General features: G+C 70.3%; 51 protein-coding genes and 3 pseudogenes (2 of these 54 cut by a window edge). 20 read left to right on the top strand and 34 right to left on the bottom strand.

The window, feature by feature from the left end; genetic code table 11:
• The 3 genes in view from ACWC5O_RS24415 to afsQ1 are tightly spaced (each overlapping or abutting the next) and all read right to left on the bottom strand, a layout consistent with a single transcriptional unit that may run on beyond the window.
• Positions 1-46 carry the 5' end (the start) of a hypothetical protein gene (locus tag ACWC5O_RS24415; protein WP_450583960.1) on the bottom strand. The gene continues 566 nt to the left of window position 1, outside the view, so only the first 46 of its 612 coding nucleotides appear in the window; it begins with the start codon at positions 44-46; its stop codon lies beyond the left edge, outside the window.
• Entirely contained in the window at positions 43-1,635 is a 1,593-nt protein-coding gene (locus ACWC5O_RS24410) for an ATP-binding protein (RefSeq protein WP_450583959.1), read from the bottom strand. Before ACWC5O_RS24410 ends, ACWC5O_RS24415 begins: the two co-directional genes overlap by 4 nt.
• Entirely contained in the window at positions 1,632-2,309 is a 678-nt protein-coding gene (afsQ1, locus tag ACWC5O_RS24405; RefSeq protein ID WP_450583957.1) for a two-component system response regulator AfsQ1, read from the bottom strand. Before afsQ1 ends, ACWC5O_RS24410 begins: the two co-directional genes overlap by 4 nt.
• Positions 2,310-2,538: 229 nt before the next feature.
• On the opposite strand from afsQ1, the gene ACWC5O_RS24400 reads away from it, so the two are divergent.
• The gene (locus ACWC5O_RS24400) at positions 2,539-3,276 is read left to right on the top strand and encodes a SigE family RNA polymerase sigma factor (protein ID WP_094215327.1); all 738 of its coding nucleotides are present in this window, start codon (positions 2,539-2,541) and stop codon (positions 3,274-3,276) included.
• 147 nt (positions 3,277-3,423) lie between these two features.
• On the opposite strand, the gene ACWC5O_RS24395 is transcribed toward ACWC5O_RS24400, so the two are convergent.
• Positions 3,424-4,059 carry a uridine kinase family protein gene (locus ACWC5O_RS24395; RefSeq protein WP_450583954.1) on the bottom strand — a complete coding sequence of 212 codons (636 nt, stop codon included), beginning with the start codon at positions 4,057-4,059 and terminating at the stop codon, positions 3,424-3,426.
• 127 nt (positions 4,060-4,186) lie between these two features.
• On the opposite strand from ACWC5O_RS24395, the gene ACWC5O_RS24390 reads away from it, so the two are divergent.
• The gene (locus ACWC5O_RS24390) at positions 4,187-4,609 is read left to right on the top strand and encodes a hypothetical protein (protein WP_450583952.1); all 423 of its coding nucleotides are present in this window, start codon (positions 4,187-4,189) and stop codon (positions 4,607-4,609) included.
• Positions 4,610-4,700: 91 nt separating this feature from the next.
• Here the strand turns inward: ACWC5O_RS24390 and ACWC5O_RS24385 are convergent, their stop codons facing one another.
• From ACWC5O_RS24385 to deoC, 3 genes are read right to left on the bottom strand one after another with little or no spacing between them, the layout of a single operon-like run.
• Positions 4,701-5,630: an aldehyde dehydrogenase family protein gene (locus tag ACWC5O_RS24385; RefSeq protein ID WP_450583950.1), complete on the bottom strand. Its 930-nt coding sequence runs from the start codon at positions 5,628-5,630 to the stop codon at positions 4,701-4,703.
• Positions 5,623-7,059, bottom strand: a complete 1,437-nt coding sequence (locus ACWC5O_RS24380; RefSeq protein WP_450583948.1) for an aldehyde dehydrogenase family protein — start codon at positions 7,057-7,059, stop codon at positions 5,623-5,625. The genes ACWC5O_RS24385 and ACWC5O_RS24380 overlap by 8 nt, the downstream gene beginning before the upstream one ends.
• Before the next feature lie 5 nt (positions 7,060-7,064).
• The gene (deoC, locus tag ACWC5O_RS24375; protein ID WP_450583946.1) at positions 7,065-8,027 is read right to left on the bottom strand and encodes a deoxyribose-phosphate aldolase; all 963 of its coding nucleotides are present in this window, start codon (positions 8,025-8,027) and stop codon (positions 7,065-7,067) included.
• 131 nt (positions 8,028-8,158) lie between these two features.
• Between deoC and ACWC5O_RS24370 the strand changes: the two genes are divergently transcribed.
• Complete coding sequence (locus tag ACWC5O_RS24370; RefSeq protein ID WP_450583944.1) at positions 8,159-8,821, top strand: PH domain-containing protein; 663 nt, start codon at positions 8,159-8,161, stop codon at positions 8,819-8,821.
• Positions 8,822-9,381: 560 nt separating this feature from the next.
• Here the strand turns inward: ACWC5O_RS24370 and ACWC5O_RS24365 are convergent.
• Positions 9,382-10,174, bottom strand: a pseudogene (locus tag ACWC5O_RS24365) (transposase).
• A 175-nt stretch (positions 10,175-10,349) separates the two neighbouring features.
• Between ACWC5O_RS24365 and ACWC5O_RS24360 the strand changes: the two are divergent.
• Positions 10,350-10,868 (top strand): MepB family protein, encoded by a 519-nt coding sequence (locus tag ACWC5O_RS24360; RefSeq protein WP_450584170.1) that lies wholly within the window; start codon positions 10,350-10,352, stop codon positions 10,866-10,868.
• A 240-nt stretch (positions 10,869-11,108) separates the two neighbouring features.
• On the opposite strand, the gene ACWC5O_RS24355 is transcribed toward ACWC5O_RS24360, so the two are convergent.
• From ACWC5O_RS24355 to ACWC5O_RS24335, 5 genes are all read right to left on the bottom strand, one after another.
• Positions 11,109-12,545: an IS1380 family transposase gene (locus tag ACWC5O_RS24355; RefSeq protein WP_450584169.1), complete on the bottom strand. Its 1,437-nt coding sequence runs from the start codon at positions 12,543-12,545 to the stop codon at positions 11,109-11,111.
• Positions 12,546-12,617: 72 nt separating this feature from the next.
• The gene (locus tag ACWC5O_RS24350) at positions 12,618-13,235 is read right to left on the bottom strand and encodes a hypothetical protein (protein WP_450583942.1); all 618 of its coding nucleotides are present in this window, start codon (positions 13,233-13,235) and stop codon (positions 12,618-12,620) included.
• An 8-nt stretch (positions 13,236-13,243) separates the two neighbouring features.
• On the bottom strand, positions 13,244-14,500 hold the full coding sequence (locus ACWC5O_RS24345) for a (Fe-S)-binding protein (RefSeq protein ID WP_450583940.1): 1,257 nt from the start codon (positions 14,498-14,500) through the stop codon (positions 13,244-13,246).
• Positions 14,497-15,879 (bottom strand): FAD-binding oxidoreductase, encoded by a 1,383-nt coding sequence (locus tag ACWC5O_RS24340; protein WP_450583939.1) that lies wholly within the window; start codon positions 15,877-15,879, stop codon positions 14,497-14,499. The genes ACWC5O_RS24345 and ACWC5O_RS24340 overlap by 4 nt, the downstream gene beginning before the upstream one ends.
• Complete coding sequence (locus tag ACWC5O_RS24335; protein ID WP_450583937.1) at positions 15,879-17,534, bottom strand: L-lactate permease; 1,656 nt, start codon at positions 17,532-17,534, stop codon at positions 15,879-15,881. Before ACWC5O_RS24335 ends, ACWC5O_RS24340 begins: the two co-directional genes overlap by 1 nt.
• Before the next feature lie 143 nt (positions 17,535-17,677).
• Between ACWC5O_RS24335 and ACWC5O_RS24330 the strand changes: the two genes are divergently transcribed.
• Positions 17,678-18,358: a GntR family transcriptional regulator gene (locus ACWC5O_RS24330; RefSeq protein ID WP_450583935.1), complete on the top strand. Its 681-nt coding sequence runs from the start codon at positions 17,678-17,680 to the stop codon at positions 18,356-18,358.
• 324 nt (positions 18,359-18,682) lie between these two features.
• Here ACWC5O_RS24330 and ACWC5O_RS24325 read toward each other — a convergent pair whose 3' ends face one another.
• From ACWC5O_RS24325 to ACWC5O_RS24295, 7 genes and pseudogenes are all read right to left on the bottom strand, one after another.
• Entirely contained in the window at positions 18,683-19,216 is a 534-nt protein-coding gene (locus ACWC5O_RS24325; RefSeq protein WP_450583933.1) for an ATP-binding protein, read from the bottom strand.
• A 741-nt stretch (positions 19,217-19,957) separates the two neighbouring features.
• Positions 19,958-20,461, bottom strand: coding sequence for a hypothetical protein (locus ACWC5O_RS24320; RefSeq protein ID WP_450583931.1), 504 nt, complete (start codon positions 20,459-20,461; stop codon positions 19,958-19,960).
• 68 nt (positions 20,462-20,529) lie between these two features.
• A pseudogene (locus ACWC5O_RS24315) lies at positions 20,530-20,762 on the bottom strand (DUF397 domain-containing protein).
• Positions 20,672-21,500: pseudogene (locus tag ACWC5O_RS24310) on the bottom strand (helix-turn-helix domain-containing protein); the annotation flags it as partial. The pseudogenes ACWC5O_RS24310 and ACWC5O_RS24315, both read right to left, overlap by 91 nt.
• Positions 21,501-21,620: 120 nt before the next feature.
• Complete coding sequence (locus ACWC5O_RS24305; protein WP_450583929.1) at positions 21,621-23,252, bottom strand: phospho-sugar mutase; 1,632 nt, start codon at positions 23,250-23,252, stop codon at positions 21,621-21,623.
• A 102-nt stretch (positions 23,253-23,354) separates the two neighbouring features.
• Complete coding sequence (locus tag ACWC5O_RS24300; RefSeq protein WP_386579150.1) at positions 23,355-24,179, bottom strand: purine-nucleoside phosphorylase; 825 nt, start codon at positions 24,177-24,179, stop codon at positions 23,355-23,357.
• A 125-nt stretch (positions 24,180-24,304) separates the two neighbouring features.
• A complete protein-coding gene (locus ACWC5O_RS24295; RefSeq protein ID WP_450583928.1) occupies positions 24,305-24,742 on the bottom strand; it encodes a gamma-glutamylcyclotransferase in 438 nt (145 codons plus the stop codon).
• Positions 24,743-24,838: 96 nt separating this feature from the next.
• On the opposite strand from ACWC5O_RS24295, the gene ACWC5O_RS24290 reads away from it, so the two are divergent.
• On the top strand, positions 24,839-26,287 hold the full coding sequence (locus tag ACWC5O_RS24290) for an NAD(P)H-quinone dehydrogenase (RefSeq protein ID WP_450583926.1): 1,449 nt from the start codon (positions 24,839-24,841) through the stop codon (positions 26,285-26,287).
• Between the two features lie 167 nt (positions 26,288-26,454).
• A complete protein-coding gene (locus tag ACWC5O_RS24285) occupies positions 26,455-27,378 on the top strand; it encodes a DeoR/GlpR family DNA-binding transcription regulator (protein WP_450583924.1) in 924 nt (307 codons plus the stop codon).
• A 104-nt stretch (positions 27,379-27,482) separates the two neighbouring features.
• On the opposite strand, the gene ACWC5O_RS24280 is transcribed toward ACWC5O_RS24285, so the two are convergent.
• On the bottom strand, positions 27,483-29,255 hold the full coding sequence (locus tag ACWC5O_RS24280) for an acetyl/propionyl/methylcrotonyl-CoA carboxylase subunit alpha (protein WP_450583922.1): 1,773 nt from the start codon (positions 29,253-29,255) through the stop codon (positions 27,483-27,485).
• A 376-nt stretch (positions 29,256-29,631) separates the two neighbouring features.
• Here ACWC5O_RS24280 and ACWC5O_RS24275 point away from each other — a divergent pair, with 376 nt between their 5' ends.
• Complete coding sequence (locus tag ACWC5O_RS24275; RefSeq protein ID WP_450583921.1) at positions 29,632-30,216, top strand: hypothetical protein; 585 nt, start codon at positions 29,632-29,634, stop codon at positions 30,214-30,216.
• Here the strand turns inward: ACWC5O_RS24275 and ACWC5O_RS24270 are convergent.
• The 4 genes from ACWC5O_RS24270 to ACWC5O_RS24255 form a co-directional block, all read right to left on the bottom strand.
• Complete coding sequence (locus ACWC5O_RS24270) at positions 30,188-30,805, bottom strand: Maf family protein (protein WP_450583919.1); 618 nt, start codon at positions 30,803-30,805, stop codon at positions 30,188-30,190. The two genes, ACWC5O_RS24275 and ACWC5O_RS24270, sit on opposite strands and share 29 nt — an antisense overlap.
• 26 nt (positions 30,806-30,831) lie before the next feature.
• Positions 30,832-30,960 carry a morphogenic membrane protein MmpB gene (gene mmpB / locus ACWC5O_RS24265; protein WP_450583917.1) on the bottom strand — a complete coding sequence of 43 codons (129 nt, stop codon included), beginning with the start codon at positions 30,958-30,960 and terminating at the stop codon, positions 30,832-30,834.
• Between the two features lie 172 nt (positions 30,961-31,132).
• Complete coding sequence (locus ACWC5O_RS24260; RefSeq protein ID WP_450583916.1) at positions 31,133-31,342, bottom strand: acyl-CoA carboxylase epsilon subunit; 210 nt, start codon at positions 31,340-31,342, stop codon at positions 31,133-31,135.
• A 24-nt stretch (positions 31,343-31,366) separates the two neighbouring features.
• Positions 31,367-32,962, bottom strand: coding sequence for an acyl-CoA carboxylase subunit beta (locus ACWC5O_RS24255; protein WP_450583915.1), 1,596 nt, complete (start codon positions 32,960-32,962; stop codon positions 31,367-31,369).
• Positions 32,963-33,073: 111 nt separating this feature from the next.
• Between ACWC5O_RS24255 and ACWC5O_RS24250 the strand changes: the two genes are divergently transcribed.
• Together ACWC5O_RS24250 and ACWC5O_RS24245 are read left to right on the top strand one after the other, a co-directional pair.
• Positions 33,074-33,934, top strand: a complete 861-nt coding sequence (locus ACWC5O_RS24250; RefSeq protein ID WP_450583913.1) for a biotin--[acetyl-CoA-carboxylase] ligase — start codon at positions 33,074-33,076, stop codon at positions 33,932-33,934.
• A gap of 630 nt (positions 33,935-34,564) precedes the next feature.
• Positions 34,565-35,689: an adenylate/guanylate cyclase domain-containing protein gene (locus ACWC5O_RS24245; RefSeq protein ID WP_450583911.1), complete on the top strand. Its 1,125-nt coding sequence runs from the start codon at positions 34,565-34,567 to the stop codon at positions 35,687-35,689.
• Here ACWC5O_RS24245 and ACWC5O_RS24240 read toward each other — a convergent pair.
• On the bottom strand, positions 35,664-36,284 hold the full coding sequence (locus ACWC5O_RS24240; protein ID WP_450583909.1) for a hypothetical protein: 621 nt from the start codon (positions 36,282-36,284) through the stop codon (positions 35,664-35,666). The genes ACWC5O_RS24245 and ACWC5O_RS24240 overlap by 26 nt on opposite strands.
• 203 nt (positions 36,285-36,487) lie before the next feature.
• Between ACWC5O_RS24240 and ACWC5O_RS24235 the strand changes: the two genes are divergently transcribed.
• The 3 genes from ACWC5O_RS24235 (at position 36,488) to hutH (ending at position 40,164) form a co-directional block, all read left to right on the top strand.
• Positions 36,488-37,282: an enoyl-CoA hydratase/isomerase family protein gene (locus ACWC5O_RS24235; RefSeq protein ID WP_450583907.1), complete on the top strand. Its 795-nt coding sequence runs from the start codon at positions 36,488-36,490 to the stop codon at positions 37,280-37,282.
• Positions 37,283-37,373: 91 nt separating this feature from the next.
• On the top strand, positions 37,374-38,561 hold the full coding sequence (locus ACWC5O_RS24230) for a diguanylate cyclase domain-containing protein (protein ID WP_450583906.1): 1,188 nt from the start codon (positions 37,374-37,376) through the stop codon (positions 38,559-38,561).
• Between the two features lie 64 nt (positions 38,562-38,625).
• Positions 38,626-40,164 (top strand): histidine ammonia-lyase, encoded by a 1,539-nt coding sequence (gene hutH, locus ACWC5O_RS24225; RefSeq protein WP_450584167.1) that lies wholly within the window; start codon positions 38,626-38,628, stop codon positions 40,162-40,164.
• Between the two features lie 53 nt (positions 40,165-40,217).
• Here hutH and ACWC5O_RS24220 read toward each other — a convergent pair whose 3' ends face one another.
• Both ACWC5O_RS24220 and ACWC5O_RS24215 read right to left on the bottom strand, forming a co-directional pair.
• On the bottom strand, positions 40,218-41,012 hold the full coding sequence (locus ACWC5O_RS24220) for a hypothetical protein (RefSeq protein WP_450583904.1): 795 nt from the start codon (positions 41,010-41,012) through the stop codon (positions 40,218-40,220).
• Positions 41,013-41,054: 42 nt separating this feature from the next.
• Positions 41,055-41,381, bottom strand: coding sequence for an LAETG motif-containing sortase-dependent surface protein (locus tag ACWC5O_RS24215; RefSeq protein ID WP_450583902.1), 327 nt, complete (start codon positions 41,379-41,381; stop codon positions 41,055-41,057).
• 110 nt (positions 41,382-41,491) lie between these two features.
• Between ACWC5O_RS24215 and ACWC5O_RS24210 the strand changes: the two genes are divergently transcribed.
• The 6 genes from ACWC5O_RS24210 to ACWC5O_RS24185 all read left to right on the top strand — a co-directional run bounded on the left by ACWC5O_RS24210 (position 41,492) and on the right by ACWC5O_RS24185 (position 50,102).
• Positions 41,492-41,836 carry a hypothetical protein gene (locus ACWC5O_RS24210; protein ID WP_450583900.1) on the top strand — a complete coding sequence of 115 codons (345 nt, stop codon included), beginning with the start codon at positions 41,492-41,494 and terminating at the stop codon, positions 41,834-41,836.
• A gap of 208 nt (positions 41,837-42,044) precedes the next feature.
• Positions 42,045-43,307: a L,D-transpeptidase gene (locus ACWC5O_RS24205; RefSeq protein WP_450583898.1), complete on the top strand. Its 1,263-nt coding sequence runs from the start codon at positions 42,045-42,047 to the stop codon at positions 43,305-43,307.
• A 143-nt stretch (positions 43,308-43,450) separates the two neighbouring features.
• Complete coding sequence (locus tag ACWC5O_RS24200; protein WP_450583896.1) at positions 43,451-44,911, top strand: ABC transporter permease; 1,461 nt, start codon at positions 43,451-43,453, stop codon at positions 44,909-44,911.
• 109 nt (positions 44,912-45,020) lie between these two features.
• On the top strand, positions 45,021-45,704 hold the full coding sequence (locus ACWC5O_RS24195) for an ABC transporter ATP-binding protein (protein WP_450583894.1): 684 nt from the start codon (positions 45,021-45,023) through the stop codon (positions 45,702-45,704).
• A gap of 242 nt (positions 45,705-45,946) precedes the next feature.
• Positions 45,947-49,249 carry a S8 family peptidase gene (locus ACWC5O_RS24190; protein WP_450583892.1) on the top strand — a complete coding sequence of 1,101 codons (3,303 nt, stop codon included), beginning with the start codon at positions 45,947-45,949 and terminating at the stop codon, positions 49,247-49,249.
• A gap of 82 nt (positions 49,250-49,331) precedes the next feature.
• Positions 49,332-50,102: a globin domain-containing protein gene (locus ACWC5O_RS24185; protein WP_450583890.1), complete on the top strand. Its 771-nt coding sequence runs from the start codon at positions 49,332-49,334 to the stop codon at positions 50,100-50,102.
• A 13-nt stretch (positions 50,103-50,115) separates the two neighbouring features.
• Here the strand turns inward: ACWC5O_RS24185 and ACWC5O_RS24180 are convergent, their stop codons facing one another.
• From ACWC5O_RS24180 to ACWC5O_RS24165, 4 genes are all read right to left on the bottom strand, one after another.
• Entirely contained in the window at positions 50,116-50,349 is a 234-nt protein-coding gene (locus ACWC5O_RS24180; RefSeq protein WP_398137082.1) for a hypothetical protein, read from the bottom strand.
• The gene (locus ACWC5O_RS24175) at positions 50,349-51,650 is read right to left on the bottom strand and encodes a WXG100 family type VII secretion target (RefSeq protein ID WP_450583888.1); all 1,302 of its coding nucleotides are present in this window, start codon (positions 51,648-51,650) and stop codon (positions 50,349-50,351) included. Before ACWC5O_RS24175 ends, ACWC5O_RS24180 begins: the two co-directional genes overlap by 1 nt.
• Positions 51,647-52,003 (bottom strand): hypothetical protein, encoded by a 357-nt coding sequence (locus ACWC5O_RS24170; RefSeq protein WP_450583886.1) that lies wholly within the window; start codon positions 52,001-52,003, stop codon positions 51,647-51,649. Before ACWC5O_RS24170 ends, ACWC5O_RS24175 begins: the two co-directional genes overlap by 4 nt.
• 113 nt (positions 52,004-52,116) lie before the next feature.
• Positions 52,117-53,028: a helix-turn-helix domain-containing protein gene (locus tag ACWC5O_RS24165; RefSeq protein WP_450583884.1), complete on the bottom strand. Its 912-nt coding sequence runs from the start codon at positions 53,026-53,028 to the stop codon at positions 52,117-52,119.
• Between the two features lie 180 nt (positions 53,029-53,208).
• Between ACWC5O_RS24165 and ACWC5O_RS24160 the strand changes: the two genes are divergently transcribed.
• Entirely contained in the window at positions 53,209-54,249 is a 1,041-nt protein-coding gene (locus ACWC5O_RS24160) for an NAD(P)-dependent alcohol dehydrogenase (protein ID WP_450583883.1), read from the top strand.
• 128 nt (positions 54,250-54,377) lie between these two features.
• Here ACWC5O_RS24160 and ACWC5O_RS24155 read toward each other — a convergent pair whose 3' ends face one another.
• Positions 54,378-55,112, bottom strand: coding sequence for a hypothetical protein (locus ACWC5O_RS24155; RefSeq protein WP_450583882.1), 735 nt, complete (start codon positions 55,110-55,112; stop codon positions 54,378-54,380).
• A gap of 145 nt (positions 55,113-55,257) precedes the next feature.
• On the bottom strand, positions 55,258-55,718 hold the 3' end of the coding sequence (locus ACWC5O_RS24150) for a hypothetical protein (protein ID WP_450583881.1). 496 nt of this gene lie beyond the right edge of the window; only the last 461 of its 957 coding nucleotides appear in the window; its start codon lies off the right edge, out of view; its stop codon occupies positions 55,258-55,260.

The raw sequence follows: 55,718 nt of genomic DNA, 5'->3' as shown, positions 1-55,718 counted from the left end.
CCAGGAGGGGCGCCGCCAGCAGACTGCGTACGGTCCCTGCTCTCATGACCCCTCCTTCCCGGATTTCCCGGCCTCGTCGTTCTTGGTGCCCTCGTCGTTCTCCTCCGTCAGCCGTGAGGCGTCCCGCGGCAGCCGCAGCGTGAACACCGCGCCCCCGTCGGGGGAGTTGGCCGCGGTGATCTCACCGCCGTGGATGTGGGCGTTCTCCAGGGCGATGGACAGGCCCAGGCCGCTGCCCTCCGAGCGCGGCCGGGAGGCGCTGGCCTTGTAAAAGCGGTCGAAGACGTGCGGCAGGACGTCCTCGGGGATGCCGGGCCCGTGGTCGCGCACCGCGATGACCAGGTCGGCGCCCTCTTCATCGTCCATCCGCACCGAGACCCGCACCGGCGACCCGCCGTGCTTGAGCGCGTTGCCGATCAGGTTTGCCAGTATGACGTCCAGGCGGCGCGGGTCGAGGCGGGCGTGGGTCCCGCGCTCGGCGTCCAGCTCCACGGCGTCCAGCCAGGCGCGGGCGTCGATGCAGGCGGTGATCTGGTCGGCGATGTCGACGTCGTCCAGGACCAGACGGGCGGTGCCCGCGTCGAAGCGGGTGACCTCCATCAGGTTCTCGACCAGGTCGTTCAGCCGCCGCGTCTCGCTGACCACCAGCCGTACGGCCGGCTCGATCATCGGGTCCATGCTCCCGGCGTCCGCGTCCAGCTCCTCCTCCAGCACCTCCGTGACGGCGGTGATGGCGGTCAGCGGCGTCCGCAGCTCGTGGGACATGTCGGCCACGAAGCGCCGGGACGCGTCGTCGCGCGCGGCCATCTCGGCCACCCGCTTCTCCAGCGCCTCGGCCGCGTTGTTGAACGTCCGTGACAGGTCGGCGAGTTCGTCCGTGCCCGAGACCCTCAGCCGGGTGTCCAGCCTGCCCTCGCCGAGCCGCCGGGCAGCCACCCCGAGCCGGTGCACCGGCTTCAGTACGGTCGTGGCGGCGGCCTGCGCGAGCAGCGCCGAGCCGATCAGCGCGAGACCCGTCGCGATCCCCAGCGACCAGGCCAGCGAGTTGAGGTCCTTGGCCTCCGGCTCCAGCGACTTGGCCATGTAGCCCGTCGGACCGCCGCCGATCAGCCGGGTGCCGGCGACCAGATACGGCGTGCCGTGGTTGTCGACCCGCTGCCAGTACAGGTGGTACGGCGACTCGTTGGAGTCGGTCACCTTCTGCCGCTTGTCCACCGCGGCGCGCAGCGACCCCGGCACGTCCTCCAGCGCGAAGCCGTTGATGCCGCCCGAGTTGCCGTACACCGTGTTGCCGCTCGGGTCCTGGGCGACCAGCAGCACGCTGAACCGCTGGCTGCTGCCGGCCATCTGACCCGCCGCGTGCTGCAGTTCGTCCTGCGACGGGTGCACCGGCAGCGCACCCGCCCGGTTCTGCATCTCCTGCTGGAAGTCGCGCAGCACCGCGTCCTGGGCGCGGGTGAGCACGGCCTCCCGGTTCAGCCAGTAGGCGATGCCCGACGCCGACACCGCGGCGGTGAGCGCGACCAGACCGAAGACGACGACCAGTCGCAGCCTGAGGCTGGTGAACCGCAGCCGCGACAGATTTCCCTTACGCCCCGCGGCCCAGCCGCGCAGCCCCCCTTGCGTATCGGTCACTGAGGGGTGTCCAGGCGGTAGCCGACACCACGGACGGTACGGATCAGGGTCGGGGACGAGGGCACGTCCTCCACCTTGGCGCGCAGCCGCTGCACACACGCGTCCACCAGGCGCGAGTCGCCCAGGTAGTCGTGCTCCCACACCAGCCGCAGCAACTGCTGCCGGGACAGCGCCTGGCCGGGCCGCCGGCTCAGCTCCAGGAGCAGTCTCAGCTCGGTCGGCGTCAGCTGCAGGTCCTCGCCGTTCTTGGTCACGGTCATCGCCGACCGGTCGATGACCAGGTTGCCGAAGGCCGCCGAGTCGCTGGACTCGCGTTCGCCGCGGCGCAGCACGGCCCGGATCCGGGCGTCCAGCACGCGGCCCTGCACCGGTTTCACGACGTAGTCGTCGGCGCCGGACTCCAGCCCCACGACCACGTCGATGTCATCGTTGCGGGCGGTCAGCAGGATGATCGGCAGCTGGTCGGTGCGCCGGATGCGCCGGCACACCTCGAACCCGTCGATGCCGGGCAGCATCACGTCCAGCACGATCAGATCCGGTCGCTGCTCTCGCAGCAGCTTCAGACCGTCCTCACCGCTGGCAGCGGTGGCCACCCGGTGACCCTGGCGCGTCAGAGAGAGCTCCAGGGCCGTGCGGATGGCGTCGTCGTCCTCGATCAGCAACAGGGAAGGCACGGGCTCATTCTGGCCCATGGACGGGCTCTCGTACGACCTGCCGACACCATGCCCTCCCTACCGCCACCTCCTGTGCGCGCTCTGTGACGGCCCTGGGCCGGACCCCTGTGACAGGTCTGTGACAGTCGGCGGACACGTCCGAGAAGGTCGCTCGGCAAGCTTTTCGGCACCGGCAAGGAAGCAACGCCGAGCAAGCCGGACACCGGAAGTCCACGACGGGGAGCGCGAGATGAACACGCTGCACAGCATCAGCACCAGCGCAGTGGTCACGCGTCTGCACGACGTGCACCGGGGTTCCGAGAAGTCCGGCGCCGTGAGCGGGCGGGGGTGCGCTCGCGGCGCCGGGCGTCAGCACACCGGTTACATGACGGTGGTTGACGCGTACACGGGGGAAACGCACGGGGGATCCGCGTACAGGGAGGACTCGGGGGAGCGCCGTTCGCTGACGGAGGCGGAGTTCACCGCCTACGTCCAGGAGCGCCGCGCCTCCCTGTACGCCACCGCCTACCACCTGACCGGTGACCGCTTCGAGGCCGAGGACCTGCTGCAGAGCGCGCTGTTCTCGACGTACAAGGCGTGGGACCGGATCAGCGACAAGGCGGCGGTCGGCGGCTATCTGCGCCGCACCATGACCAACCTGCACATCAGCGCCTGGCGGCGCCGCAAGCTCAACGAGTACCCGACCGAGGAACTGCCGGAGACGCCCGGCGAGACGGACGCGATGCGCGGCACCGAGCTGCGCGCGGTCCTGTGGCAGGCGCTGGCCCGGCTGCCCGAACTCCAGCGCACCATGCTGGTCCTGCGCTACTACGAGGGCCGCACGGACCCGGAGATCGCGGAGATCCTCGACATCAGTGTCGGCACGGTGAAGTCCAGCATCTGGCGGTCGCTCCGCCGGCTGCGCGAGGACGAGGTCCTCAGCTTCGGCCGTGACGAGGAGGACGCCTTCGGCGAACTGGTCGCCTGAAGGTTCGGGGGGGAACGACGGGGGAGCGACGGGGGACCACTGGGGGGTGGACCCACGGGGGTACAGGGAAACACGGGGGAGTACCGAGGAGCGGGACTGGAGGGCCGGGGGGTCCGTCCAGTCCCGTTTCGCGTGCTCCGCGTTCTGTTACGCCGCCGTCCGCTGCCGCGCGTGCCGCCCCGCGGCGGCGGCCGCCAGTCGGCCCAGCGCCTCGTCCCGGTTGCAGGGGTGAGCGCCCAGCGAGACCTGGCGGGCCACGATCGACCGCTCCGCGCGCATCAGCCGCCAGCCGCGGCGCAGCAGGAACGGCACCGACTTGCGGCCCTCCTTGAGGTCGCGCAGGAAACGCCGGCGGAACGTGGTGACCGGGCCGCGGGTCAGGCACAGCGCGTCCGCCAGCACCCCCAGTTCACGACAGCGCTGCACGATCTCCGCGGCGAAGATGCCCTCCGCGATGAACAGCGGGGTGCGCCCGATGTGCAGCGGCTCCTCGCCGGTACGGGCGCTCAGCGCGATGTCGTACACCGGCACCGGCGTCGTCCCGGAGGCGCACAGCCGGGTGATGGCCTCGATGGCGACGTCCGCGTCCCACGACTCCGGGTGGTCCCAGTCGATGTCCGAACTTCCGTCCACCAGCGGCAGCGTCGGGTCGTCGCCCTCCTTGTAGAAGTCGTCGAGGCGCAGGACGGGGAGCCCGGAACGGGCGGCGACGAGTGACTTGCCCGAGCCCGAGGGGCCGCACAGCAGGACGACACGGGCGGGTGACGGGAGATGAAGGCTCACGGAACACCAGTTTGACGCATGGTGAGCCGCCTGCCGACCCCGCGGGTCGGCTTTTGAGCGTGAGCCTCACCTCAACTACCCTACGTGCTGACCTCATTACCCTGCGCACCAGAAGGTGGCCCCAGCGATGGCCCGACACGCTTCCTCCCAGCACCCCACCGCGCGGCGCGCCCTGATCGCCCTCGCGACCGCCGGAGCGGCCCTCGGCGCGGGTGCGGCGACGGCACACGCGGCCGCGGCCCCGGTCGTCGACGTACCGTGGCGTCCCACCGCGCTCGGCAAGGTCGACCCCAAGGCGGGCCTGTCGGCCCTCACCGGGACGGTCGGCTACGTCACCGGCCCGGTCGCCGGCCTCAAGCCCAACCCGCTCGCCGGCACCGGCGTCGACCCGCTCGACAACGGCGTGGGCACGCAGGTCGCCGACTTCAAGCCGGTCGGCACGCAGATGCTGACGGGTCCGGTCGCGCAGGCGCAGTCGCTGAGCGCGGTGCCGGGAGTGGGGCTGGTGACCGGCCTGTTGGGCGGCGGTGCGGGCGCCCCGCTGGGCTGAACCCCGGCAGGCACGAGGAGAGCCGCGCCACCCCCGGACGGAGGGGTGGCGCGGTTCTCCGGCTCTGCGGGGCCGTCAGGCCGTCAGGCCGTCAGTACGAGGAACCCGACGCGCCCAGCGACCCCGTCGGGTGCCAGACCGTCTTGGTCTCCAGGAACGCCGTCATGCGGTCGATGCCGGGAGTCGCCGGCCAGTCGTCCACAGGCTGTGGACGAAGGACGCGCTTCAGGTTGTCGGCCGCGGCGATCTCCAGCTCCTTCGCCAGCACGTCGTCGGCGCCGGCGAGGTCGATCGCGTTGACGTCCTGGTGCGCGGCCAGCGGCGCCGCGATCTCCGCCGTACGGCCGGAGAGGATGTTGACCACACCGCCGGGCAGGTCCGAGGTGGCCAGCACCTCGCCCAACGACAGGGCGGGGAGCGGGGACTTCTCGCTCGCGATCACGATCGCCGTGTTGCCGGTCGCGATCACCGGGGCGATCACGGACACCAGGCCCAGGAAGGAGGACTCCTGGGGGGCGAGTACGGCCACGACGCCCGTCGGCTCCGGCGAGGAGAGGTTGAAGAACGGGCCCGCCACCGGGTTCCCGCCGCCCACGACCTGGGCGATCTTGTCGGTCCAGCCCGCGTACCAGACCCAGCGGTCGATCGCGGCGTCCACCTGGGCGGCGGCCTTCGACTTGGACAGGCCCTCCGCGTCGGCCACCTCGCGCACGAACTGCTCGCGACGGCCCTCCAGCATCTCCGCGACGCGGTAGAGGATCTGGCCGCGGTTGTAGGCCGTGGCCCCCGACCAGCCGCCGAACGCCTTGCGGGCGGCCACGACCGCGTCACGGGCGTCCTTGCGGGAGGACCGGGGAGCGTTGGCCAGCCAGTTGCCCTTCGAGTCGGTCACCTCGTACACCCGGCCGCTCTCGGAACGCGGGAACTTCCCGCCGACGTACAGCTTGTAGGTCTTGAAAACGCTGAGCCGCTGCTGCTCGGACTTCTCAGTCTTCTCGGTCTTCTCGGACTTCTCAGACATCGAGGTACGCCTCCAGGCCGTGACGACCGCCCTCGCGGCCGAAGCCCGACTCCTTGTAGCCGCCGAACGGCGAGGTCGGGTCGAACTTGTTGAACGTGTTGGACCAGACGACGCCGGCGCGCAGCTTGTTCGCGACGGCCAGGATCCGGGAGCCCTTCTCGGTCCAGATGCCGGCGGAGAGGCCGTACTGAGTGTTGTTGGCCTTGGCGACGGCCTCGTCGGGCGTGCGGAAGGTGAGGACCGACAGCACCGGGCCGAAGATCTCGTCGCGGGCGATGGTGTGCGCCTGGGTGACGTTCGTGAACAGCGTCGGGGCGAACCAGTAGCCGGAGGCCGGCAGTTCGCAGGCGGGGGACCAGCGCTCGGCGCCCTCCGCCTCGCCCTGCTCGACGAGCGAGGTGATGCGGGAGAGCTGCTCGGCGGAGTTGATCGCGCCGATGTCGGTGTTCTTGTCCAGCGGGTCGCCGAGACGCAGGGTCGACAGGCGGCGCTTGAGAGAGTCCAGCAGCTCGTCCTGGATCGACTCCTGGACCAGGAGGCGGCTGCCCGCGCAGCAGACCTGGCCCTGGTTGAAGAAGATGCCCGTGACGATGCCCTCGACGGCCTGGTCGATCGGGGCGTCGTCGAAGACGATGTTGGCGCCCTTGCCGCCCAGTTCGAGGGTGAGCTTCTTGCGGGTGCCGGCGACGGTCCGCGCGATCTCCTTGCCGACGGCCGTGGAGCCGGTGAAGGCGACCTTGTTCACGTCCGGGTGCGCGACCAGCGCGGCGCCCGCGTCGCCGTAGCCCGGAAGGATGTTGACGACACCCTTGGGCAGGCCCGCCTGGCGGCAGATGTCCGCGAAGAACAGGGCGGAGAGCGGGGTCGTCTCGGCGGGCTTGAGGACGACGGTGTTGCCGGTCGCCAGCGCCGGGGCGATCTTCCACGCCAGCATCAGCAGCGGGAAGTTCCAGGGGATGACCTGGCCCGCGACACCCAGCGGACGCGGGTTCGCGCCGAAGCCTGCGTGGTCGAGCTTGTCGGCCCAGCCCGCGTAGTAGAAGAAGTGCGCGGCGACCAGCGGGAGGTCCGCGTCGCGGGTCTCCTTGATCGGCTTGCCGTTGTCCAGCGTCTCCAGCACGGCCAGCTCGCGGCTGCGCTCCTGGATGATGCGGGCGATGCGGAACAGGTACTTGGCGCGCTCGGAGCCCGGCAGCGCCGACCACTTCCCGAACGCCTTGCGGGCGGCCTTCACCGCGCGGTCGACGTCCGCCTCACCGGCCTGGGCGACCTCGGAGAGGACCTCCTCGGTGGACGGGCTGACCGTCTTGAAGACCTTGCCGTCGGCGGCCTCGGTGAACTCGCCGTCGATGAACAGGCCGTAGGAAGCGGCGATGTCGACGACCGAGCGGGACTCGGGTGCGGGAGCGTACTCGAATACGGAAGCCATGATGATCAGTCCACCGTCACGTAGTCGGGGCCGGAGTAGCGGCCGGTGGCCAGCTTCTGACGCTGCATGAGCAGGTCGTTCAGCAGCGAGGAGGCGCCGAAGCGGAACCAGTGGTTGTCCAGCCAGTCCTCGCCCGCGGTCTCGTTGACCAGGACCAGGAACTTGATGGCGTCCTTGGTGGTGCGGATGCCGCCGGCGGGCTTCACGCCGACCTGGACACCGGTCTGGGCGCGGAAGTCGCGCACCGCCTCCAGCATCAGCAGGGTGTTGGCGGGGGTCGCGTTCACGGCGACCTTGCCGGTGGACGTCTTGATGAAGTCCGCGCCCGCCAGCATGCCCAGCCAGCTCGCCCGGCGGATGTTGTCGTACGTCGACAGCTCGCCGGTCTCGAAGATGACCTTCAGGCGGGCGTTCGCACCGCAGGTCTCCTTCACGGCGACGATCTCGTCGTACACCTTCAGGTACTTGCCCGCGAGGAACGCGCCCCGGTCGATGACCATGTCGATCTCGTCGGCGCCGGCGGCGACGGCGTCACGCACGTCGGCCAGCTTCACGTCGAGCGCGGCGCGGCCGGCCGGGAAGGCGGTGGCGACCGAGGCGACCTTCACGCCGGAGCCGGCGACGGCCTCCTTGGCGACGGCCACCATGTCGGGGTAGACGCAGACGGCCGCCGTGGTCGGGGTCGTCCGGTCCGTCGGGTCCGGGTGGACCGCCTTGGCGCCGAGCGCCCGGACCTTGCCCGGGGTGTCCGCGCCTTCCAGCGTCGTCAGGTCGACCATCGAGATGGCGAGGTCGATGGCGTACGCCTTCGCGGTGGTCTTGATGGAACGGGTGCCGAGAGACGCCGCGCGCGCCTCCAGGCCGACCGCGTCGACGCCGGGCAGCCCGTGGAGGAAGCGGCGCAGCGTGCTGTCGGACGCGGTGACGTCAGCGAGAGCGTGTGCTGTGGGTGCAGTGGGCATGGTCACCAGACGAGCATATCTACGCGCGTAGCGGCTGTATAGCCCCGGGTGCTCATCGCCTGGCTGTCGATCACGGATGAGCGCCGGTACGGGGGCGCGTAGCGTCGGTTCCGCCGGCGTCGTGCAGAATCGGGAGCATGACGACCCCGGACCACCAGTCGGCCACCGCCAAGGACCTGACCTACCGCTCGCCCATGGCGCTCCTGGCCGGTGTGCTGCTGCTCGTGCTGGCCGGCTGGCTGGGCTTCGACGCGCTGATCCACGGCAGCGGGCGCACTCCCTGGCTCGCGCTCGCCGCGCTGATCCTGGTCGTCCCGCTGGTGATCGCATTCACCCTGCGGCCGGCGGTCTTCTCGGGCGAGGACCGGCTGCGGGTCCGCAACCCGTTCCGGGTGATCAGCCTGCCCTGGGGGGAGGTCGCCTCCCTGCGCTCCGGCTACACCAACGAGGTCATCGCCAACTCCGGCACCAAGTACCAGCTGTGGGCCATCCCCGTGTCGCTGCGCGCCCGCAAGAAGGCCGCGCGCCAGCAGAGCCGGGCCAAGGCGGCGGCCAAGGGCGAGGGACGCTCCGCCGGGCCGGGGCCCGGCGGCTTCGGCATCCTCGGCGGCTTCGGCGGCCACGACGGCCCGACCCGCGCCGAGACCGACCAGATCATGGACGACCTGCGCGCCACCCAGGAGCGGCGCGGGCAGGCCGAGTCGGCGCAGGGCGAGGTGACCGTGCGCTGGGCCTACGAGCTGATCGCGCCCGTGGTCGCCGGGGCGGTGCTGCTGGCCGTGCTGCTGGTGATCGGCTGAGGGCTTGCCGGTGCCGGTGCCGGGGTGCGAGGTCGGGTGTGTGAATGCCTGTTGGAGGCGTGCCCGTGGGGCCGCCCGCTTCTCGGTCAGTGTCGTGCTTCCGCGAGCCGAGTGAAGGGCGCTCCCGTTCCGCTGTGCTCCACTCCCGCGTCGGCTGACGCCGATCGGCCTACGGCCGCCCCCTGGCTCGGCTCGCTCCAGCACGGGGGAGAAGCGAGCGGGCGGCTGGAGGAATGTGGCCGGCTGAGCCTGGTTGGGCCCTTGGGCGGGCTGCGTCCGTGGCGTTGGCTGTGGGGGCGCGCGTGCGTCTGCCTGGGTATGAGCTGAGTTCGGCGGCTGGCGGTGGGTCGGCGGGCGCGGTCGGACAAGAGGCCGCAGACCTTCTCCCACCTCCCCCGCCTGGACTAGGTTTCTGACCTGTGCTTTTCTCCAGGTGGGCCTCTGGCTCAAATCTTCCAGTCACTGCCCTGGGCGGGGCAGGCGAGGCGCCTGTGACGAATGCACCGGGGGCCGCCCGCCTGCTGACAAGTCCCCACCCCTAGACGAGTCATTCCGAATGATCAGTGGTCGTAGGAGATCAGGGATCGTGTGACCGGCCGGCCGGTCTTGTGGTTGTGCCAGATCGCCGCGGCCATGGCAAGGATGCGCTGGGCGACACGGACGGCGACACCTTCGAAGGTCCGGCCGCCGTGTCGTTCCAGGTCGTGCAGGCCCTTGAGGGTGTCGTTGACCGACTCGATCAGCTGCCGCACCGACTTGAGGAGGCTCTCGCCCTTGCGTTTCTTCTCCCGCTTGAACGACGGCCGCAGCAACTCGGCGCCCCGCAAGGCCAGATCGACCTCGAACTCCTTGGAGGCGAAGCCCTTGTCGGAGATCAGCAGCAGCCCAGGCCGGTGCGTGACCGTCTCCGGTTCGCGGTCGAGCATCGCGGTCAGTACCTCCCGCTCGTCCATCTTCGGGTTCGCCGGCGCCCACAGGATCGGCATCCCGGTCGGGGTACACACCAGGAACAGGCGCAAGCCCCAGAAGAACCGCGAGTGCGAAGCGCAGTACCCGTATCCGGCCCAGCCGGCCATGTCCGAGCGCTTCACCGTCGGGCGCGAGCGGCCGCACTCCACCGGCGTGGAGTCGACGATCCAGTGCGGGTCGAACCAGAAGTCCGTGTCCACCGCCAGCAGCCGTATCGCCTTCTTGACCAGCGGCAATGCGGCCCAGCAGCGCCTGCGCAACAGCGAGGGTGACGAGCTCAGAATCTGTCAGCTGCGGCGGACGGCCAAGTCATCGGACAGCTGCGATCTCGTCATCGATCTTCACGTACAGTGCGGTCAGCAGGGCGTCCAGGTTGTTCGTCACACAATGATCTTGGATGCCCTGTCCGCGTACCCGGACACACCGTCGGCATTCGGCATGCCTCGACGGGAGCTACGCCCCAAGTCGACGTCAGCGACCGTCCAAACACTCATGGCAGGGTGAACGAATGACGACGAACCGCGACTACTCATCCGATCTCCAACCCACCGGCCTCAAAATGTGGTCGGACACCACCCCGGCCCACAGCGATCTCCTTGCGGTGAAGGCGCTCGTCTACGACCCCTGCGGTTTCACCTGCTCGCAGCCAGTTCCCGAAGCCGAGAGTGCCGCCTACGCCGCCCACGAATTCACCCTCGACGGCCTCTCCATCCGGTTCCGCGCAGCCAAGACGACCCCCGCCAAGGTCGGACAATTCGTCACCGTATGGAAGAGGTCCCCGGGCGGGCCCATCCAGCCCTTCGACACCACGGACCCCGTCGACCTCTTCGTCATCAGCACCCGCGACCATCACCACTTCGGCCAGTTCATCTTTCCCATGGACGCGCTCCGCCAACACGGTGTCGTATCAACAAACGGTGCTGGTGGGAAGCGAGCCTTCCGCGTCTACCCGCCCTGGGTGACCACCACCAACCGCCAAGCCGGCAGCGCGCAGACCTGGCAGCTGGACCACTTCCTGTCCCTGCACCAGGACGGGCCCATCGACTCCGCCCGCGCCCATGAGCTCTACCACCCATAGGACGGCGCTGGCACAACCACAAGACCGGCCGGTCACACGATCCCTGATCGCCTACGACCACTGATCATTCGGAATGACTCGTCTAGCCTCCCTGTTTCGCTCCGGGTGGCTGCGCTGGGTGGATCCCGGTTCGACCGGCGTTTTTGGCTACTGGTTAGCGGGTGGGCATGCCGATGGCCCGGCGCTCGGCCGGGTTCTCCGGGCTCCTCGGTCGTGGGTGGGCAGGGACAGTCATGGTGGTCAGGTGGCCGGGCGGGGCAGTGCGACCAGGCGGGCGAAGGCACTGGTCAGTTCGTTTCGCCAGGGCCATGTCGTGGCAATTCGCAGACGCAGGCGCCGTCCGCCGCGGGTGATGCGGGCGGCGGCGTGCAGGATCCGGTGACGGAGCTTCTTCGGCTCGGCGGTGGCCAGTTCACCTTCCAGTAGCAAGGTGCGAGTCCAGGCGACCAGGTCGGTGGCGGCGAGGGCGAGTTCGAGCCAAGCGGCGTTGATGGTGAAGTGGCGGGAGGGAAAGCGGCCGAAGCCGGTGGACTTGCCGCTGCGGATGCGGTCATCGACGCGCGCGTGCGCGCGGTGGCGGGCTTCCAGGTATTGGGTTGTTCCGCCGCCTGTGTGGGGCGTATCGGTGAGGAAGACCTGGCGGCGTACGCCTTCGTCCAGGTCGAACAGGGATAGTCGGGCGCCGGGGTGCGGGCGCTCGCGGCGGACGATGATCCGAGTGCCGTCCGGGTAGCCGGCCAAGTCGATCATGTCGGTCAGTTCGGCGACTTGGGCTCCGGCCCGCAGGCTGCCGTCCTGGTCCAGTGCCGGGTGCCAGACCTGGTCGGGCAGGGCCCGGATCGCGCGGCGGACCGGCCCGGTGATGGGGTGTCCGACCGAGAAGAACGTGCGGATGCCGCGGGTGCGCCGGGACCGGATGTGGTGCAGGAAGGCTTTGGCGCCTCCGGCGGTGTCGGTGCGGATGAGGATGTCGGTGCCGTGGCGGTGGGCGTCGGGGATCTGGGCGAGGGCCTGGTCGAGGACGGTGATGTGGTCGGTTGCGCTGTTGGCTCCGGCGTTGCCGGGCCGTAGCAGTCCGGCGAGGGCTTCGCCGGTGTTGTCCAGGAAGCACGGCAGCGGGTGGAACCCGAAGCCGTGCTTGTCGGTGGCCGCCGCCTGCTCCTTCTCGGAATGGCAGGTGACCAGGGTGGCATCGATGTCCAGGACCAGGCCCGCGAGGTCGCGGCCGGCGGCGCGGGCAGGCAGTACCCCTGCCCGGGTCTCGGCGGCTTGCAGCCAGGCAACCTCCCGAGCCGTGGCTCTCGCCGCCTGTAGTGCGGCCAGCGTCCTGGAATCGATGCCGGCCAACAGCCGCAATGCGGTCGGTGTGGAGGCGACCGGGCCGAACACCGCAGGCTGGTCGCGCAGGACGGAGAGGTAACGGATTGCTTCGCCGCCGTCGGCGAGCATCACGGCCATGTCCACGGCGATCCGTCCGGGGGCGTGTCGGTGCCTCGTGGCCGCAGGTGGCGCAGCGCGTTGGTGGAAGGCCGTGGTCAGGCCGGTTGCGTCGGCGAGATCGGCCAGCAGTCGCGATCCTGCGTGGCTGACCACTCCATGGCCGTCGGCCGAGACGACGAGCTGGGGGCGCGAGGCGGTAGTGTGCACGCAGAAAGTGCCTTCCTGATGGAACGACAGAAGTCTTAGGCAAGCTCTATCGTCCCAGGTCAGAGGGCACTTTCGCTTGCTCAGGCGAAACGGCCAGGCCAGCTAGGGCAGGCCACCGGTCCAGGGTGGGAGTGGGGCGGTCGGCCAGGCGGGGCGTGGCGGCTTTGGGACGGGTGCGGTCCGGGGCGGCCGGGGTGGAGGAGAGGGCCACACACCGAACAGTGAGCCGGCGGCCTGCGCCAGGCCGGCGGAGCAGCGCACCGCCGTCTCCTCGGGGACCGCCGTCCGGCGCAGTGCACCGGCGAACGCGTCCTCGACCAGGTTCAGCCGCCTGGGCAGCTCGCCGGGACGGACCGGGGTGTTGCGGGTCGGGTCCGCCAGTGCGGTGAGCACTTGCTGTGCCCTGGCCCGGACGAGGGCCAGGGTCTGCCGGAGGGTCGGTTGTCCTCGCTGGGAGCCTGCTTCGGTCTGGGAGGCGGGCATGCCGAGTGCGCTGCGGACTGTGTCGCCGGCGCTGGAGTGCCAGTTGCTCAGCGTGCCCCTGAGTTCGGCGTGCAGCCCGTCGAGGAAGACGAGCAGGACCACCGCGCCCACCGACCGGCCGTCCAGGTCACCCGCCGGTCCTGCGTTCGGGTGTCCCGTATCGGCGAGGGCCCGGATCGGGTCGACGCTGTGAGCGGCGAGTTCGGCCGCGGCCTGGCAGGCGTGGTCGGTGGGCATCGAATGGGTCAGCGCCCCTTTGCGGTGTCGTCTGCCTCGTTGGCGGAGACGGGCACCGCCAGGGTGAGGAACTCGGCGAGGTGGACCGCGCGGATGTGGGACCGCCGTCGGCGCAGTCCCTGCTGGAGCTGGCGCAGGCAGCCCGGATTGACCGCGACGACGTAGTCGACTTCCGCGTGTTCCAAGGCGTCGAGTTTGGGATCCAGTACGGCCCGGCTGTCCGAGGGCCGGAGCATCGCGTAGGTGCCGGCGGCGCCGCAGCACTCACCCGCGCCCGGGAGTTCGACGTACTCGGCGACGGAAGCGATCAGCTCCCTGGGAGGCCGGGTCACCCCGAGACCATTGCGCAGATGGCAGGAATCTTGCAGGGCTGCCCTGGCCGGCCGTCCGTCGACGGTGACCCGGCCCACGGGCCGGTGACCGACTCGGTCCAGGTACTGGCTCAGTTCCTGGACCCGGTCCCGGCCGAGGTGGTGGGCAAGGTGGGCGGCGCATCCGCCTGCGGTGGTCACGATCGTGCCCGGCAGCCGCCGGCCGAGGGCGTGGGCCATCGCCTCACCGGCGACGGAGTCGCCGTTGTGAGCGTGCAACGCGCCGCAGCAGCCCTGCCCGGGCGGGACGGTGATCTCCGGTCGCAGTTCCAGGACGGCCCGGGAGACCTTCGGATACAGGCCCCGTTCGACACAGCCCAGCATCAGCGACGCGGTCTGCTCCGGCGCGTTCGGGATCCGCTCCTCAGCGCCGGCATGCTCGTTGCGGCCTCGCTGGTCGCGGGCGCTTTCACCATGGGTTCTTTCGTCGCGGGCGCGGTCGACGCGGGCGTGGCGCCGTACCAGGGCCTGGGCCTGCAGCAGCGCGGGACGGGAGACGAGGGCCATCAGGATCCGGGCGATCCAGGGCCGGTTGGGGCCCCGCCATTGATGGTCACGCCACTGTTCCAGCAGCAAGCCGTATTCCACTCCGGCGGGGCAGACGGTCTCGCAGGCACGGCAGCCCAGGCAGAACGAGGACTCCTCGGCGAGCGTCGGATCGTCCTCGTCGAGGCGGCCGGACTCCAGCGCGCGCATCAGCGTGATGCGTCCACGCGGAGAGGAGGTCTCCTCGCCGGTACGGGCATAGGTGGGGCAGGCGGGCAGGCAGAAGCCGCATGAGATGCAACGGTCGAGCAGGTTTTTGTCGAAGATGCCGCGGCCCTGGCCCTGCCCGGCGGCCTCGGAACCGGGCACGGCCGATTCACTGCGGTGTGTGTTCATACTGTCTGTCATGAGCCGAGCTTTCGGGGGTTGAGGATCCCTGCCGGGTCGAAGGCTTTCTTGATACGGCGCAGCAGAGCCACCTGGTCCGCGCCGATCTTGTCCGCCAGGTACGGCAGCTTGGCGGCGCCCACGCCGTGTTCGCCCGTGATGGTGCCGTCCAGATCGATGGCGGCGGCGAAGATCTCCGCGAATGCCTTGTGGGCACGGTCGATGGCCGCGCTGTCGTCGGGGTCGAGGACGCAGGTGGGGTGGAGGTTGCCGTCACCGGCATGGCCGAACGTGGCGATCTTCAGTCCGTACCGGTCGGCGATGTCGTCGATGCGGTCCACCATCTCGGCCATCCGGTGCCGAGGAACGGTGGCGTCCTCCAGGATTGTCAGCGAGCCGAGGCGGGACAGCGCGGGCAGCGAGCAGCGTCGCGCCGCGAGCAGAGCGTCAGCGCGTGCCACGTTCTCCGCCAGGGTGACCTCAAGGGCGCCCGTTTCCAGGCACACGTCCTGGATCCGGGCGAGGTTGCCGGACACGGTGGCCGGCGCCCCGTCGTCGCCGAAGATGAGCAGCGCTCCCGCGTCGGCGCGCAGGCCGAGCCCGGCGAACTCCTCGACCGCGGCGATGCACTTGCGGTCGAGGAACTCCAGCGTGGCCGGGACGATGCCGGAGGCGATGACGGCCGTGACCGCCCTGGAGGCGTCGGCGAGGGACGCGAAGTAGGCGATGCCGGTTCCGCTGTCCTTGGGTGCGGGAAGGAGGGCCACGGTGGCCTCGGTGACCACGGCCAAGGTGCCTTCGGAGCCGGTGAGCAGCCGTGTCAGGTCGTAGCCGGCCACGTCCTTCCAGAGCCGGCCTCCGGTGCGGATGATCTCGCCGGTGGCCAGGACGGCCTCCAGGCCGAGTACGTAGTTGCGGGTGACTCCGTACTTCAGTCCGCGCAGGCCGCCCGCGCAGGTGGCGATGTTGCCGCCGATGGTGGAGACCGTACGGCTTCCGGGATCGGGAGCGTAGAGCAGCCCGGCCTCGGCGGCGGCGTCCGCGAGCTGCGCGGTGGTTACTCCCGTCTGGACACGGGCCAGCAGTTCTCCGGGGCTGACCTCCAGGATGCGGTTCAGGCGGGTCAGGACCAGGACGATGCCACCGGTCAGGGGCACGGTGCCGGCGCACAGATTGGAGCCGGCGCCGCGCGGTACGACGGGGATGCCGTGTGCGGTGGCGTACCGGAGGACGGCGGCGACCTCCTCGGCGGTGCCGGGGAGCACCACGGCCTGAGGCAGGGCGTGAAAGAGCGGGGTGGCGTCGCGGGCGTAGGCGGCGAGAGCGCCGGCGTCCACCCGTACGTGACCGGGCCCGACGATGTCGGCCAGGTCCCGGGCGAGGTCCGTCTTCGCGGTCATCAGCGCACCACCATCCAGCCCAGCACGGGGGTCGACTGCAGGTAGACCAGCAGGCAGACCGCGACGAGCAGCCCGAGGCCCCATCCAAGGACGCGCCGGAACAGCTCGCCCTCGCGGCCCTCCAGCCCCACGACTGCGGCGGCGATGGCCAGGGTCTGCGGGGAGACCATCTTGCCCAGCACGCCGCCGGTAGTGTTGGCCGCGGCGAGCAGGTAGGGAGAGATTCCCGTCTTTTGGGCTGCGGTGAGCTGCAGGAGCCCGAACAGGGAGTTGGACGACGTGTCGGAGCCGGTGACGGCCACCCCCAGCCAGCCGACGACCGGGGAGAGGAAGGCGAACGCGCCCCCGGTCTGAGCGAGGAACAGTCCCAGCGTCACCGTCTGGCCGGACAGGTTCATCACATAGGCCAGGGCCAGGACCGCCATGACCGTGACGATGGTCCAGCGGAACTGCCGGACGGTGTCGCCATAGGCCCGTGCCGCGCGCCCGGCACGAATGCTGTAGACCGCCGCAGTGAGCACACCGGCGATCAGCAGGACGGTGCCGCCCGCGTTGAACAGGTTGAAGTTGAACGTCGCGGAGGCGAGCGGCTTGCCGGAGCCGTTGACCACGTTCAGACCCGGCCAGGCGAACTTCCACCCCGAGTGCTCCTCCAGCCAGGTCTTCACCGGGCCCAGCGTGGCCACCGCGAAGAGCACCACCACGGTGAGATACGGGGCGAAGGCCAGGAGAGCGGAACCCTCGCCGGTCTGTCTGCGCCGCTCCACGGCGTCGAACCGCTCGTCGGCTGCCGCACCGCCGGCTATGACCGGCACCGGGCTTGCCGCCAGGGTCTCCCGCGGCTGCCAGACCCGCAGCATCCCCACGACGGCGAGGGCGCCCGTGAAGGCCGCGACGATGTCGGCGATCTCGTACGAGAGGTAGTTGGAGCTGACGAACTGGGCGGCGGAAAAGGCGAAGCCGGCGACGACGGCGAGAGGCCACACCTGCCGGACGCCGCGCCTGCCGTCCACCATGAAGACCAGCAGCAGCGGCACGAACAGCGCCAGCAGCGGAGTCTGCCGACCCACCATCGCGCCGAGGTCCGCCGCGTCCAACCCGGTGATCTTGGCCAGGGTGGTGATCGGGACCGCGATGGCGCCGAACGCCACGGGCGCCGTGTTGGCCACCAGGGAGACCGCGGCTGCCTTCATCGGCCTCAACCCGACCGCCATCAGCATCACCGAGGAGACCGCCACCGGGGTGCCGAAGCCGGCCAGCGCCTCCAACAGCGCGCCGAAGCAGAAAGCGATGATCACGGCCTGGACGCGCTGGTCACCCGAGAGTGATCCGAACGCCCGGCGCAGCACCGCGTCCCAGCCCGTGATCTCCGTCAGCTTGTAGATCCACAGCGCGTTCAGCACGATCCAGATGATCGGGAAGAGGCCGAAAGCCGCACCCTCGCCCGCCGCCAGGGCCGCCTGCCCCACAGGCATCGAGTAGGCGAACACCGCCACGCCCAGAGCCGCGGCGAGGGCTACGAGGGAGGCCTTCCACGCCTTCCAGCGCAACCCGCCCAGCAACACGAAGAGCGTGACCAGGGGAAGCGCCGCGCACAGCGCACTCCAGGCGAGAGACCCGGCGACGGGGTCGAAGACCTGCTGATAGCCAACCATGACGAGACTCCTTGCCTCATTGAACGCACCACTTGTGACCCCCGTCACCCCGTGGGCGAGATTGTCAGACAATGATTCATGCCTGTCAATGGGTCGGGGCTGACAGCGTGCGACAATGGCAGCGTTCCGTCACGGAGGTGTTCATGACTCAGGACGCCACGCTCAGGCTGTCCACCGTCTCGGTCGTCGAGGCACTCGCCGCTTCTCTGCGTGACCGGGTGCTCGACGGGCAACTCACCCCCGGCACCAACCTGGCCGAAACCGAGATAGCGGCCGAGTACGGCGTCTCGCGCCCCACCGCCCGCAGCGCCGTCACCGCCCTGGTGCACGAGGGCCTGCTCCACCGTGAGGCCAACAAGGCTGCCTCCGTCCCCCGTCTGACCGGGGCCGACGTCGAGGACCTCTTCCTGGTGCGAACGCCCCTGGAGGCGGAGGTCGTACGCGTCCTGGTCGAGCGCGGCACCGTACCGCTGGCCGCCGCCGACCGGGCGATCACGGATCTCGACCGGGTGGAGGACGACGCGCCGCACAGCGCCTTCGTCGAGCCGGACCTGCGATTCCACCAGGCGCTGGTGGACGCGGTCGGCAGTCCCCGCCTCAGCCGCCTGTATCGGGGCATCAAGGGCGAGGTGCATCTGTGCATGGTCCAGACCCGGCACACCCTGGGTCGCGAGCGCATAGTCGCCGAGCACGGCAAGGTGCTTCAGGCTCTGCGGTCCGGGGACGTCGACGAGGCGGTGAACTCGATGCGGGCACACCTCGACGGCGCCTGCCGCTCCCTGCAACAAGTCTTCGAAACTGCCGACACCGAAGGCCGGCGGTGAGACGGGGCCGCGACTCCCAACGGCCGCCGCAGCGGAGCGCTCGGCGCACTGCGACGGCGCAGGGGCCCTGGATGTACCGATGCGGACGGGCGCCCTCCGCCTGCGCGCCGCGCTCGGCATGCCGAGCGGGCCCCCGAGTGCGCTGCCCTCTGGCCCCAAGCGCGGCACCGCCGCCGTGGCGCCATAGCGGGCAGCGCTCCACCTTGACGGTCCCTTGCGCGCTGGCGCGGCTTCCGGCAGCGGGCAACGCGCCGACCGGCTCTCCGTCGCACCTCGTTGCCGTTGCCGTCCCCGATGATCCGGGTTCAGTCCCGACCGGCGCCCTCACCCGCGCTGGTGCCAGCACCCCTCAGGCGTGCCTTTCGTGAAGGCTGCCGGACAGCACGGCTCCAGCACCCTGACCCACACCCTCTTCCCGCCGCGCCCGGCCGGGCGCCAACCCCACGCGTCGGCCAGGACAGCGACCAGCGCCAGACCGCGGCCTCCCTCGTCGTCCTCGCCGACCGGGCAGACGACCGGCTCGGCGTCGCTGCGGTCCTCGACCTCCAGCAGCGCCACGCCGCCCTGGATCGTCAGCAGCACCGTCACGCCGCCCCCACCGCCGTACCGCACCGCATTGCTCACCAGTTCGCTGGCCAGCAGTTCTAGTTGCCCGGCGAGCTCGGACGAACCCCGGATCGCCGCCGTGGCGCGCACGCTGTGCCGCACAGCAGGCACCAGCGATGACTCGGAGGCGATACTCATCACCATGCGCGGCACTGCCCTGCCCGGCTGCGCGCCCCTCTGCCCCGCGGTCTCGGTCAGCAGCCTGGCGCCATCCGCCGACGCGACAGCGACGCTGCGTTCACGGATACTCATGACGGCGTTCACTCCCGTCTCGGAGGGCCGGCCCATCCGCCCGGCCTGCCCGGTGCGCGCCGGGGCCGACCAGCGGGCTGGCGGTCACGGGGATCATCCCAGCCAGACGCCGGGGAGCCGCCCCAGGCAGTGCAGCCCCGCCGATCGCCCGGTGGATCATCGCGCCCGTCTGGCGACCTCCGTCAGCTTGCGGATCCGCAGCGCGATCATGTGATCGGAAGAGGGTCGGAAAGGTCGCCTCTCCCGTCGCCAGAGTCGCCGTGGCCCCACGGATACCGGGAAGACCGAGGACCGTTGGACCCCAAGGCCGCCGTGAGTGCCGCCGGTGCGGCCTTCCGTGCCCGGCGGGCACAGCCCGCCAGGAAGGCGCAGAGCGCAACCGGAGGAGAATGCGACGCACGGCGCACTCCGGGCGACAGACCCGGTCATGTGTGAGGGGACCGAAGACTTGTTGGTAGTCGGCCATGGCATGCTCCCCGCCTTGCCTGATGCCCTATTTGGAGATTGTCAGACAATGATTCACGTCTGTCAATAACTCCGACCTGGTAGCTGGCGAAGTGACCGCCCGGCCCCGGCAGGGGCCGGGCGGGAGGCTCCCTGTTTCGCTTCGGGCGGCTGAGCTGGCGTGATCGCGGCGGGCCGGTGATTCCGGTCGCTGGTTGGCGGGTGGCCATGACCAAGGCCCGGCGCTCGGGCCGGGTTCTCCGGGTTCCTCGTGGGCGCGCAGGAACGGTTCGGCAGTCAGATGGCTGGCCTGTGCAGGGCCGCCAGGCGGGCGAAGGCGTTGGCGAGTTCTTGGCGCCAGGGCCAGGGCGCGGCGGTCCGCAGGTACAGACGGGCGTCCGCGGCGGGTGATGTGTGCGGCGGCACGGGCAGCCTGCAGTGCCGCCAGAGCGGCGGGATCGATGTCGGTCGGCAAGCGCCACGCGGCGTGGAGATCACCGCTCCGAAAACCGCGGCCTGGTCACGCAGCAAGGCCAGGTCAGTGACGGTTTCGCCGCCGTCGGCGAGCATCGTCGCCAGGTCGACAGTGAAGGCGCCGGTCAGGCCGTGGCTGACCACCCCGCGCCCGTCGGACGAGACGACGAGTCTGGGGCGCGACCGCTTAGCGTGCACACAGAAAGTGCCTTCCTGCTCGGACTGCAGAGACTTTAGACAAACCTCATCGTCCCAGTTCAGAAGCCTTTCGCTCTTCTGATCAAGGTGACGCAGCCGACCGTTGCCCGCAAACCCCGGCTGGGCCACCGTCCTTCAGGGCCGCTCGCTCGCCTCGTGGAAGCACGACACTGGCCGAGAAGCGAGCGGCCCCACGGTCACTTTGCGGCGTACGGGAGGAAATCGCCCCATGCGGAGGGGGAGAGGGTGAGGCGGGGGCCCCGGTGTGCTTGGAGTCGCGGACGTGGATGGTGCCGGGGGTGGTGGCTATTTCTACGCAGGATTCGCCGTTACCGCTGCTGCTGTAGCTGCTCTTGAACCATAGTTCAGTTCGAGGATCCTGACCTGCTTTGGATCGGACACGGGGCGGCCGTTGAAGGCACCGTTCCAGCGTCCTACCGCAGTGCCGTCAGGGAACTTCAACAGCTCGATGACCCCTCCCGTGCCGAAGTGCTCCTCGTTGTCGGTCGGCATCACCTGGATGGAGACGTTGCGCAACTGCCCCAGCTCCAGCAGGCGTTCGAGCTGTCGTTGCCACACCGTTCTGCCGCCGACCGTATGCCGTGACGTCGCCTCTTCCTGGACGAAACTGAGCATCGGCGCCGGTGACCGGTCGAAGACGGAGCGTCGGGCCATCCGTGCTGCCATCATGCGCTCCAGCTCCTCCTCCGAGTGCGCGGGCAACCAGACCTCGAACAGCGCCCGCATGTGTTCCTCGGTCTGCAACAGGCCGTGGATGTTGTTGCACTCGTACACCCCGAGTTCGGCCGCCTGCGCCTCCACCTTGGCCAGTTCCCGGACCTGCTTGGGATAGCGGACCTTCTTCACGTCCTCCTCCATCGCGGCGATCAACCCGCCCGCCTTCAGTACCTCGTCGGCCTTGTCCAGGTACTCGGGACGAGGAATCCGCCCCCCCACTCCCGACCTTGAGGACCAGGCCCTCTCCGTACCCGATCGCCTTCCCGAACTCGACGGCCGTCAGCTCCATCGCCTTCCGGCGCAGTCTCAGCTGCCGCCCGACGGTGGCGATGACCGCGACTCCCCACTCGTCGTCCGGATCGACCTCCCAACCCGGCTCGTCCGCCTCGGTCTTGAGCCCTTCAGCTTCCGCTTCCGCGTCGACCGTCATCCCGTACCCCTCCGGTCACACTCCGTTCCGTCATCGCATGCATCCGCAGAGTCACCGATCCCGGGAACGGCGAAATGGGGTGCCCCGGATGACCGGGGCACCCCATCGGTGTCGTACGGCTCAGATGCCGGCCGCCGCCGACAGGTCCCGCTTGATCGCGGTGAGGAGCTCCGTCGCGCGGGTGTGGGCGGCCGGGAGGCCGGCGTGGGCCGCGACCGGCACGACGACCTCCAGGTAGCACTTGAGCTTGGGCTCGGTGCCGCTGGGGCGGACGATGACGCGGGCGCCGTCGAGGGTGTAGCGCAGGCCGTCGGTGGGCGGGAGCTTGTCCGTGCCCCGGGTGAGGTCCTCGGCGCGGGTGATGGCCAGGCCCGCCAGCTCGGTCGGGGGCTGCTCGCGCAGGCGGCGCATCGCGTCCGAGATGACGGAGAGGTCCTGGACGCGGACCGACAGCTGGTCGGTGGCGTGCAGGCCGTGCTCCACGGCCAGGTCGTCCAGCAGGTCGAGGAGGGTGCGGCCCTCCTCCTTCAGCACCGAGGCCAGCTCGGTGATCAGGAGCGCGGCGGTGATGCCGTCCTTGTCCCGTACGCCCTCCGGGTCCACGCAGTAGCCGAGGGCCTCCTCGTAGCCGTAGCGCAGGCCGTCCACGCGGGCGATCCACTTGAAGCCGGTGAGGGTCTCCTCGTACGGCAGGCCCGCCTTCTCGGCGATCCGGCCGAGCAGGGAGGAGGAGACGATCGACTCCGCGAAGGTGCCGGCGGCTCCGCGGCTCACCAGATGGGCGGCGAGCAGCGCGCCCACCTCGTCGCCGCGCAGCATGCGCCAGTCGGACCCGGCCTTGACGGCCACCGCGCAACGGTCGGCGTCGGGGTCGTTGGCGATGACGAGGTCCGGGTCGGTCGCGCGGGCCTGCGCGAACGCCAGGTCCATCGCGCCCGGCTCCTCCGGGTTGGGGAAGGCGACCGTCGGGAAGTCCGGGTCCGGGTCGGCCTGCTCGGCGACCAGCACCGGCTCGGGGAAGCCGGCGCGGGCGAACGCGGCCAGCAGGACGTCCTTGCCGACGCCGTGCATCGCCGTGTAGACCGTGCGGGCGGTGCGGGGGGAGTCGGGGGCGAGGACCGCGTCCGTACGGGCCAGATAGGCGTCCAGGACCGCGTCGTCCAGGGTCTCCCAGCCGGCGTCCGGGCGGGGGACGTCGTTCAGCGAGACGATCGCGTCGATCTCGGCGGCGATCTCCGCGTCCGCCGGCGGGACGATCTGGGAGCCGTCGCCGAGGTAGACCTTGTAGCCGTTGTCCCGGGGCGGGTTGTGGCTGGCGGTGACCTCCACGCCCGCGACCGCGCCGAGGTGCCTGATCGCGAAGGCCAGGACGGGAGTGGGAAGGGGGCGGGGGAGGACGGCCGCGCGCAGGCCGGCGCCGGTCATGACGGCGGCGGTGTCCCGGGCGAAGTCGGCGGACTTGTGGCGGGCGTCGTAGCCGATGACGACGAGTCCGCCGGTCTGGCCCTTGTGCTTCAGGTAGGCGGCGAGGCCGGCGGCGGCGCGGATGACCACCGAGCGGTTCATGCGCATCGGACCGGCACCGAGTTCGCCGCGCAGGCCGGCCGTGCCGAACTGGAGGGTGCCGCTGAAGCGGGTGGCGAGTTCGGTGACGTCCCCGGCCTCGATCAGCTTGGCCAGTTCGTCGCGGGTCTCCGGGTCCGGGTCCTCGGCGAGCCATGCGCTGGCCTTGGCGATGAGATCGTCGTGCACCTTGGGATCAACCTCTCCTGTGTCTTCCTGCCGCCTGGGGGCTCCGCCCCAGACCCCCGTTCGCCCACCGGCCCACCCGACCCGGCGGGCCGTGAAGCTCGCTTACAGCCTGCCCAGCACCTGCGTCAGCAGCTGCCCCATGCGTGCCGCCGAGTCACGGCCCGCCTGGAGGACCTCCTCGTGGTTGAGGGGCTCGCCGGTCATGCCCGCCGCGAGGTTGGTGACCAGGGAGATGCCCAGCACCTCGGCGCCCGCCTCACGGGCGGCGATCGCCTCGAGGACCGTGGACATGCCGACCAGGTCCGCGCCGATCACGCGGGCCATGCGGATCTCGGCCGGGGTCTCGTAGTGCGGGCCGGGGAACTGCGCGTAGACGCCCTCCTCCAGGGAGGAGTCGATCTCCTTGCACAGGGCGCGCAGGCGGGGGGAGTACAGGTCCGTCAGGTCGACGAAGTTGGCGCCGACGATCGGGGACGTGGCCGTCAGGTTGATGTGGTCGCTGATCAGGACCGGCTGACCGGGACGCATGCCCTCGCGCAGGCCGCCGCAGCCGTTGGTGAGGACCACGGTCTTGCAGCCGGCGGCGACGGCCGTGCGGACGCCGTGCGCGACGGCGGCCACGCCGCGGCCCTCGTAGTAGTGCGTGCGGCCCAGGAAGACCAGGGCGCGCTTGTCACCGAAGGAGTACGAGCGGATCTTGCCGCCGTGCCCCTCGACGGCCGGCGGCGGGAAGCCGGGCAGCTCGGTGACCTGGAACTCGGCGTCGGGTGCGCCCAGGGCGTCGACGGCCGGAGCCCAGCCGGAGCCCATCACGAGGGCGACGTCGTGGGTCTCGGCGCCGGTGAGTTCGCGCAGGCGCGCGGCGGCGGCGTCGGCGGCGGCGTAGGGGTCGCCCTGGATGTCGTCCGGAAGAAGAGATGCGTTCACGCCGACGAGGGTAGCCGGTCTTCGCCTACGCGCGTAGATGACAGACCTCACGGGAATGCTTTCGTTGTCTTGTCGTTTCCGACGAAGCGCGGGCGAAGCCGCAGCAAGGCCGCCGCCGGCCGGCCTCAGCAGGGGCGCTTGCGGAGTTCCATCACATAGTCGTGCGGTGCCCCGGCGGATTCGGCCGCGTCCGCGATCTCCCCGAGGTACCGCGCCGAGGGCAGGCCGCCCTCGTAGGCGTTGAGGACGTACGTCCACGCCGACTCCTCGCCGTCCAGGGTGTGCACACGGACCCGGACCCGCCGGTAGATGCCGAGGCCGACGCCCTCCCAGCGGTCGAGGGACTCCTCGTCCATGGGCGCGATGTCGTACAGGCCTACGAACACCTGGGCACCGGGCTCCTCGACGATCGTCGCCAGCGCGCCCTCCCAGCCCAGCTGTTCGCCGCCGAAGGTCAGCCGCCAGCCGTTCAGCCAGCCGATGGCGCGCAGCGGGGAGTGCGGGGCGCGGCGGGACATCAGCCGCGCTTCGAGGTTTCCGGCGTACGCGGCATAGAGCGACATGGGGAGAGGGTACGGCAGGAGAAACTCCCGTCTCTTCCGTACCGGAGACAGCCGCTCGACGCCCCCGGGCAGTAGCACCTTGAAGCGTGCGGGACAATGGGGTACGTGACTCGGATCGTGATCATCGGTGGCGGACCCGGCGGATACGAAGCGGCGCTGGTCGCCGCTCAGCTCGGTGCGGAGGTGACCGTCGTCGACTGCGACGGTCTGGGCGGAGCGTCGGTGCTGACCGACTGCGTGCCGTCGAAGACCCTTATCGCTACGGCCGAGGTGATGACCACCTTCGACTCCTCGTACGAGGAGCTGGGGATCATCGTCGCCGACGACACCCCGCCGCTGGAGCAGGCGGCCCGGGTGGTGGGCGTGGACCTGGGGAAGGTCAACCGCCGTGTGAAGCGGCTCGCGCTCGCCCAGTCGCACGACATCACCGCGTCCGTCACGCGCGCAGGCGCCCGGGTCCTGCGCGGCCGCGGCCGGCTCGACGGCATGCAGGCCCTCGACGGCTCCCGCAAGGTCGTCGTCACCGCCGCCGACGGCACCGAGGAGACCCTCACCGCCGACGCCGTCCTCATCGCCACCGGTGGTCACCCGCGCGAGCTGCCCGACGCCCAGCCCGACGGCGAGCGCATCCTCAACTGGACCCAGGTCTACGACCTCACCGAACTGCCGGACGAGCTGATCGTGGTCGGCTCCGGCGTGACCGGTGCCGAGTTCGCCGGTGCCTACCAGGCGCTCGGGGCCAAGGTGACCCTGGTGTCCTCGCGCGACCGCGTGCTGCCGGGTGAGGACCCGGACGCCGCCGCCGTCCTGGAGGACGTCTTCCGGCGCCGCGGCATGAACGTCATGGCCCGCTCCCGCGCGCAGTCCGCCAAGCGCGTCGGCGACCGGGTCGAGGTGACGCTGGCCGACGGCCGCGTCATCACCGGCTCGCACTGCCTCATGGCCGTCGGCGCCATCCCGAACAGCGCCGGTCTCGGGCTGGAGGAGGCGGGCGTGAAGCTGCGCGACTCCGGGCACATCTGGACCGACAAGGTCTCGCGCACGACCGCTCCCGGCGTCTACGCGGCCGGTGACGTGACCGGTGTCTTCGCCCTCGCGTCCGTGGCCGCCATGCAGGGACGTATCGCCATGTACCACTTCCTCGGCGACGCGGTGGCCCCGCTGAACCTCAAGACGGTCTCCTCCAACGTCTTCACCGACCCCGAGATCGCCACCGTCGGCTACTCCCAGGCGGACGTGGACGCGGGCAAGATCGACGCCCGGGTCGTGAAGCTGCCGCTGCTGCGCAACCCGCGCGCCAAGATGCAGGGCATCCGGGACGGCTTCGTGAAGATCTTCTGCCGGCCGGGCACCGGGATCGTCGTGGGCGGTGTCGTGGTGGCGCCGCGCGCCTCGGAACTGATCCACCCCATCTCGATCGCCGTCGACAACAATCTGACGGTCGAGCAGATCGCGAACGCCTTCACGGTGTACCCCTCCCTTTCGGGGTCGATCGCGGAGGTCGCACGGCAGCTGCACACGCGCAAGGCGGGCGCCGAGGCCTGAACGGACGGGCGCGACTTCCCGCTGGTCACAGGGAGTTGTCGAGCATGCGTGCGGCATAGGCGGGAAGACTAGGCCTTATACCACTTCCCGTCCTGCCGTACGAACAACTTCTGTTATTCGGCGCAAACTGCTGAAAGCAGACGGTCGTTGGGGTTACTGTCAGTTTCGTGTTCGCTGCAGAACGTCGCCAATTGATCCTCGAAATGGTGCGAGCGAACGGGGCCGTGTCGCTCCGTGAACTCGCCCGCGTCGTCCAGACCTCCGAAGTGACCGTACGGCGGGACGTGCGCGCACTGGAGGCAGAAGGACTCCTCGACCGCCGGCACGGCGGTGCGGTACTGCCGGGCGGGTTCACGCGGGAGTCCGGCTTTCCGCAGAAGTCCCATCTCGCGACCGCCGAGAAGACGGCCATCGCCGATCTCGCCGCGGGACTCGTCGAAGAGGGCGAGGCCATCGTCGTCGGCGCGGGTACGACCACGCAGGAGCTGGCCCGCCGGCTCGCGCGCGTGCCCGGGCTGACCGTCGTCACCAACTCCCTTCTGGTGGCACAGGCGTTGGCCCATGCCAACCGGGTGGAAGTCGTGATGACCGGCGGTACCCTGCGCGGCTCCAACTACGCCCTCGTCGGCTCCGGAGCGGAGCAGTCCCTGCAGGGGCTGCGGGTGTCGAAGGCGTTCCTCTCGGGGAGCGGCCTGACCGCGGAGCGGGGGCTGTCCACGTCCAACATGCTCTCGGCGTCCGTCGACCGTGCGCTGGTGCAGGCCGCGGCGGAGGTCGTGGTCCTCGCCGACCACACCAAGCTGGGTACGGACACGATGTTCCAGACGGTGCCGACGGATGTCATCACCAGGCTGGTCACCGACGAGCCGCCCGCGCACGACGACCGCGCCGCCACGGAGTTGCAGGCTCTCGCGGATCAGGGGGTGCAGATCGCTGTCGCGGGGGCGAGCAGCCCTCCGGGGGGTGAGCAGGTCCCGGCGCGGCGTCCGCTGCCGGGGCCGCGGCGGGGACAGGGCGGGCTGCGGGGGATGCTGGGGGAGCAGTCGGCAGGGGTTGAGCGGGGGCGCGTCGCTGATCTTCGCAGGCGCTGAGGTGCCTGTCCGCCGTAGGGCTTCGAGCCGTCGGGCGGCTCGTCGAAAGAGGAACGCCCGGCAGAGCGAAGTCGCTCCACCGGGCGTCACTCGGGTTCTCGCTGTCAGTCCTTGATCTCGCAGATCGCGGCGCCGGACGTCACCGAGGCGCCGACCTCGAAGTTGAGGCCCTTGATGGTGCCCGCCTTGTGGGCGTTGAGGGGCTGTTCCATCTTCATGGCCTCGAGGACGACCACCAGGTCGCCTTCCTTGACCTCCTGGCCCTCCTCGACCGCGACCTTCACGATCGTGCCCTGCATCGGGGAGGCGAGGGTGTCGCCGGAGGCCACCGGGCCGGACTTCTTGGCCGCGCGGCGCTTCGGCTTGGCGCCGGCGGCGAGGCCGGTGCGGGCCAGGGACATGCCCAGGGAGGCCGGGAGGGAGACCTCCAGGCGCTTGCCGCCGACCTCGACGACGACCGTCTCGCGGCCCGTCTCCTCCTCGGCCTCGGCCTCGGCGGGGGTCGCGAACGGCTTGATCTCGTTGACGAACTCCGTCTCGATCCAGCGGGTGTGGACCGTGAAGGGCTCTGCGGAGCCGGTCAGCTCCGGGGCGAACGCCGGGTCCTGCACGACCGCGCGGTGGAACGGGATCGCCGTCGCCATGCCCTCGACCTGGAACTCCTCCAGGGCGCGGGCGGCCCGCTCCAGGGCCTCCTTGCGGGTGCGGCCGGTGACGATCAGCTTGGCGAGCAGGGAGTCCCAGGCCGGGCCGATGACCGAGCCGGACTCCACGCCCGCGTCCAGGCGGACGCCGGGGCCGGACGGCGGGGTGAACCTGGTGACCGTGCCGGGAGCCGGCAGGAAGTTGCGGCCCGGGTCCTCGCCGTTGATCCGGAACTCGAACGAGTGTCCGCGCAGGGCGGGGTCGTCGTAGCCCAGCTCCTCGCCGTCGGCGATACGGAACATCTCGCGGACCAGGTCGATGCCGGCGACTTCCTCGGTCACCGGGTGCTCCACCTGGAGGCGGGTGTTCACCTCGAGGAAGGAGATCGTGCCGTCCTGGCCGACCAGGAACTCACAGGTGCCGGCGCCCTCGTAGGCGGCCTCCTTCAGGATCGCCTTCGAGGCGCGGTACAGCTCGGCGACCTGCTTCTCGGAGAGGAACGGCGCCGGGGCCTCCTCGACCAGCTTCTGGTGGCGACGCTGCAGGGAGCAGTCACGGGTGGAGACCACGACCACGTTGCCGTGCTTGTCGGCCAGGCACTGGGTCTCGACGTGGCGGGGGCGGTCGAGGTAGCGCTCGACGAAGCACTCGCCACGGCCGAAGGCGGCGACCGCCTCGCGGACCGCCGACTCGTACAGCTCGGGGACCTCTTCGAGGGTGCGGGCGACCTTCAGGCCGCGGCCGCCGCCACCGAAGGCGGCCTTGATGGCGATCGGCAGGCCGTGCTGCTCGGCGAAGGCCACGACCTCCTCGGCACCGCTCACCGGGTCGGGCGTACCGGCCACCAGGGGTGCGCCGGCGCGCTGGGCGATGTGCCGGGCCGCGACCTTGTCACCCAGATCGCGGATGGCCTGCGGGGGCGGGCCGATCCAGATCAGACCGGCGTCCAGGACCGCCTGCGCGAAGTCGGCGTTCTCCGAGAGGAAGCCGTAGCCCGGGTGGACCGCGTCCGCACCGGATTCGCGCGCGGCGTTCAGCACCTTCTCGATGTCCAGATAACTGGTGGCGGGGGTCTCACCACCCAGGGCGAACGCCTCATCCGCGGCGCGGACATGCAGAGCGTCCCGGTCCGGGTCGGCGTAGACGGCCACGCTCGCGATCCCGGCATCCCGGCAGGCCCGGGCAACGCGGACAGCGATTTCGCCACGGTTGGCGATGAGCACCTTGCGCACGATTGAGGCTCCCTCCTTGAAACAAGCCGAGTTTAGGGACTGCCGACACGGCACTTCGACCCGTCCCCAATGGTGAGCTTGCCCACACGGAGCGTGATACGAGGCTCGCTCGACCCGCGAAATCCCTTGTCGCACCTCGGTACGCAGGACTCCTCCGGGAAACCCTAGCCCCGTCATGTGGTCAAGGTCTCTGTGAGAGCGTGCTGCGGCCCACTCTGATTCTTTGTCGAGTCCCTACGAATGGCCCAATGATTCTTTGCTGGTGACCGAACCCTTGTCCCTGGGTTTACCCGTTAGTAGCGTTCGCGATGACTCGAACGTACTTCAGGTAACAGCAGCTCTGCTCGAGCTGAGGTCGAAGGTGGGTGGGGACCGGGTGGTGCGCAGACCGGTGGCATGGGTCGTGGCGGTCGTCCTCTTGGCCGAGGCGTTCGGGATCGGGGCGCTGAACTGGTTCCTCGGGGTGGTGGTGGACCGGCAGCAGATGTCCCTGGCGGGCCTCGACCCCGACGTCATGTCGAAGTCCTCGAAGATCGGCGGGGTGGCCTTCGGCCTCTACTTCGCACTGTGCGCCCTGGTGGCCCTGCTCGTGGCGATACGCAACCGCGCCCCCGCGGGCTTCGGGCGTGTCGTGCTGATCAGCGCGGCGGTGGTGCACGGCCTGCTGGGCGCCTTCACCCTGAGCCTGGTGGGCTGGCCGTCGTTCGTGTTCATGGTGGTGATGCTCGGCCTCCTCGTCCTGCTCCTGGTGTCGTACGACCGCGAGGACGGTCCGGATGGGGGGGCCTCCGGCGGTGCCCCGGAGGCGGGCGGCGACCCGAAGGCCGAGGGTGAGCCGGTCGGGGTCCCGGGTGCCGTGGGCGAGTCGCACAGCCGGACGGGTGAGCCCCAGGACGGGGACGACGAGCCACAGGACTCCGTCCCCGCCCAGGTCACTCAGCCGGCGCCCACAACTCTGTGATGCTGATGCCCAGTTCGGCAAGCAGCCGCCGTACGAGGGGCAGGCTGATGCCGATCACGTTGCCGTGGTCGCCGTTGATGCCCTCGATGAACGGCGCCGAGAGGCCGTCCAGGGTGAACGCTCCGGCGACGTAGAGGGGTTCGCCCGAGGCCACGTACGCGGCGATCTCCTCGTCCGAGGGCTCCCCGAAGTGGACGACGGTGGAGGCGATCCCGGCGACGTACCGCTTGGCCGTCGTGTCCCAGATGCAGTGGCCCGTCTGGAGGGTCCCGGCCCGCCCGCGCATCGCCTTCCAGCGGGCGGTGGCCTCCTCGGCGTCGGCCGGCTTGCCGAGCGCCTGCCCGTCCAGCTCCAGCACCGAGTCGCAGCCGATCACCAGGGCGCCCTGCACCTCCGGCCTCGCCGCCACGACGGAGGCCTTGGCCTCGGCGAGAGCGAGCGCCAGCTCGGCCGGGGTCGGTGCGGTGACGGCGTCCTCGTCGACGCCGCTCACGATCACCTCGGGGGTGAGGCCGGCCTGGCGGAGCAGGCCCAGGCGGGCGGGGGACTGGGAGGCGAGCACGAGGCGTCTGCGCGGCTTTGCAGTCATGCGGTCAGGTTAGCGGGGTCGCTGTGCTACCTCAGGCCGAGCACGATCATGCCGAGGAGCATGGCCAGGGCCATGACGAAGCCGAGCCGCCGGAGCATCTCCTGCGTGTCGCGGAGTTCCTTCGGCGGCTCGTCTTCGGGGTCTGACCACAGCATGCCACCAGCGTGGGGCTTGGGCCGGGGAGGGTGCCTGAGTAGGCGTACTCAAATTGGCACCCGGTGTTGTCGAGCTGGTCGGGCCGTGGGCTGCTGCGGATCCGTTGTGGCTGGTCGCGCCCACGCGGCGGAGCCGCATGTCGATGCAGCCCCGCCCCCGGGGAGTTGTCGCTCAGCTTGGCCAGTAGGTGCGGGTCCACGACGCCGGGCCAGGGCGCGGGACCTGGTGGCCTGCGATGCGGGCCGGGTCCGACCAGGAGTCCCTCGGGCCGGGTGCGCCGGGCGGCGTTGCTGCTGCCGCCGCGGCGCGGGCGCGGACCACCGCCAAAGCGGCGGCCAGCTCCTCCGGGGTGGGGTTGCCTCGTACGACCTTGATGTTCATGACCGCTCCAAGGGTCCGCGGAGCCTAGAGGGGGATGTTGCCGTGCTTCTTCGGAGGCAGGGATTCCCGCTTGGTGCGCAGCTGACGCAGGCCGCGGACGATGTGGCCGCGGGTGTCCGACGGCATGATCACCGCGTCGACGTAGCCGCGCTCGGCCGCGACGTAGGGGTTGAGGAGGGTGTCCTCGTACTCCTGGATCAGGCGCGCGCGCACCGCCTCGAGGTCCTCGCCGTTCGCCTCCGCCTCCGCGATCGTGCGGCGGTGCAGGATGTTGACCGCGCCCTGGGCGCCCATCACGGCGATCTGGGCGGTCGGCCAGGCGAGGTTGAGGTCGGCGCCCAGGTGCTTGGAGCCCATGACGTCGTAGGCGCCGCCGAAGGCCTTGCGGGTGATGACGGTGATGAGCGGGACGGTCGCCTCCGCGTAGGCGTAGATCAGCTTCGCGCCGCGGCGGATGATGCCCGTGTGCTCCTGGTCGACGCCCGGGAGGAAGCCCGGCACGTCCACGAAGGTGAGCACCGGGAGGTTGAAGGCGTCGCAGGTGCGCACGAAGCGCGCCGCCTTCTCGCTGGCGTCGATGTCGAGGCAGCCCGCGAACTGCATGGGCTGGTTCGCGACGATGCCCACCGGGTGGCCCTCGACCCGGCCGAAGCCGGTGACGATGTTCGGCGCGAACAGCGCCTGCGACTCGAAGAACTCGGCGTCGTCCAGGACGTGTTCGACCACCGTGCGGATGTCGTACGGCTGGTTCGCGCTGTCCGGGACCAGGGTGTCCAGCTCCAGGTCCTCCGCGGTGACGGTGAGATCCGCCTCCTCCGGGAAGACCGGGGGCTCGCTGAGGTTGTTGGACGGCAGGTACGACAGCAGCTGCTTGACGTACTCGATGGCGTCCTTCTCGTCCCCGGCCATGTGGTGCGCCACGCCGGAGACGGCGTTGTGGGTGCGGGCGCCGCCCAGCTCCTCGAAGCCGACGTCCTCGCCGGTGACCGTCTTGATGACGTCCGGGCCGGTGATGAACATGTGCGAGGTCTGGTCGACCATGACCGTGAAGTCGGTGATCGCGGGGGAGTACACCGCGCCGCCCGCGCACGGGCCGACGACCAGGCTGATCTGCGGGATCACGCCGGACGCGTGGGTGTTGCGGCGGAAGATCTCGCCGTACGCGCCGAGGGAGGCGACTCCCTCCTGGATGCGGGCGCCACCGGAGTCGTTGATGCCGACGACCGGGCAGCCCGTCTTCAGCGCGAAGTCCATGACCTTGACGATCTTCTGGCCGTAGACCTCGCCGAGCGCGCCGCCGAAGACCGTGAAGTCCTGCGAGAACACCGCTACGGGGCGGCCGTCGACCGTGCCGTAGCCCGTGACGACGCCGTCGCCGTACGGGCGGTTCTTCTCCAGCCCGAAGTTGGTGGAGCGGTGGCGGGCGAACTCGTCCAACTCGACGAAGGAGTCCTCGTCGAGCAGCAGCTCGATGCGCTCACGCGCCGTCAGCTTGCCCTTGGCATGCTGCTTTTCGACGGCGCGCTCCGAGCCGGCGTGCGTCGCCTCATGGATACGGCGCTGCAGATCCGCGAGCTTGCCCGCGGTCGTGTGAATGTCGATCTCTTCCGGCTCGGACATCGGGATCGCGGCTCCCTGCCTGCTCAAAAGGGGGGACGGTTACTCATCCGTAGCGTAGTGGTGCGCCTTCGTGTCGGCAGTGCGGCGTTTCCCACACCTAGGGTGACTTGCATGACGCCGCACAATGCATCAGACGACAGCCGTTGGTCCGACCTGGACCGTCCGCCACTGAACGCCGCCGCGCTGCGGCGGGCCCTGGTGCGGGAGGGGGGTCTGTGGTCGGAGCTGGACGTGGTCCAGCGCACCGGGTCCACCAATTCCGACCTCGTGGCCCGGGCTGTGGCGGGCAAGGCGGGGGAGGGTGCGGTCCTGGTCGCCGAGGAGCAGACCGCCGGGCGGGGGCGGCTGGAGCGGGAGTGGACCGCGCCGGCTCGGTCGGGGCTGTTCTTCTCCGTTCTGCTCAAGCCGGTCGAGGTGCCGGTGGCTCGTTGGGGGTGGCTGCCGCTGCTCACCGGGGTGGCGGTGGCGACCGGTCTGTCTCGGGCCGCCGGTGTGGACACCTCACTCAAATGGCCCAACGACGTGCTGGTGACCGTGGGTGACGAGGAGCGCAAGACGGGGGGCATCCTGGCGGAGCGGGCCGGGGACGAGGGGGTCGTGGTCGGCGTCGGGATCAACGTCACGCTTTGTGCCGAGGAGCTGCCGGTGCCGCAGGCGGGGTCGCTGGTGTTGGCCGGGGCGGTGAGCACGGACCGGGATCCGCTGCTGCGGGCCGTGCTGCGGTCGCTGGAGGAGTGGTACGGGCGGTGGCGGGCGGCGGGGGGTGATCCCGGGGTCAGTGGGCTCCAGGAGACCTACGCGGCGGGGTGCGCGACGCTCGGGCGGGTGGTGCGGGCCGAGCTGCCGGGGGATCGGGCGCTGGTGGGGGAGGCGGTCGCTGTCGACGGGGACGGACGGCTCGTGATCGCTACGGAGCGTGGTGTGCAGGAGCCTGTGGGGGCGGGGGACATCGTGCATCTGCGGCCTGCGTGAGGGTGCCTGCGGCGCCTTTGCGGGCTTGGGTGGGGCCGCCCGCTTGCGGTGCCTGTCCGGGCTTGGGTGGGGGGTGTCCGTGCGGTGCCTGGTGGGGGTGCCTGTGGCGTCTGTGCGGGTTCGGTGGGGGTGCGGCGTAGCGCCCATGTCTGGGCTTGGGTGGGGGGTGTCCGTGCGGTGCCTGGTGGGGGTGCCTGTGGCGTCTGTGCGGGTTCGGTGGGGGTGCGGCGTAGCGCCCAGGGTGGGGTGTGGGTCGGGGCCGCGCCGGGGGGTGTCCGTCCTCGGAACGGCGCGGAATCGGTTGGCTGCGGAAGTTGCTGGTGTCGACGCGCCAACCGCTGCGGGCGGACACCCCCCGGCACGTCCCCTTCCCGCCGTGGGCGGCTGCGGGTGCTTCTTGGTGCAGGCCCGCATCTTTCAGCCCGTCCGGCGTTTGAGGACGAGGCCCGTTCAGGGCCGATGCGGGGGCCGGGGACGGCAGCCCCGCGGTGGCTTACACCAACGCCGGGTGCGTTGACCGGTGCCGATGAGCCGGCGTCGGGTGAACCCAACGGAGTGAGCTGGCGCACACCTGCCGTAGAGTTGAGGCCGGTCGATACCTGACCGTGGCAGATCGGAAGGGCAGCAGGCGTGACCGTCGACGACACGGGCTCCGGCGCGGACGCGGACGGCCGGGTGGACCCCCACGCCGCCGACTCCGGCGAGGATCCGCTTGCCCTGCGTCTCGAGCAGCTCATCCTGGGGGCCGAGCGGCGCTACACCCCTTTTCAGGCGGCTCGCAGCGCCGGTGTCTCCATGGAGCTGGCGTCGCGGTTCTGGCGCGCCATGGGGTTCGCGGACATCGGGCAGGCCAAGGCGCTCACCGAGGCCGACGTGCTGGCCCTGCGGCGGCTCGCCGGTCTGGTGGAGGCGGGGCTGCTGAGTGAGGCCATGGCCGTCCAGGTCGCGCGGTCGACCGGGCAGACCACCGCCCGTTTGGCGGAGTGGCAGATCGATTCCTTCCTGGAGGGGCTGACCGAGCCCCCCGAGCCGGGCATGACCCGCACCGAGGTGACGTACCCGATCGTCGAGCTGCTCCTGCCCGAGCTGGAGGAGTTCCTGGTCTATGTGTGGCGCCGCCAGCTCGCCGCCTCGGCCGGCCGGGTCGTGCAGACCGGCGACGACGAGGAGATGGTCGATCGGCGGCTGGCCGTCGGTTTCGCCGACCTCGTCGGGTTCACGCGGCTGACCCGGCGGATGGAGGAGGAGGAGCTGGGCGAGCTGGTCGAGGCGTTCGAGACCACGGCCGCCGACCTGGTCGCCGCGCGGGGCGGGCGGCTCATCAAGACCCTCGGTGACGAGGTGCTGTACGCCGCCGACGACGCGGGTGTTGCCGCGGACATCGCCCTGCGGCTGGTCGAGACGATGGCCAACGACGAGACGATGCCCGAGCTGCGGGTGGGGATGGCGTTCGGCACGGTGACCACCCGGATGGGGGATGTCTTCGGTACGACCGTCAACCTGGCGTCCAGGCTGACCTCGATAGCGCCGCGTGATGCCGTGCTCGTCGACAGTGCCTTCGCCGAGGAGCTGATCCGCACCGCTGAGGCGCCCGCCTCCGAGGCCGAGGCGGCCGAGGCCGCTGCCGCCGCCGAGAAGGAGGGTGAGGAGCCGCCCAAGTACCGCTTCGGGCTCCAGCCGATGTGGCAGCGGCCGGTTCGCGGGCTCGGTGTGGTCGAGCCGTGGCTGCTCAACCGTCGCGACGGTCAGTCCTGAGGGACTGAGTCTGCCGGGCGCCCGGCAGGTCCACGCACAGACCGATCACCGGTACGCACACCCCGCCCTGCTCGGGTGCGGGTGTCTGTGTGGTCTGGCTGGGCGTCGGTGTGGGGGTTCGGGTGGGCGTGGGCGTCGCCGGCGTCGTGGGCGAGGGGCGGGGGGCCGTTGTCGTCGGGGCGCTCGTCGGGATCGTGGTCGGGATGTCCGTGCTGCCCGGGAGCGTCGTGGCTGTCGCCTGCGGGGTGGTCGTGGTCGTGGGCGTGGGCGTGGGGGCTGGGCTGAACCCGCCCATGACCGATGTCGCCGAGGGCAGGGCTGTGGGGGTGGCGTCGTTCGTTGGTTCGGGTGAGTGTTCGGTGGTGCCGCCCGGGTCCAGGCGGGGCTCGGCCTCCGCCGTGCCCGGGGCGCCGACCCCGGAGTCCGGGGACACGCGGAGGAGGCTGAGGACTCCGGCGGCCAGGGCCAGGCAGCCCGCGGCCAGCAGCACCTTGCGGGGGCGGGGCTTGCGGTGGCGGCCGCGGCGGATGACGGGCAGGACGGCGAGCGCCGTCTCCGTCGGCTTTCTGCCGGGCCGTGCGGATATCGGTGTCATGAGGTTTCCTCCCCGCCATGTGCCCCGGGCGCGCCGTGGCGGAGCGCACGCTATGCGCTCATGTGGGCGGTGTGGGGTGAGACGGCCGGGATGTCACTCGAACGGGCGTAGAACAGCGGGCGGGGGCGGCTCTTTCCCGGGGCGGGGTACGGCTGCGATGATCGGGCCGACAGTGAGTTAACCCGCGTTAACCGGAGGGTGTCATGGGCGAGGAGCGGTTCGGGGAGTTCGTGCTGGTGCGGCGGCACGGGCATGTGGCGGAGCTGGTGCTGGACCGGCCCAAGGCCATGAACGCCGTTTCGACGGAGATGGCCCGTTCCGTCGCGGCCGCGTGTACGGCGCTCGGTGCCGACCGGGACGCGCGGGTGGTCGTCCTGACCTCGTCCCATGAGCGGGCGTTCTGTGTGGGGGCCGATCTGAAGGAGCGGAACTCGTTCAGTGACGCGGACCTGGTGCGGCAGCGGCCGGTGGCGCGCGGGGCGTACACCGGGGTGCTGGAGCTGCCCATGCCGACGATCGCCGCCGTGCACGGCTTCGCCCTGGGCGGCGGTTTCGAACTGGCCCTGTCCTGCGACCTGATCGTGGCGGACCGTACGGCGGTGGTGGGGCTGCCGGAGGTGTCCGTGGGAGTGATTCCGGGGGGTGGCGGTACGCAGTTGCTGCCGCGGCGGGTCGGGGCGGCTCGGGCGGCCGAGCTGATCTTCTCGGCCCGGCGGCTGGAGGCGGCGGAGGCTGCCGAGCTGGGGCTGGTGGACCAGTTGGTGGAGGAGGGGCGGGACCGCGAGGAGGCGCTGGCGCTGGGGGCGCGGATCGCCGGGAACTCGCCGGTGGGGCTGCGGGCGGCGAAGCGGGCGCTGCGGCTCGGGCACGGGCTGGATCTGCGGGCCGGCCTGGAGGTCGAGGACGCGGCGTGGCGGTCGGTGGCGTTCTCGGGGGACCGGGCGGAGGGCGTGGCCGCGTTCAACGAGAAGCGGAAGCCGGAGTGGCCCGGGGAGTGAGCCCGGGGTGTGAGCCCGGGATGTGTTCTTGGGCCACCTGATCGCCACGCCCGTATCCCCATTTGCCTCATTTCATCCCTAACCTGGGGTAATGGGTGAGGACAAGCGGCTCGCCGCCGTGGTGGCGCTGGCTCAGGGGATGGCGGCGGCGCACACCCCGCGGGAGTCGTGGCGGGCCGCCGCGCTCGGTGCGTGCCGGGCCCTGGACGGGAGCTTCGCCGCCCTGTCGGTGTGGGAGCGGGAGCTGGGGCGGCTGCGGGTCCTGGTGAACGTGGGGGAGCGCCGCCCGGACGAGGAGGAGTTCCCGGAGGCCGAGGCCTATCCGGTGCACCAGTTCCCGGAGATCACCGAGTTCCTGCACGAGCGCTGGGCGGGCGGGGGCGAGCCGAACGCCTGGGTGGAGACCGACGAGGGCACGGCGGCCGGCACCCCCGGCTACCACCACCATCGTGTCGCCGCCCTGCGCCGCAGGGGCCGCGGCTGCTGCCTGGTCGCCCCCGTCGTGCTGCACGGCAGGGCCTGGGGCGAGCTGTATGTCGCCCGCGCGGCCGGCGCGCCCGTGTTCGGGCGGGCGGACGCCGACTTCGCCACGGTGCTGGCCGCCGTCGTCGCCGCGGGCATCGCGCAGACCGAGCGGCTGGAGGAGGCTCGCCGGCTCGCGTTCACCGACGCCCTCACCGGCCTCGCGAACCGGCGTGCCGTGGACGTGAGTCTGGAGGAGGCCGTCGAGCGGCATCGCGCGGACGGGGTCGTCGTCAGCCTTGTCGTCTGCGATCTCAATGGGCTCAAGAGGGTCAACGACACGCTTGGGCACGCGGTGGGCGACCGGCTGCTGGAGCGGTTCGGGTCGGTGCTGTCGCTGTGCGGGGCGATGGTGCCGGGTGCGCTCGCGGCGCGGCTCGGCGGGGACGAGTTCTGTTTGTTGGCGGTGGGGCCGCCTGCCGGTGAGGTGGTCAAGGCCGCGGATGAACTGTGCCGCAGGGCCGCGGAGTTGGAGCTGGGGGAGGGGGTGGCGTGCGGGGTTGCCTCGACCGAGGAGGCCATCGGGCCCGTGCGCTCGGCCCGGCGGCTGTTCCGGCTGGCCGACGCCGCCCAGTACCGGGCCAAGGCCATGCGCTCGGCCCGGCCGGTGGTCGCGGGCCGGGAGGGTCCGGACGATCCCGTCGTACGCCTCGCCGACGAGCCGACGCCCGAGCGGGCCGAGCGTGGAGAGCGGCGGCGCTTCCGCGGGCGGCGGCCGCCCGGGGGTGGCCGTGAGGTGAAGCACACGGATCGGTAAGGGTCACTCCTGTTCCCCACTAGTGACATCAACGCATTCAATGCGTACGCTCCTGAATATGGATATGCACACTGTGGTGGTGGGGACGTCCGGTGTCACCGCGTCCGACGTTCTCGCCGTGGCGCGCGGCGGCGCCCGGATCGAGCTGTCGGCGGAGGCGGTGGCGGCCCTCGCGGCGGCCCGGGAGATCGTGGACGCGCTGGCGGCCAAGCCGGACCCGGTCTACGGCGTCTCCACCGGTTTCGGAGCCCTGGCGACCCGGCACATCAGCCAGGAACTGCGCGCCCAGCTGCAGCGCAACATCGTCCGCTCGCACGCCGCCGGCATGGGCCCGCGGGTCGAGCGTGAGGTCGTACGGGCCCTGATGTTCCTGCGGCTCAAGACCGTCTGCTCGGGACACACGGGTGTGCGGCCCGAGGTCGCGCAGACCATGGCCGACGTGCTGAACGCCGGGATCACCCCGGTCGTGCACGAGTACGGCTCCCTCGGCTGCTCCGGCGACCTGGCCCCGCTGTCCCACTGCGCCCTCACGCTGATGGGCGAAGGGGATGCGGAGGGTCCCGACGGCAGCGTCCGGCCCGCCGGTGAGCTGCTCGCCGAGCACGGGATCCAGCCCGTCGAGCTGCGCGAGAAGGAGGGCCTGGCCCTCCTGAACGGCACCGACGGCATGCTCGGCATGCTGGTCATGGCCCTCGCCGACCTGGACACCCTGTACAAGTCCGCCGACATCACCGCCGCCCTCAGCATGGAGGCGCTGCTCGGCACGGACAAGGTCCTCGCGCCCGAGCTGCACGCCATCCGGCCGCACCCGGGGCAGGGCGCCTCCGCGGCCAACATGCTCGCCGTCCTCAAGGGCTCCGGGCTCACCGGGCACCACCAGGACGACGCGCCCCGCGTCCAGGACGCCTACTCGGTGCGCTGCGCCCCGCAGGTCGCCGGCGCCGGGCGGGACACCCTCGCGCACGCCCGTCTCGTCGCCGAGCGGGAGCTCGCCTCCGCCGTCGACAACCCCGTCGTGCTGCCCGACGGCCGCGTCGAGTCCAACGGCAACTTCCACGGCGCTCCCGTGGCCTACGTCCTGGACTTCCTCGCCATCGCGGCCGCCGACCTCGGCTCCGTCGCCGAGCGCCGCACCGACCGGCTGCTGGACAAGAACCGCAGCCACGGGCTTCCGCCGTTCCTCGCCGACGACGCCGGTGTCGACTCCGGGCTCATGATCGCCCAGTACACGCAGGCCGCGCTGGTGAGCGAGATGAAGCGGCTGGCCGTTCCCGCCTCCGCGGACTCCATCCCGTCCTCCGCGATGCAGGAGGACCATGTGTCCATGGGCTGGTCGGCCGCGCGCAAGCTGCGCACCGCCGTCGACAACCTGACCCGGATCATCGCCGTCGAGCTGTACGCCGCCACCCGCGGCATCGAGCTGCGCGAGGGCCTGACCCCGGCGCCCGCCTCGCAGGCCGTGATCGAGGCTGTGCGCGCGGCCGGTGTGCAGGGTCCCGGCCCGGACCGGTTCCTGGCCCCCGACCTGGCCGCCGCCGACGCCTTCGTGCGCGGGGGGCACCTCGTCGCCGCCGCGGAGACGGTCACCGGTCCGCTTCAGTAGGACGCGAGAAGAGGAAAGGGGCCCTGTCGGACGACAGGGCCCCTTTCGCGACGTCACTTCAGCTTGGCCGCCTGGGCCTTGATGACCGGGGCCGACACCGTGTAGGCCTTCTTGTTCATCATCGCGCCGATGTTGATGGTGGTGTACGTGGCGAGGGTGTTCCCGTGCCGCACGACCTCGGCGTGGAGCGGCATGGCCCCGTCCTTGCCCGAGTCGTTGGTCGCCGTGAAGGCAACCGACGCGTCGCCGGTGCCCGAGGACTTCTCCTCGGTGACCTTGGTGAACTTGCCCTTCTCGCCGTCCTGCTCGCCGGAGAAGCCGCCCGCGCAGGACTTCACCGCGTCGGTCACCGACTTCAGGGCCGACTCGGCGCCGTCACCGTCGTACGAGGCCAGGGTGACCACGGTGACGTCCAGGTCCATGGACTTGTTGAGCGCGTCCTCGAACTTGCCGTCGGCCAGGTCGTCCAGGGACGTGGCCTTGTCCGTGGGGTCCTTCTTGTCCTCGGTGGCCATGCGGCTGGTGTTCGCCGCCGGTTCGCCGGGCGCGATGCCGGTCAGGGCCCGGAGCACCGGGTCGCACTGGGCGTCGTCCGACGTGACCTTGCTCTTGTCGGGGATGCCGCCCTCGACGGGACCGACCTTGAAGCCGGGCACCTCGCCCTTGGCGATGATCAGCTGCTTCAGCTCGGCGACGCTCAGCGCCTTCGCGGCCGAGCTCCCGTCCTTGCCGCCCTTGCCGTCCCCGGAGTCCTTCGAACCCCCGTCGGAGCAGCCGGTGATGAGGGCGAGCGACAGCGCGCTCACAGCTGCGGTGGCGCACAGCCGCACGCCCGATGATCTCTTCATGGGCGGACTATGCGTTCTCCGTCAAGGAAGAGTCAAGCGCAATTAAAAGCCGAGGCGTTCCCGGCGTACCGAATACACCACGAATCCGGCGCCCACGGCGAGGAACAGGCTGCCACCGACGACGTACGGCGTGGTGTCGAAGCTGCCGGTGTCGGCGAGCTGGGTGCTGTCACCGGCGCCGGCGGCGTCCGTGGTCGCGGCCTCGGAGATCGCCTTCGCCTGCTGGGCGACCTGCGTCGTCCCGGTCACCTGTGTGGTCGCTCTGGCCGTGCCGTCCTGCGACGCGTTGGCGGACGGGACGAACCACAGGGCGCACAGCAGGGTCCCCGCGGCGGTGGCGGTCAGCAGTGGACGGCGGGCGGATGGCACGGAATATCGATCCCCCTTGTGACGCTGGCGAATTGGCCGTGTGGGGCGATGTTAGTGAAAATCGCGGGTCACAGGAAAGTCACGGGAGGTTTCAGTCGTACGCTCCGGTCATGAGCATGGAAGAGACATCACGTTTTGTACGGCTTCGGGTGGAGCTGGTTCTTGAGGTGCACGACGGGGGCGAGGTGACCAAGGCCGCGCTGCGCCGGCTCGCCGTCGATCCCGAGCTGCCTCCGGAGGAGCGGGCCCACGCCGAGAGCGCTGTGACGGAAGACACCGCGGAGGCCCTCGCCTATCTCGTGGACCCGTTCGACCTGGTCAGCGAGGTGCCCGGAGTGGAGCTCCAGCAGGCCTCCTGGTCCAGTGAGCGGATCGAGTACGACCCGGATTCGCCGGACTGGGAGCTGGACGAGGAAGATGGGGGCGACGACGAGGAAGAGGACGGCATCGGCTGAGCGTCCCGGGGAACCCGACCCCGGACGGCAACGGCCGTCCGGGGTCTCGTCGTCCCAGGGGGGGCGCACGGACGACTTCCGCACCACCTGTCCCGGGGGAGGGACGTGGTGTGGCCCACACATGTGATCTATGTGGAACGGGGCGGACCGGCCGTAGCGTTGAAGGTTCTCAACGGGGGCTTTCGGGGATTCCGCGGATTCGGCAGCGATGGAGAAGCGTGTGATGACGGACAGTAAGCGGCGCAAGGGCCTGACGGTCGCGTCCGCACTGCTCGGCGGTGTACTGGCACTCACCGGGTGTTCCGGCGGCGGCGACGCCAAGTCCGCCGACAGCGCAGACACCTCCCAGGCCAAGGCCGACGAGGCGGCGGCCAAGAAGTCCTCCGAGGCCCAGATCACCATCACGCCCAAGGACGGCTCCAACAACGCCTCCATCAACAACTCGGCCGCCGTCACGGTCACCAAGGGCACCCTCACCGGTGTGACCATGACCACCGCCGACGGCAAGGCGGTCGCGGGCGCACTGTCCGCCGACAAGACCAGCTGGAAGCCGACCGCCCAGCTGGAGCGCTCCACCACCTACAAGGTCGCCGCGGAGGCCAGGGACTCCGAGGGCCGTGTCGCGCACGAGAACGGCTCCTTCACCACGGTCTCCCCGGCCAACAGCTTCATAGGCAACTTCACCCCCGAGGACGGCTCCACCGTCGGCGTCGGCATGCCCGTGTCGATCAACTTCGACAAGGCGATCACCAACAAGGCCGCCGTCCAGAAGGGCATCACGGTCACCTCCAGCAGCGGCCAGGAGGTCGTGGGCCACTGGTTCAACGCCAACCGCATCGACTTCCGGCCCGAGACGTACTGGAAGGAGAACTCCACCGTCACGCTGAAGCTCAACCTCGACGGCGTCCAGGGTGCGAGCGGCGTCTACGGCGTGCAGCAGAAGACGGTCACCTTCCACATCGGCCGTAACCAGGTCTCCTACGTCGACGCGCAGACCAAGCAGATGAAGGTCACGCAGGACGGCAAGACCATCAAGACCATCCCGATCTCCGCCGGTTCGCCCGAGAACAAGACGTACCAGGGCATCATGGTCATGCAGGAGAAGTTCAAGGAGACGCGCATGAACGGCGCGACCGTGGGCTTCACCGACGACGACGGCAAGGGCGAGTACGACATCAAGGACGTGCCGCACGCCATCCGCCTGACCAGCTCCGGCACCTTCCTGCACGGCAACTACTGGGGCGCGAAGTCCATCTTCGGCAGCGTCAACACCAGCCACGGCTGCGTGGGCCTGTCCGACACCAAGGGCGCCAAGGACCCGAACACGCCGGCCGCATGGATGTACAACAACTCCCTGATCGGTGACGTGGTGGTCGTCCAGCACACCGGAGACAAGACCGTCGCCCCGGACAACGGCCTCAACGGCTGGAACCTGGACTGGGCGCAGTGGAAGGCCGGTTCGGCCGTCTGACAGCCCCTGCACAGTCTTTCCGATGCCGCCCCCAGGGGCGGCATCGGTGTTTCCGGGGCTTTCCCGGGGGCGGCCACAGCCTTCTCATGGTTCTTTTATTTCGGCCTTATCAAGTCATCACGGTCCGTCCCTAGCTTGCGGGCATGTTCTTCACCTACCTGAGGCGCGAACTGCGCCGCCGCAGAAAGGCGGCCCTGGTCGTCGCCTCCGGCCTCGCCCTGGGCATCGCACTGGTCATCGTGGTCAACTCCGTGTCCAGCGGCATGGGGAAGGCCCAGGACAAGGTCCTGCAGTCGCTGTACGGACTGGGCACCGACATGACCGTCACCAAGGCGGCGTCGGCGTCCACCGGCAACGCCCAGCGGCCCCGCTTCCAGTTCGACGCCCGCAACAACGACGACGACTCCACCCAGAGCAGCGACCGCGTCATGGTGCAGGGCTTCCAGACGCTGTCGACCTCGACGGTGACCAAGGTCGGCGCGCAGTCCGGCGTCTCGGACGCGGTCGGCGGGCTGAGCCTGCAGGTCATCAAGATCAACGGCCAGTTCACGCGCGGCCAGTTCCAGCAGAACGGCAACGGCGGCAGCCAGCGGGGCGGCCCCGGCGGAACCGGCCGGCCGCAGGGCGAAGTACAAGGCGGCGGCGCCGACTTCGACGTCAACAACTACTCCGTCTACGGCACCGACGTCACCAGGCCCGCCCTCGGCCCGCTGACCTCCTCGAAGATCACCAGCGGCCGTACGTTCAAGGCGACGGAGACGAACGCCGCGGTTGTCGTGGTCGACTCCGCCTACGCCAAGGAGAAGAAGTACAAGGTCGGCTCCACCGTCACCGTCAAGAGCGTCAAGTTCAAGGTGATCGGCATCGCCACCGCCGACAGCGGTGACTCGGCCGCCAACCTGTACATCCCGCTCAAGCAGGCGCAGACCCTCAGCGACTCGAAGAACAAGGTCACCACGATCTACGTCAAGGCGACCGACTCGCAGAAGATCGGCAGCGTCAAGTCGGCGATCCAGAAGAACGTCTCGGGTACGACGGTCACCACCTCCGCCGACCTCGCGGACACCGTCTCCGGCTCCCTGTCCACGGCCTCCTCCCTCGCCACCAACGTCGGCAAGTGGCTGTCCATCGCGGTACTGGTGGCCGCGTTCCTGGTCGCGGGCCTGCTCACCTCCGCCGCCGTCTCCCGGCGCGTCCGCGAGTTCGGCACGCTGAAGGCCCTGGGCTGGAAGTCCGGCCGGGTGACCCGGCAGGTGGTCGGCGAGGCCGTCGTCAACGGCCTGGTGGGCGGCGCTCTCGGCATCGCGCTCGGCCTGGCGGGCGCGTACGTCGTCACGGCCATCAGCCCCAGTCTGCAGGCCCAGCTCGGCGGCGGCACGGGCGCCGGCGGCTTCGGCGGCGGTCCCGGCGGCGGTGGCGGCTTCGGCGGCCCCGGCCCCCGGCAGGCCAAGACCCTGGAGGTCGCCCTCACGGCTCCGGTCAGCGTGACGACGATCCTCCTGGCGGTGGGCCTGGCGGTGGCAGGGGGCCTGATCGCGGGGGCGTTCGGCGGTTGGCGGGCGTCGAGGCTGCGCCCGGCGGACGCCCTGCGCCGTGTCGAGTAGGACGCGCTTGCCAACCCGGGGGCGCGGGGCCGTACCGATATGCGGCTCCGCCGCGCGGGCGCGCCCAGCCCCCACCGACCCGCAGCCGAAGACGCAACCAGGAGCCACCATGTACGAACTCAGAAACGTAACCAAGCGCTACACCAGGGGCAAAGACACCGTCCACGCCCTCGACGGCATTGACCTCACCATCGGCGACGGCGACAGACTCGTCATCCAGGGCCCCACAGGCGGCGGCAAGTCCACCCTCCTCCAGATGCTCGGCGGCCTCGACCGTCCCACCGAAGGCGAAGTCGTCCTCGACGGCACCGACTTGGCCAGGCTCTCCGAGGCCCGCCTCACCAAGGTCCGCAGCGAGAACGTCGGCTTCGTCTTCCAGTCCTTCAACCTCATCCCGACGCTCACCGCCCAGGAGAACGTGGAGACCGCTCTCGTCCCTCTCGGCATCAAGGTCAAGGAACGCCGCGAACTGGCCGCCGAAGCACTGAAGTCCGTGGGCCTCGGCGAACGCCTCTCCCATCTGCCCTCCGAGATGTCCGGAGGACAGCAGCAGCGCGTGGCCATCGCCCGCGCACTCGTCAAACGGCCGAAGGTCCTCCTCGCCGACGAGCCGACCGGCAACCTCGACGAGGGCATGCGCGACGAGATCATGGAGGTACTCGAACGCCTGTGGAAGGAGCAGGGGTTGACGTTCATCATGGTCACCCACGACTCCGCGATCGCGAAGAAGGCTCCGCGCCTGGCCACCATCCGCAAGGGCAGGATCACCGTGAAGGAGAACGCGGGCGCCTGACGGCCCATAACACCGTTCGTACGAACGTGACTTAGCGATTCTGTAACGGTGTCTCCCCCACTGCGTAACAGTTTTGGGTAGCGCTTTCTTACGCTCCTCTCATCTATTGAGCCGCCTGATCGCCCCCCGGCATACTTCGGGATCCGGGGGGTTGACGTGCAGGTGTACGAGACTGCCCCCCGCCGGGTGAACGGGGATTTCGCCCGGTAACTCATCTCCAGGGGGAGAACTTGCGCAGACAAGTGAAAAGAGCAGCTGCGGCCACTGTGGCCACCGCCGCAGCCGTCGCCCTCGCAGCGGGTATGACCAGCCCCGCGTCGGCGAAGCCCGAGCAGCGCGTCTCGGCCGCTGCCTCCTCGCTCAGCGTCAAGCACCACGTCACCCTGATCACCGGCGACCGCGTCGCCCTCGACGCCAAGGGCCGCGTCGTCGGCCTCCAGCGGGCCAAGGGGCGCGAGCACATACCCGTCCAGGTCCGCAAGGCCGACGGGCACACCCTCGTCGTTCCGGCCGACGCGGCCCGCCTGGTCGCCTCCGGCAAGCTGGACCAGCGGCTGTTCGACATCACCGAGCTGAACAAGGCCGCCACCCGCAAGGCCCAGAAGAACGGCCTGAAGGTCATCGTCGGCTACCGCGGTTCCGCCACGGCGGCCAAGCAGGACGTCCGCGACGCGGGCCACCTGCGCCGCAGCCTCACGGCGCTGAACGCGGACGCGGTGCAGACCCCGGTCAAGGACACCGCCGAGCTGTGGGACGCCGTCACCAACGGCGACAAGACCGCCTCCGGCATCGCGCACGTCTGGCTCGACGGCGTCCGCAAGGCCTCGCTCGACAAGTCGGTGCCGCAGATCGGTGCGCCGGTCGCGTGGGCCGCGGGCTACACCGGCAAGGGCGTCAAGGTCGCCGTCCTGGACACGGGTGTGGACACCAGCCACCCGGACCTCAAGGACCAGGTGATCGAGTCCAAGAACTTCTCCGCCGCGGCCGACGCCAAGGACCACTTCGGTCACGGCACGCACGTCGCCTCCATCGTGGCGGGCACCGGCGCCAAGTCGGGCGGCAAGTACAAGGGTGTCGCTCCCGACGCCAGGCTCCTCAACGGCAAGGTCCTGGACGACACCGGCTCCGGTGACGACTCCGGCATCCTCGCCGGCATGGAGTGGGCGGCCTCGCAGGGCGCCTCGGTCATCAACCTGAGCCTGGGCGGCTACGACACGCCCGAGATCGACCCGCTCGAGGCCGAGGTCAACAAGCTCTCCGCCGAGAAGGGCATCCTGTTCGCGATCGCCGCGGGCAACGAGGGCCCCCAGTCGATCGGTTCGCCGGGCAGCGCGGACGCCGCGCTCACCGTCGGCGCGGTCGACGACAAGGACAAGCTGGCCGACTTCTCCTCGACCGGCCCGCGCACCGGCGACGGCGCCATCAAGCCGGACGTCACCGCGCCCGGTGTGGACATCACCGCCGCCGCGGCCAAGGGCAGCGTCATCGACCAGGAGGTCGGTGAGAAGCCCGAGGGCTACCTGACCATCTCCGGTACCTCGATGGCCACCCCGCACGTCGCGGGCGCCGCCGCGATCCTGAAGCAGGAGCACCCCGACTGGGGCTACGCCGAGCTGAAGGGCGCGCTCACCGGCTCCGCCAAGGGCGGCAAGTACACGCCGTTCCAGCAGGGTTCGGGCCGGATCGCGGTCGACAAGGCCATCAAGCAGTCCGTGATCGCCGACCCGGTGTCGGTCAGCTTCGGTGTGCAGCAGTGGCCGCACACCGACGACACCCCGGTCACCAAGCAGGTGTCGTACCGCAACCTCGGCGACAAGGACGTCACCCTCAACCTGACCAGCACCGCCATCGACCCCAAGGGCCAGGCGGCACCGGCGGGCTTCTTCAAGCTCGGCGCGACCAAGGTGACGGTCCCGGCGCACGGCAAGGCCTCCGTCGACCTGACGGCCAACACCAAGCTGGGCGGCACCCTCGACGGCGCCTACTCCGCGTACGTGACCGCGACCGGCGGCGGGCAGACCGTCCGCACGGCCGCCGCGGTGCAGCGCGAGGTGGAGTCGTACGACGTCACGCTGAAGTTCATCGGCCGTGACGGCAAGCCGGCCCAGTACTTCGACGCCGACATGACGGGCGTGGCCGGCCTGGCCAACGGCCAGTGGCTGAACCCGTACGACCCGTCCGGCACGGTGAAGGTGCGCGCGCCCAAGGGCACGTACATCCTCAACACCGCCACCTTCGTGGACCCGAAGGACGTCGCCAAGGGCACCGACTGGATCGCCCAGCCGAAGCTGACCGTCTCCGGCAAGCAGACGATCACGATCGACGCGCGCAAGGCCAAGCCGGTGGACATCACCGTCCCGGCCACGGGCCTGAAGTCCCAGTTCGCCTCGCCGGAGTGGGACGTCACGATCGGCGACGGCCAGTACGGCTTCGGCTGGTTCCTCGACTCGTACGACAACTTCCACACCGCCCACATCGGCGGGTCGCTGCCCGCGGGCACGCTGTACCAGCAGTGGGACGCGCACTGGTCCAAGGGTGCCACCCAGGAGTACGACGTCACCTCCGGCGGTCCGGTCACCAAGCTCGCCACCGGCTACACCAAGCACTACAAGGCGAGCGACCTGGCCACGGTGAAGGCCCGGCTCGGTGCCGCCGCGAGCGGCAAGAAGGGCACCGTCAACGCGGTGGGCTGGCTGCCCGGCAGCTCCGGCGCCTCCTCCATCGGCATCCCGCAGACCCTGCCCGGCACCCGCACCCTGCACCTGTCGGCCAAGGGCGGCGTGAAGTGGCAGCTGGAGTTCGAGCAGGACGGCGGGGTGGACCCGGACGGGTTCCCGGTCGCCGACGCGTCCTACTCGGCCGGCGCGCAGTCCTTCACGGCGGGCAAGTCGTACACGAAGACCTTCAACACCGCGGTCTTCGCCCCGCTCGTCAACGCCGACTTCGGCGTCTTCCGGGACGGCAACGAGATCTACGGCATGATGCCGCTGTTCGCGGACGGCGCCAAGCACGTCGGTTCGTCGACGTTCACCTCGGCGACCACGACCCTGTACCGCAACGGCGTCAAGGTCGGCTCCAACGACGACCCGATGTTCGGCGAGAAGACCTTCAAGGTGCCCGCCGGTGACGCCGCGTACAAGCTGACCACCTCGGTCAAGCGCTCGGCCAAGGTGTCGGAGGCCTCCGCCCGGATCGACGCGGCCTGGACCTTCCGCTCCAAGAAGCCGGCGGGCGGCTCCGCGAAGCTCCCCGTCTCCGCCCTGTACTTCGGTGCCAAGACCGGCCTGGACAGCCGCGTCGAGGCCGGCAGGACGGTCACCTTCCCGGTCACCGTCGAGGGCGCGGCCGCGGGCAGCAACCTGAAGTCCCTGACGGTGTACGTCTCCTACGACGGCAAGACCTTCAAGAAGGTCGACGTCCGCGGCGGCAAGATCACCGTGAAGAACCCGGCGAAGAACAAGGCCATCTCGTTCCGAGCCAAGATCGCCGACAAGAAGGGCAACACGTCGACGATCACGATCCACAACGCGTACTACGGCAAGTGAGCCGTCGTACCTGAGTAGGCCGTGAGCGAACGGCCCGCCGGAGCAGAAGCTTCCGGCGGGCCGTTCGTGCTTGTGTGCCCGTATGACGGCTCACACAGTCGAGTACATCCGTTACCGCGTTCCCGAGCAGCAGTCGGCGGAGTTCCATTCCGCCTACACCCGCGCGGCCGTCCAGCTGGCCGCCGCTCCCCAGTGTGTCGACTACGGACTGACCCGCTGCGAGGAGGAGCCCGAGTCCTGGATCCTTCGGATCACCTGGACGTCCACCGAGGACCACCTCCAGGGTTTCCGCGGGTCGGAGCTGTTTCCGCCGTTCCTCGCGGAGATCCGGCCGTACGTGGAGAACATCGAGGAGATGCGCCACTACCGGCCGACCGGTGTGCAGGGCGGCGGAGGTGCCGTGCCCACCCTGTACGACTGGGCGGGCGGCGCCGCGGCCTTCTCACGGCTGACCTCGGTCTTCTACGACAAGGTGGTCAAGGACGACCTCTTGGCCCCGCTCTTCCAGGACCTCGCCCCAGGCCACGCCTCCCATGTCGCCCTCTGGCTCGGCGAGGTCTTCGGCGGCCCCGCCCGCTACTCCGAGACCCAGGGCGGCCACTCCCACATGGTGGCCAAACACTTCGGCAAGCACATCACCGAGCCCCAGCGCCGCCGCTGGGTCAATCTCATCCAGGACGCCGCCGACGACGCTGGTCTGCCCGTCGACGCCGAGTTCCGCTCGGCCTTCCTGGCCTATGTGGAGTGGGGAACCCGGCTGGCGGTGTACTTCTCGGGCCCGGACGCGCGGCCTCCCGCCGAGCAGCCGGTGCCGAAGTGGAACTGGGGGGCGATGCCGCCGTACCAGGGCTGATGCAGGGGCCTTGTCAGCTCGCGCTCATGCCCCGTTCCGGCCACTGGCTGCGCTCCTCGAACAAGGAGTTGATCTTTCGGGACGCCTTGAGGAACGTGTAGTCGGTGTTGCCGTCGTCGGACGTCGAGGTGCGGCTGGTCGTGTTCATGGTGAGGGTGCGGTCCATTTCGGCGGGGTCCTCGCCGAAGGAGTAGCGAATGGAGCCCGGCTGCTCGGACAGCTTTTTGAAGTACACCAGGGACGCCATTACCACTCGCTCTCGAAGTCTTCCCGCTTGTTGAGCGGAACCATGTTCTGCCAATTGTAGTTTTGGTTGGCCACCCGGTGTGCTTCCTGGTAGGTCGCACCCGGGTGCGACCGCAGGTAGTCGAGTTCCGTCAGCTCGTGTTCGAGCAGCACGTGGTCCTCGGGCAGGGCGTTGCCGGAACGGAGGCGGATCCAGGCGTCGGCGATCTCGGCGTCCGCGTCGAACCTGCGGGTGACGACCTTGCCGGTTTCGTAGTCCTCGATCGGGTGCTCGGTATCGAAGACGTGCTTCTTGATGGTGGAGATTTCCTCCTCGGTGAACCCTGTCGTGCCGCCCGCCCGGGGCACACCTTCGGTGTTGCGGCTGATGGCGGCGACGTCGCGGGAGTCCTGACGGAAATTGTCGTACGCGGCTTCAGCCCACTTCGTCTGTGCGGGATCGTCGAGGATGTCACGCGGGCGGCGCCGGGCGCCGGTGAGCCACTCGTCGCCGCTCCGTGTCCCGCCCAGAGCGGGAGCGGCCTCCTCCGGCATGTTGGCCAGGAGCAGCCGGGGGTCCGTGAGGGCGGGCATGTCACCGCCGAGGAGGTTGCGCCAGCCGCCCGCTTCGGCCGCGGCCCTCGCGCCACCGGCTGCCGCGCCGAACATGCCGCCGTACAGCATCCCGTCCGTGGCCGCCCCGCTGGCCTCGTCCAGGCTGAAGCCCTTGCTCTCGCCGGTGGCGATGGCCATGGGCTGGGCGACGGCCAGGTCGACGGTCACCGACTCGATGCCGCCGAGCGCGGCCGTGGCCAGGGTGGTGCCCGCGATGGTGGCGACCTCGGTGGAGACGGTCACGCCGAGTGTGCCTGCCATCTCCACGATGCTCGCGGTGGCTGCCGCGGCGGCGCCTTCGGAGATGCCCGCCGTGAAGATGGCCAGGGCGGTCCCGGCGACGATCGTCGCTCCGACGATCTCCAGTTCGTGTTCGAGGTGTTTCTCCGCGGAGTGGACGGCGTCGGCGTACTTGTCGAGGGCTTTGGCCATGTCCCTGGCGCCGTCGATCATGTCCTGGAGCCAGCCGTGTTTCTCGTAGTAGTAGCGGCGCCAGAACGGGTCGTCGAAGGCGGAGATCGCCTCGCCCTTGTTGTGCTCGATGATGGAGCGGGCCGACTTGTTCGCGGCGGCCGCGACGTCCTCGATGTCATCGGCGAAGTTCCGCCAGGCCGTGGCCGCGTCCCGCAGCCCGTCCTCGTCGGCGGCCGGCCACCACATGCCGGTGACGTCCTGGACGATCTGCTTGGCCTTGTCGCCGACGCTCACTTGCCCTGGTCCCCGTCCTTGACGGTGATCTTGCTGAACATGGCGCGGACCAGCTCTTCGTTGTCGATATGGCCGTCGGCCATGTCCGTCATCGCCTCATGGATGCTGGCCAGACCCTCGGCGAGGATCTGCGCCGCGTTCTCCATCTGCTTGACGTGCGGGCCGTACGCCTTGTGGAAGGCGGTGCCCTGTTCGTCGTCGCCCCACGGCGAACCCGCAGCGGAGAGAGCCGTCTTGAGCTTGGTGAGCGCCTTGGTGAGATCCGTGCTGTGGGTGTGGAAGTGGGGCGCCGTCGCCTTCAGATCGGCGATCTCGATGTGGAGTATCTCGCCCTTGCCATCCGCGTCGCCCATGACTTCGCGCTCGCCCCCCTCGGTCGGCCTGTCAGCCGAATCACCCTACGCGAAGCGCCTCGTTCACAACCGCGAGCAGTGCTAAGCACCAGTAAAGATCCACTCATCTCTTTTCAGCGCGACGGTGCCGAACTCCCCGTCCCCGCACTGGTCGCGTCCGTGCCCCAGCTGGCCAGCAGGCGCAGGGACTCAGCCGACGGGGAACCGGGCTCCGCGTGGTACGTCACCAGGCCGAGGTCCGAGTCGTCCGTGAGGCGGAAACTCTCGAAGTTCAGGGAGAGGTCCCCGACCAGGGGGTGGTGCAGGCGCTTGACGCCGTGGCTCTTCTCCTTGACGTCGTGGGTCGCCCACAGGCGACGGAACTCGTCGCTCTTGACGGAGAGCTCGCCCACCAGCGCGGACAGCCGCGGGTCGTCCGGATAGCAGCCCGCGTCCATGCGCAGGGCGCAGACGATGTCGATCGCCTTCTGCTCCCAGTCGACGAAGAGGTCGCGGTACTCGGGGTGCAGGAAGACGAGACGGGCCCAGTTGCGTTCGGCGGGCGGCAGCTCCGACCAGTCGCCGAAGACCGCGGCCGCCATCCGGTTCCAGGCCAGGATCTCCGCCCGGCGCCCGACGATGTACGCCGGCACGCCCTCCATCACCTCCAGCAGCCGGTGCAGTGCCCCCCGCACCTGCTGCTGCCGTGCCGCCGGCTTCTTCTTGTGCGCCTTCGGCTTGGCCAGGTGGGTGAGGTGGGCGTGCTCGGCGTCGGTGAGGCGCAGGGCGCGGGCGATCGAGTCCAGGACCTCCGCCGAGACGTTGCGTCCGTTGCCCTGTTCCAGCCGGGTGTAGTACGCCACCGACACCCCGGCCAGCTGGGCCAGCTCCTCGCGGCGCAGCCCCGGCACCCGGCGGTGCCGTCCGAAGTCGCGCAGCCCCACGTCCTCCGGCTTCAGCCGGGCCCGCCGGCTGCGCAGGAACTCGCTCAGCTCGGCCCGCCGGTCCAGGGGCCGGCCGGCGGCCGCGTCCTGCTGTTCGTCCATACGGCCAGTATCGGCCGTCTCCCGTAGTCGTACGCCCGTCAGCCTGACCCCGCCAGTGGTAGGCACAGCGGTCGTACGAAGATCTGTGGTCTGGGTGAGCGGCGGCGCCCGCTGCAGGCTGGACGCCGTACCCGGTCGAAAGGCAACCGGGCACGACCCCCCTGCTAGGAGAACCCCGGCATGACCACTGTTGCTGCGTACGCCGCGCCCGCCGCCAAGGCCCCGCTGGAGCGGACCACGATCGAGCGGCGCGCGGTCGGTGAGTTCGACGTCCTGATCGACATCGAGTTCGCCGGTATCTGTCACTCCGACATCCACCAGGCCCGCGAGGGCTGGGGCACGGCGATCTTCCCCATGGTCCCCGGCCACGAGATCGCGGGTGTCGTCTCCGAGGTCGGTCCCGGTGTCACCAAGTACGCCGTGGGCGACCGGGTGGGCGTCGGCTGCATGGTCGACTCCTGCCGCGAGTGCGAGAACTGCCTCAAGGGCCTTGAGCAGTACTGCCTGGGCGGCAACGTCGGCACCTACAACGCCGTCGGCAAGGACGGCGAGCCCACCTACGGCGGCTACTCGCAGAAGATCGTCGTCGACGAGAACTTCGTCGTAGGGATCCCGGACGGCCTGTCCCTGGACGTGGCCGCCCCGCTCCTGTGCGCCGGCATCACCACGTACTCCCCGCTGCGGCACTGGAACGCCGGTCCCGGCAAGAAGGTCGCGGTCGTCGGGCTCGGCGGCCTCGGCCACATGGCGGTCAAGATCGCGCACGCGATGGGTGCCGAGGTGACCGTGCTCTCGCAGTCCCTGCGCAAGAAGGACGACGGGCTGAAGCTGGGCGCCGACCACTACTACGCCACCAGCGACCCGAAGACCTTCCAGGAGCTGGCCGGTACCTTCGACCTGATCATCTCGACGGTGTCGGCGCCGCTGGACTTCGGTGCGTTCCTGTCCCTGCTGAAGACCGACGGCGCGCTGGTGAACGTCGGCGCCCCCGAGGAGCCGGTCTCCCTCAACCTGTTCTCGGTGATCGCCGGCCGCAAGACCCTCGCCGGCTCCGGCATCGGCGGCATCCGCGAGACCCAGGAGATGCTCGACTTCTGCGCCGAGCACGGCATCGGCGCGGAGATCGAGCTGATCAGCGCGGCCGAGATCAACGAGGCGTACGAGCGGGTGCTGGCGAGTGACGTCCGGTACCGCTTCGTGATCGACACGGCGACGATCTGACCTTGTCCGGCTGCGCCGCGTGGGGCTGGTCGCGCCCACGCGGCGCAGCCGCATATCGACACAGCCCCGCGCCCCAGGGGGGTGCGGCACCGTCAGCCGTAGCCGCGGGCGGCCTGCAGCCTGCGCAGCTAGGACAGACCGAAGACCTCCCCGGCCCCGTAGGCCCGCACCACCACACCCCCCTCCCCACCGGGCCGTACGACATGCACGCGCCCGGCTCCCGCCACCCGGCAACCCTCGGTGCCCACCTCAACCACGGTGTTCTCATCGAGGGCGACGCCGTACGGCACCTCCCCGCGTCCCACCACCGCGACCAGCCGCCCCAGCGTCCCCCACTGCGCGGCATGCACGTCCACCGCGAACGGCACGAGCCCCAGCCCCGCCCGCACGTCGATCTCCTCGAGATCCTCGGCGGTGTCCTCCGGGCACACCGGCACCCCGTCCGCCAGCCATCCGCCGACCACTGCCCGCCGTGCGGCCACGGCGGCGCCCGCGGAGAACCCCGCGTAAGGCAGCCCCCGCTCGGCGAGCTGTTGCGGCAGGCGGTCCAGGCACTCGGTGAACGCCTCCTGGTACGCGGGCGTCAGCCCACCGCACGCCAAGAGACCATCCACGTCGTCCAGTGCCCCCTCCGGCTCGAAACGCCCCCCGAGCGGTACGAGCAACGGCACAGGCGAACACGGGCGGGCCTTCCGCAGCGCCTCCGCATACCGCTCGAACTGCTGCGCCCCGTCCCCCTCGTCGACGATCACGCACCCGACCCGCGGCACATCCCCACCGCGCGCAGCCGCCTGCCGCAGAAATGGCTCGTACACCTCCGGGACGTCCCAACCGCCACCGATCAGAAACGCGGAACTGCTCATTCGGACCCTCCCCTTGCGCGAAGTGCGAATGTACGAGGACGCAGGCACCGCGGTCGCCCGAATATCCGGATCCTCTAATATCCGGATCCTCGAAAATATCCGGATCCTCGAAGGAACCGCAGGGGGTCACGTCTGAGGGCGGGGATCACTTCCGCCGGTTCTGTTCCACAGCCTGCTCGCGGTAGTACGTGCGCCAGATCAGCCGGTGCACCCGCGTCCAGCGCGGCACCGATCGCACGCCGGGGATGAAGGGCACCAGCACCAGGCCCAGGCTGAGCAGGGCCATCACACCCCAGATCAGGGCGTCGGCGTTGCCGGAGGACTTGAAGGGCTCGATCTGGTACCAGAAGGTGTAGAGCCACAGCCACGCCTGGCCAGGGAAGTTCCCGGTCTCGTTCATCATCCCCCACTGGTCGCCGCCGAGGTGCTCGGCACGGGCCAGCGACTCCAGGTGGGAGCCGTCGGAGAGGAAGAGCAGCGGACGGGTGTAGTCGGTCTGGTAGAACTTGCCCTCCGCCTGGAGTTCGCCGTCCAACGCGCCGCTGCGGGCCAGTTCGAGGAGGCGTGCGGTGAGAACGGGGACCGGGCCGTAGTCGCCCTTCGAGG

This window comes from Streptomyces sp. NPDC001450 (assembly GCF_053597295.1).
Note: the sequence above shows the minus strand (reverse complement) of the source record. Positions and strands in the feature narration are given on the sequence as shown.

Coding starts and splice junctions, on each gene's coding strand:
- ACWC5O_RS24380 (WP_450583948.1), bottom strand. CDS start 7,059: ATGGCTTCCGTATTCGAGTACGCTCCCGCACCCGAGTCCCGCTCGGTC.
- ACWC5O_RS24185 (WP_450583890.1), top strand. CDS start 49,332: ATGACGGCTCACACAGTCGAGTACATCCGTTACCGCGTTCCCGAGCAG.
- ACWC5O_RS24385 (WP_450583950.1), bottom strand. CDS start 5,630: ATGTCTGAGAAGTCCGAGAAGACCGAGAAGACTGAGAAGTCCGAGCAG.
- ACWC5O_RS24240 (WP_450583909.1), bottom strand. CDS start 36,284: ATGACACCGATATCCGCACGGCCCGGCAGAAAGCCGACGGAGACGGCG.
- ACWC5O_RS24170 (WP_450583886.1), bottom strand. CDS start 52,003: ATGGGCGACGCGGATGGCAAGGGCGAGATACTCCACATCGAGATCGCC.
- ACWC5O_RS24270 (WP_450583919.1), bottom strand. CDS start 30,805: ATGACTGCAAAGCCGCGCAGACGCCTCGTGCTCGCCTCCCAGTCCCCC.
- mmpB (WP_450583917.1), bottom strand. CDS start 30,960: ATGCTGTGGTCAGACCCCGAAGACGAGCCGCCGAAGGAACTCCGCGAC.
- ACWC5O_RS24160 (WP_450583883.1), top strand. CDS start 53,209: ATGACCACTGTTGCTGCGTACGCCGCGCCCGCCGCCAAGGCCCCGCTG.
- ACWC5O_RS24220 (WP_450583904.1), bottom strand. CDS start 41,012: ATGAAGAGATCATCGGGCGTGCGGCTGTGCGCCACCGCAGCTGTGAGC.
- ACWC5O_RS24370 (WP_450583944.1), top strand. CDS start 8,159: ATGACGACCCCGGACCACCAGTCGGCCACCGCCAAGGACCTGACCTAC.
- ACWC5O_RS24360 (WP_450584170.1), top strand. CDS start 10,350: ATGTGGTCGGACACCACCCCGGCCCACAGCGATCTCCTTGCGGTGAAG.
- ACWC5O_RS24325 (WP_450583933.1), bottom strand. CDS start 19,216: ATGAGTATCCGTGAACGCAGCGTCGCTGTCGCGTCGGCGGATGGCGCC.
- ACWC5O_RS24250 (WP_450583913.1), top strand. CDS start 33,074: ATGACGCCGCACAATGCATCAGACGACAGCCGTTGGTCCGACCTGGAC.
- ACWC5O_RS24180 (WP_398137082.1), bottom strand. CDS start 50,349: ATGGCGTCCCTGGTGTACTTCAAAAAGCTGTCCGAGCAGCCGGGCTCC.
- ACWC5O_RS24260 (WP_450583916.1), bottom strand. CDS start 31,342: ATGAACATCAAGGTCGTACGAGGCAACCCCACCCCGGAGGAGCTGGCC.
- ACWC5O_RS24345 (WP_450583940.1), bottom strand. CDS start 14,500: ATGACAGACAGTATGAACACACACCGCAGTGAATCGGCCGTGCCCGGT.
- ACWC5O_RS24340 (WP_450583939.1), bottom strand. CDS start 15,879: ATGACCGCGAAGACGGACCTCGCCCGGGACCTGGCCGACATCGTCGGG.
- ACWC5O_RS24350 (WP_450583942.1), bottom strand. CDS start 13,235: ATGCCCACCGACCACGCCTGCCAGGCCGCGGCCGAACTCGCCGCTCAC.
- ACWC5O_RS24290 (WP_450583926.1), top strand. CDS start 24,839: ATGGGGTACGTGACTCGGATCGTGATCATCGGTGGCGGACCCGGCGGA.
- ACWC5O_RS24255 (WP_450583915.1), bottom strand. CDS start 32,962: ATGTCCGAGCCGGAAGAGATCGACATTCACACGACCGCGGGCAAGCTC.
- ACWC5O_RS24335 (WP_450583937.1), bottom strand. CDS start 17,534: ATGGTTGGCTATCAGCAGGTCTTCGACCCCGTCGCCGGGTCTCTCGCC.
- ACWC5O_RS24330 (WP_450583935.1), top strand. CDS start 17,678: ATGACTCAGGACGCCACGCTCAGGCTGTCCACCGTCTCGGTCGTCGAG.
- ACWC5O_RS24235 (WP_450583907.1), top strand. CDS start 36,488: ATGGGCGAGGAGCGGTTCGGGGAGTTCGTGCTGGTGCGGCGGCACGGG.
- ACWC5O_RS24195 (WP_450583894.1), top strand. CDS start 45,021: ATGTACGAACTCAGAAACGTAACCAAGCGCTACACCAGGGGCAAAGAC.
- ACWC5O_RS24155 (WP_450583882.1), bottom strand. CDS start 55,112: ATGAGCAGTTCCGCGTTTCTGATCGGTGGCGGTTGGGACGTCCCGGAG.
- hutH (WP_450584167.1), top strand. CDS start 38,626: ATGCACACTGTGGTGGTGGGGACGTCCGGTGTCACCGCGTCCGACGTT.
- ACWC5O_RS24210 (WP_450583900.1), top strand. CDS start 41,492: ATGAGCATGGAAGAGACATCACGTTTTGTACGGCTTCGGGTGGAGCTG.
- ACWC5O_RS24295 (WP_450583928.1), bottom strand. CDS start 24,742: ATGTCGCTCTATGCCGCGTACGCCGGAAACCTCGAAGCGCGGCTGATG.
- ACWC5O_RS24205 (WP_450583898.1), top strand. CDS start 42,045: ATGGAGAAGCGTGTGATGACGGACAGTAAGCGGCGCAAGGGCCTGACG.
- ACWC5O_RS24390 (WP_450583952.1), top strand. CDS start 4,187: ATGGCCCGACACGCTTCCTCCCAGCACCCCACCGCGCGGCGCGCCCTG.
- ACWC5O_RS24165 (WP_450583884.1), bottom strand. CDS start 53,028: ATGGACGAACAGCAGGACGCGGCCGCCGGCCGGCCCCTGGACCGGCGG.
- ACWC5O_RS24400 (WP_094215327.1), top strand. CDS start 2,539: ATGAACACGCTGCACAGCATCAGCACCAGCGCAGTGGTCACGCGTCTG.
- ACWC5O_RS24200 (WP_450583896.1), top strand. CDS start 43,451: ATGTTCTTCACCTACCTGAGGCGCGAACTGCGCCGCCGCAGAAAGGCG.
- ACWC5O_RS24230 (WP_450583906.1), top strand. CDS start 37,374: ATGGGTGAGGACAAGCGGCTCGCCGCCGTGGTGGCGCTGGCTCAGGGG.